This is a genomic window from Streptomyces sp. NPDC088387, from assembly GCF_044753385.1.
GTDB lineage: Bacteria > Actinomycetota > Actinomycetes > Streptomycetales > Streptomycetaceae > Streptomyces.
Window position 1 is genome coordinate 1 of the sequence record NZ_JBIVNC010000015.1, and the last position, 57,186, is coordinate 57,186.

51 protein-coding genes (1 of these 51 only partly in view) are annotated in these 57,186 nt (G+C 72.1%); 22 read left to right on the plus strand and 29 right to left on the minus strand.

Annotated elements, in window-relative coordinates; all coding sequences use genetic code 11:
• The 3 genes from treS to ACIQAC_RS31840 form a co-directional block, all read right to left on the minus strand.
• Positions 1–1,256: maltose alpha-D-glucosyltransferase (gene treS / locus ACIQAC_RS31830; protein WP_402197159.1), on the minus strand; the 1,256-nt coding region annotated here is incomplete at its 3' end.
• A gap of 8 nt (positions 1,257–1,264) precedes the next feature.
• Complete coding sequence (locus tag ACIQAC_RS31835; RefSeq protein WP_402197161.1) at positions 1,265–3,259, minus strand: maltotransferase domain-containing protein; 1,995 nt, start codon at positions 3,257–3,259, stop codon at positions 1,265–1,267.
• Between the two features lie 72 nt (positions 3,260–3,331).
• Complete coding sequence (locus ACIQAC_RS31840; RefSeq protein ID WP_402197162.1) at positions 3,332–3,628, minus strand: DUF5133 domain-containing protein; 297 nt, start codon at positions 3,626–3,628, stop codon at positions 3,332–3,334.
• 285 nt (positions 3,629–3,913) lie between these two features.
• Between ACIQAC_RS31840 and ACIQAC_RS31845 the strand changes: the two genes are divergently transcribed.
• Both ACIQAC_RS31845 and glgX read left to right on the plus strand, forming a co-directional pair.
• The gene (locus ACIQAC_RS31845) at positions 3,914–4,426 is read left to right on the plus strand and encodes a pep a2 (RefSeq protein WP_402197165.1); all 513 of its coding nucleotides are present in this window, start codon (positions 3,914–3,916) and stop codon (positions 4,424–4,426) included.
• Positions 4,423–6,579, plus strand: coding sequence for a glycogen debranching protein GlgX (glgX, locus tag ACIQAC_RS31850; RefSeq protein ID WP_402197166.1), 2,157 nt, complete (start codon positions 4,423–4,425; stop codon positions 6,577–6,579). The genes ACIQAC_RS31845 and glgX overlap by 4 nt, the downstream gene beginning before the upstream one ends.
• A 12-nt stretch (positions 6,580–6,591) precedes the next feature.
• On the opposite strand, the gene ACIQAC_RS31855 is transcribed toward glgX, so the two are convergent.
• The gene (locus ACIQAC_RS31855; RefSeq protein WP_402197167.1) at positions 6,592–7,395 is read right to left on the minus strand and encodes a VOC family protein; all 804 of its coding nucleotides are present in this window, start codon (positions 7,393–7,395) and stop codon (positions 6,592–6,594) included.
• Positions 7,396–7,578: 183 nt separating this feature from the next.
• Complete coding sequence (locus ACIQAC_RS31860) at positions 7,579–8,367, minus strand: SigB/SigF/SigG family RNA polymerase sigma factor (RefSeq protein WP_402197169.1); 789 nt, start codon at positions 8,365–8,367, stop codon at positions 7,579–7,581.
• Positions 8,368–8,725: 358 nt separating this feature from the next.
• Here ACIQAC_RS31860 and ACIQAC_RS31865 point away from each other — a divergent pair, with 358 nt between their 5' ends.
• The 4 genes from ACIQAC_RS31865 to ACIQAC_RS31880 all read left to right on the plus strand — a co-directional run bounded on the left by ACIQAC_RS31865 (position 8,726) and on the right by ACIQAC_RS31880 (position 11,547).
• The gene (locus tag ACIQAC_RS31865; RefSeq protein WP_402197171.1) at positions 8,726–9,175 is read left to right on the plus strand and encodes a MarR family winged helix-turn-helix transcriptional regulator; all 450 of its coding nucleotides are present in this window, start codon (positions 8,726–8,728) and stop codon (positions 9,173–9,175) included.
• Positions 9,172–10,011, plus strand: coding sequence for an ABC transporter ATP-binding protein (locus ACIQAC_RS31870; RefSeq protein WP_402197174.1), 840 nt, complete (start codon positions 9,172–9,174; stop codon positions 10,009–10,011). The genes ACIQAC_RS31865 and ACIQAC_RS31870 overlap by 4 nt, the downstream gene beginning before the upstream one ends.
• Positions 9,971–10,831: an ABC transporter permease gene (locus ACIQAC_RS31875; RefSeq protein ID WP_402197175.1), complete on the plus strand. Its 861-nt coding sequence runs from the start codon at positions 9,971–9,973 to the stop codon at positions 10,829–10,831. Before ACIQAC_RS31870 ends, ACIQAC_RS31875 begins: the two co-directional genes overlap by 41 nt.
• Before the next feature lie 188 nt (positions 10,832–11,019).
• Entirely contained in the window at positions 11,020–11,547 is a 528-nt protein-coding gene (locus tag ACIQAC_RS31880) for a hypothetical protein (protein ID WP_402197573.1), read from the plus strand.
• Positions 11,548–11,583: 36 nt separating this feature from the next.
• Here the strand turns inward: ACIQAC_RS31880 and hemC are convergent, their stop codons facing one another.
• The 3 genes from hemC to ACIQAC_RS31895 form a co-directional block, all read right to left on the minus strand.
• Positions 11,584–12,519 carry a hydroxymethylbilane synthase gene (gene hemC / locus ACIQAC_RS31885; protein WP_402197177.1) on the minus strand — a complete coding sequence of 312 codons (936 nt, stop codon included), beginning with the start codon at positions 12,517–12,519 and terminating at the stop codon, positions 11,584–11,586.
• 165 nt (positions 12,520–12,684) lie between these two features.
• Positions 12,685–13,458: an NPP1 family protein gene (locus ACIQAC_RS31890; protein WP_402197178.1), complete on the minus strand. Its 774-nt coding sequence runs from the start codon at positions 13,456–13,458 to the stop codon at positions 12,685–12,687.
• Between the two features lie 142 nt (positions 13,459–13,600).
• Positions 13,601–14,584: an ATP-dependent DNA ligase gene (locus tag ACIQAC_RS31895; protein WP_402197180.1), complete on the minus strand. Its 984-nt coding sequence runs from the start codon at positions 14,582–14,584 to the stop codon at positions 13,601–13,603.
• 302 nt (positions 14,585–14,886) lie between these two features.
• Here ACIQAC_RS31895 and ACIQAC_RS31900 point away from each other — a divergent pair, with 302 nt between their 5' ends.
• The 4 genes from ACIQAC_RS31900 to ACIQAC_RS31915 all read left to right on the plus strand — a co-directional run bounded on the left by ACIQAC_RS31900 (position 14,887) and on the right by ACIQAC_RS31915 (position 18,005).
• Positions 14,887–15,537: a TetR/AcrR family transcriptional regulator gene (locus tag ACIQAC_RS31900; RefSeq protein ID WP_402197182.1), complete on the plus strand. Its 651-nt coding sequence runs from the start codon at positions 14,887–14,889 to the stop codon at positions 15,535–15,537.
• Positions 15,538–15,674: 137 nt separating this feature from the next.
• Positions 15,675–16,415: a response regulator transcription factor gene (locus tag ACIQAC_RS31905; protein ID WP_402197184.1), complete on the plus strand. Its 741-nt coding sequence runs from the start codon at positions 15,675–15,677 to the stop codon at positions 16,413–16,415.
• 136 nt (positions 16,416–16,551) lie between these two features.
• Complete coding sequence (locus ACIQAC_RS31910; protein WP_402197186.1) at positions 16,552–17,781, plus strand: cytochrome P450; 1,230 nt, start codon at positions 16,552–16,554, stop codon at positions 17,779–17,781.
• Positions 17,782–17,807: 26 nt separating this feature from the next.
• Complete coding sequence (locus ACIQAC_RS31915) at positions 17,808–18,005, plus strand: ferredoxin (RefSeq protein ID WP_402197188.1); 198 nt, start codon at positions 17,808–17,810, stop codon at positions 18,003–18,005.
• A 14-nt stretch (positions 18,006–18,019) separates the two neighbouring features.
• On the opposite strand, the gene fes is transcribed toward ACIQAC_RS31915, so the two are convergent.
• Complete coding sequence (gene fes, locus ACIQAC_RS31920) at positions 18,020–19,360, minus strand: enterochelin esterase (RefSeq protein WP_402197190.1); 1,341 nt, start codon at positions 19,358–19,360, stop codon at positions 18,020–18,022.
• A gap of 182 nt (positions 19,361–19,542) precedes the next feature.
• On the opposite strand from fes, the gene ACIQAC_RS31925 reads away from it, so the two are divergent.
• Positions 19,543–20,049: a MarR family winged helix-turn-helix transcriptional regulator gene (locus ACIQAC_RS31925; protein ID WP_402197193.1), complete on the plus strand. Its 507-nt coding sequence runs from the start codon at positions 19,543–19,545 to the stop codon at positions 20,047–20,049.
• Positions 20,050–20,056: 7 nt separating this feature from the next.
• On the opposite strand, the gene ACIQAC_RS31930 is transcribed toward ACIQAC_RS31925, so the two are convergent.
• Complete coding sequence (locus tag ACIQAC_RS31930; RefSeq protein ID WP_402197575.1) at positions 20,057–21,220, minus strand: MFS transporter; 1,164 nt, start codon at positions 21,218–21,220, stop codon at positions 20,057–20,059.
• Positions 21,221–21,364: 144 nt separating this feature from the next.
• Here ACIQAC_RS31930 and ACIQAC_RS31935 point away from each other — a divergent pair, with 144 nt between their 5' ends.
• From ACIQAC_RS31935 to ACIQAC_RS31950, 4 genes are all read left to right on the plus strand, one after another.
• A complete protein-coding gene (locus tag ACIQAC_RS31935) occupies positions 21,365–22,111 on the plus strand; it encodes an AraC family transcriptional regulator (protein WP_402197196.1) in 747 nt (248 codons plus the stop codon).
• A gap of 122 nt (positions 22,112–22,233) precedes the next feature.
• Positions 22,234–22,614 carry a DoxX family protein gene (locus tag ACIQAC_RS31940; protein ID WP_402197198.1) on the plus strand — a complete coding sequence of 127 codons (381 nt, stop codon included), beginning with the start codon at positions 22,234–22,236 and terminating at the stop codon, positions 22,612–22,614.
• A complete protein-coding gene (locus ACIQAC_RS31945) occupies positions 22,611–23,078 on the plus strand; it encodes a peroxiredoxin (RefSeq protein WP_402197201.1) in 468 nt (155 codons plus the stop codon). Before ACIQAC_RS31940 ends, ACIQAC_RS31945 begins: the two co-directional genes overlap by 4 nt.
• Positions 23,079–23,126: 48 nt before the next feature.
• Positions 23,127–24,155 carry an alpha/beta hydrolase family protein gene (locus ACIQAC_RS31950; RefSeq protein WP_402197202.1) on the plus strand — a complete coding sequence of 343 codons (1,029 nt, stop codon included), beginning with the start codon at positions 23,127–23,129 and terminating at the stop codon, positions 24,153–24,155.
• Positions 24,156–24,173: 18 nt separating this feature from the next.
• Here the strand turns inward: ACIQAC_RS31950 and ACIQAC_RS31955 are convergent, their stop codons facing one another.
• Positions 24,174–25,004, minus strand: a complete 831-nt coding sequence (locus tag ACIQAC_RS31955; RefSeq protein WP_402197204.1) for an aldo/keto reductase — start codon at positions 25,002–25,004, stop codon at positions 24,174–24,176.
• Between the two features lie 207 nt (positions 25,005–25,211).
• Between ACIQAC_RS31955 and ACIQAC_RS31960 the strand changes: the two genes are divergently transcribed.
• A complete protein-coding gene (locus ACIQAC_RS31960) occupies positions 25,212–26,168 on the plus strand; it encodes a TauD/TfdA dioxygenase family protein (RefSeq protein ID WP_402197206.1) in 957 nt (318 codons plus the stop codon).
• Position 26,169: 1 nt separating this feature from the next.
• On the opposite strand, the gene ACIQAC_RS31965 is transcribed toward ACIQAC_RS31960, so the two are convergent.
• From ACIQAC_RS31965 to ACIQAC_RS31985, 5 genes are all read right to left on the minus strand, one after another.
• Entirely contained in the window at positions 26,170–27,240 is a 1,071-nt protein-coding gene (locus tag ACIQAC_RS31965) for an LLM class flavin-dependent oxidoreductase (RefSeq protein WP_402197208.1), read from the minus strand.
• A 106-nt stretch (positions 27,241–27,346) separates the two neighbouring features.
• Positions 27,347–28,219, minus strand: coding sequence for an MHYT domain-containing protein (locus tag ACIQAC_RS31970; protein WP_402197210.1), 873 nt, complete (start codon positions 28,217–28,219; stop codon positions 27,347–27,349).
• Positions 28,220–28,352: 133 nt separating this feature from the next.
• Positions 28,353–29,546 carry a glycoside hydrolase family 64 protein gene (locus ACIQAC_RS31975; protein ID WP_402197212.1) on the minus strand — a complete coding sequence of 398 codons (1,194 nt, stop codon included), beginning with the start codon at positions 29,544–29,546 and terminating at the stop codon, positions 28,353–28,355.
• A gap of 219 nt (positions 29,547–29,765) precedes the next feature.
• Positions 29,766–30,521, minus strand: coding sequence for a dienelactone hydrolase family protein (locus tag ACIQAC_RS31980; RefSeq protein ID WP_402197213.1), 756 nt, complete (start codon positions 30,519–30,521; stop codon positions 29,766–29,768).
• A 161-nt stretch (positions 30,522–30,682) separates the two neighbouring features.
• Positions 30,683–31,303, minus strand: coding sequence for an L-threonylcarbamoyladenylate synthase (locus tag ACIQAC_RS31985; RefSeq protein WP_402197215.1), 621 nt, complete (start codon positions 31,301–31,303; stop codon positions 30,683–30,685).
• A 153-nt stretch (positions 31,304–31,456) separates the two neighbouring features.
• On the opposite strand from ACIQAC_RS31985, the gene ACIQAC_RS31990 reads away from it, so the two are divergent.
• Positions 31,457–32,038, plus strand: a complete 582-nt coding sequence (locus tag ACIQAC_RS31990; RefSeq protein ID WP_402197218.1) for a dihydrofolate reductase family protein — start codon at positions 31,457–31,459, stop codon at positions 32,036–32,038.
• Between the two features lie 130 nt (positions 32,039–32,168).
• On the plus strand, positions 32,169–33,674 hold the full coding sequence (locus ACIQAC_RS31995) for a helix-turn-helix domain-containing protein (RefSeq protein WP_402197220.1): 1,506 nt from the start codon (positions 32,169–32,171) through the stop codon (positions 33,672–33,674).
• A gap of 219 nt (positions 33,675–33,893) precedes the next feature.
• Here ACIQAC_RS31995 and ACIQAC_RS32000 read toward each other — a convergent pair whose 3' ends face one another.
• From ACIQAC_RS32000 to ACIQAC_RS32060, 13 genes are all read right to left on the minus strand, one after another.
• Positions 33,894–35,120: a cytochrome P450 gene (locus ACIQAC_RS32000; protein ID WP_402197222.1), complete on the minus strand. Its 1,227-nt coding sequence runs from the start codon at positions 35,118–35,120 to the stop codon at positions 33,894–33,896.
• The gene (locus tag ACIQAC_RS32005; RefSeq protein WP_402197223.1) at positions 35,117–36,358 is read right to left on the minus strand and encodes a cytochrome P450; all 1,242 of its coding nucleotides are present in this window, start codon (positions 36,356–36,358) and stop codon (positions 35,117–35,119) included. Before ACIQAC_RS32005 ends, ACIQAC_RS32000 begins: the two co-directional genes overlap by 4 nt.
• Positions 36,355–36,981 (minus strand): GTP-binding protein, encoded by a 627-nt coding sequence (locus ACIQAC_RS32010; RefSeq protein ID WP_402197225.1) that lies wholly within the window; start codon positions 36,979–36,981, stop codon positions 36,355–36,357. Before ACIQAC_RS32010 ends, ACIQAC_RS32005 begins: the two co-directional genes overlap by 4 nt.
• Positions 36,953–37,318: a DUF742 domain-containing protein gene (locus ACIQAC_RS32015; protein WP_402197227.1), complete on the minus strand. Its 366-nt coding sequence runs from the start codon at positions 37,316–37,318 to the stop codon at positions 36,953–36,955. Before ACIQAC_RS32015 ends, ACIQAC_RS32010 begins: the two co-directional genes overlap by 29 nt.
• Complete coding sequence (locus ACIQAC_RS32020; protein ID WP_402197229.1) at positions 37,315–37,737, minus strand: roadblock/LC7 domain-containing protein; 423 nt, start codon at positions 37,735–37,737, stop codon at positions 37,315–37,317. Before ACIQAC_RS32020 ends, ACIQAC_RS32015 begins: the two co-directional genes overlap by 4 nt.
• A complete protein-coding gene (locus tag ACIQAC_RS32025; protein WP_402197232.1) occupies positions 37,734–39,602 on the minus strand; it encodes an ATP-binding protein in 1,869 nt (622 codons plus the stop codon). The genes ACIQAC_RS32020 and ACIQAC_RS32025 overlap by 4 nt, the downstream gene beginning before the upstream one ends.
• Positions 39,603–40,010: 408 nt before the next feature.
• Positions 40,011–41,432 (minus strand): DUF6351 family protein, encoded by a 1,422-nt coding sequence (locus tag ACIQAC_RS32030; protein ID WP_402197233.1) that lies wholly within the window; start codon positions 41,430–41,432, stop codon positions 40,011–40,013.
• A 224-nt stretch (positions 41,433–41,656) separates the two neighbouring features.
• On the minus strand, positions 41,657–42,499 hold the full coding sequence (locus ACIQAC_RS32035) for a chitosanase (protein WP_402197235.1): 843 nt from the start codon (positions 42,497–42,499) through the stop codon (positions 41,657–41,659).
• Positions 42,500–42,646: 147 nt separating this feature from the next.
• On the minus strand, positions 42,647–43,186 hold the full coding sequence (locus tag ACIQAC_RS32040; RefSeq protein WP_402197237.1) for a hypothetical protein: 540 nt from the start codon (positions 43,184–43,186) through the stop codon (positions 42,647–42,649).
• 76 nt (positions 43,187–43,262) lie between these two features.
• Positions 43,263–45,839: a SpoIIE family protein phosphatase gene (locus ACIQAC_RS32045; protein ID WP_402197578.1), complete on the minus strand. Its 2,577-nt coding sequence runs from the start codon at positions 45,837–45,839 to the stop codon at positions 43,263–43,265.
• Positions 45,840–46,163: 324 nt separating this feature from the next.
• Positions 46,164–48,647: a SpoIIE family protein phosphatase gene (locus ACIQAC_RS32050; RefSeq protein WP_402197240.1), complete on the minus strand. Its 2,484-nt coding sequence runs from the start codon at positions 48,645–48,647 to the stop codon at positions 46,164–46,166.
• 246 nt (positions 48,648–48,893) lie between these two features.
• On the minus strand, positions 48,894–49,766 hold the full coding sequence (locus ACIQAC_RS32055) for a fructosamine kinase family protein (protein ID WP_402197242.1): 873 nt from the start codon (positions 49,764–49,766) through the stop codon (positions 48,894–48,896).
• Positions 49,767–49,809: 43 nt separating this feature from the next.
• Positions 49,810–50,190: a DUF4440 domain-containing protein gene (locus tag ACIQAC_RS32060; RefSeq protein ID WP_402197244.1), complete on the minus strand. Its 381-nt coding sequence runs from the start codon at positions 50,188–50,190 to the stop codon at positions 49,810–49,812.
• A gap of 362 nt (positions 50,191–50,552) precedes the next feature.
• Between ACIQAC_RS32060 and ACIQAC_RS32065 the strand changes: the two genes are divergently transcribed.
• The 4 genes from ACIQAC_RS32065 to ACIQAC_RS32080 all read left to right on the plus strand — a co-directional run.
• Positions 50,553–52,754: a discoidin domain-containing protein gene (locus ACIQAC_RS32065; protein WP_402197247.1), complete on the plus strand. Its 2,202-nt coding sequence runs from the start codon at positions 50,553–50,555 to the stop codon at positions 52,752–52,754.
• Between the two features lie 163 nt (positions 52,755–52,917).
• Complete coding sequence (locus ACIQAC_RS32070) at positions 52,918–54,456, plus strand: APC family permease (protein WP_402197249.1); 1,539 nt, start codon at positions 52,918–52,920, stop codon at positions 54,454–54,456.
• A gap of 47 nt (positions 54,457–54,503) precedes the next feature.
• Positions 54,504–56,075, plus strand: a complete 1,572-nt coding sequence (locus tag ACIQAC_RS32075) for an amidohydrolase (RefSeq protein WP_402197250.1) — start codon at positions 54,504–54,506, stop codon at positions 56,073–56,075.
• 171 nt (positions 56,076–56,246) lie between these two features.
• Positions 56,247–57,186, plus strand: the 5' portion of a protein-coding gene (locus tag ACIQAC_RS32080; protein ID WP_402197252.1) for a phytase. The gene runs 350 nt beyond the window's last position; 940 of the gene's 1,290 nt are visible here — the first part of the coding sequence; it begins with the start codon at positions 56,247–56,249; its stop codon lies off the right edge, out of view.

Genomic DNA, 57,186 nt, shown 5'->3' on the forward strand with positions numbered 1-57,186 from the left:
GTCCACTGCATGGGTGTGCGTACGGCGTCGCGGTCGCCGAGCCAGATGTTGTCGCCCATGCCGATCTCGTCGCCGTAGTAGAGGATCGGCGAGCCCGGCAGGGAGAGCAGGAGCGCGGTGAACAGTTCGATCTGGTTGGGATCGTTGTCGAGCAGCGGGGCGAGCCGGCGGCGGATGCCGATGTTGGCGCGCATCCGCGGGTCTTTGGCGTACTCCGCGTACATGTAGTCGCGTTCTTCGTCCGTGACCATTTCGAGGGTGAGCTCGTCGTGGTTGCGCAGGAAGATGCCCCACTGGCAGTTCGCCGGAATCTCGGGTGTCTTGGCCAGGATCTCGGAGACGGGATACCGCGATTCCCTGCGGACGGCCATGAAGATGCGCGGCATGACCGGGAAGTGGAAGGCCATGTGGCATTCGTCGCCGCCGGAGGCGTAGTCGCCGAAGTAGTCGACGACGTCCTCGGGCCACTGGTTCGCTTCGGCCAGCAGCACGGTGTCCGGGTAGTGCGTGTCCAGGTCGCGGCGCACCCGCTTGAGGAAGTCGTGGCTCGCGGGGAGGTTCTCGCAGTTCGTCCCTTCCTGCGCGTACAGGTAGGGGACGGCGTCGAGACGGTAGCCGTCGATACCCAGGTCGAGCCAGAACCGCAGGGCGGCCAGGATCTCCTCCTGCACGGCCGGGTTCTCGTAGTTGAGGTCCGGCTGGTGCGAGAAGAACCGGTGGAAGAAGTACTGCCCGCGCACCGGGTCGAACGTCCAGTTGGAGCTCTCGGTGTCGACGAAGATGATCCGCGCGTCCTCGTACTGCTTGTCGTCGTCGGCCCACATGTAGTAGTCGCCATAGGGCCCGTCGGGATCCTTGCGGGACTCCTGGAACCACGGATGCTGGTCGCTGGTGTGGTTCATGACGAAGTCGATGATGACCCGCATGCCCCGCTGATGGGCGGCGTCCACGAACTCCACGAAGTCGGCGAGGTCCCCGAACTCCGGGAGCACGGAGGTGTAGTCGGAGACGTCGTAACCGCCGTCGCGCAGCGGCGACTTGAAGAAGGGGGGCAGCCAGAGGCAGTCGACGCCCAGCCACTGGAGATAGTCGAGCCGCGAGGTGAGGCCCTTGAGGTCGCCCACCCCGTCGCCGTTGCTGTCCTGGAACGAGCGGACCAGCACCTCGTAGAAGACCGCGCGTTTGAACCAGTCGGGGTCCCGGTCCTTCGCCGGGGTGTCCTCGAAGGTGTCAGGGACGGGCAAGTTCACAGTCATGGGGCTGGTCACCCTCCGTTCGGCGGCGTGGCGGACGCTTCGTCGGCGCGGAGCACGTGCAGCACATGGGCCGGGGTCCGGCCGGGCTCCAGACGCACATAGTTGGTGCTGCCCCACCGGTAGGTCTCGCCCGTCAGCTCGTCGTGCACGGACAGGACCGCTTCCCTGTCCAGGCCGAGTCGCGGCATGTCCAACGAGACCGTGGCCTCCTGGGTGTGGTGGGGGTCGAGGTTGGCGACCACGAGCACCCGGTCGGAGCCCACCTGCTTGCTGTACGCGATGACGGCGTCGTTGTCGGTCCGGTGGAACCGGAGATTGCGCAGCCGTCGCAGCGCCGGATGGTTCCGCCGGATCGTGTTCAGCCGGGTCAGGAGCGGGGAGAGGCTGCGGCCCTCGCGCTCGGCGGCCTCCCAGTCACGGGGCCTGAGCTGGTACTTCTCCGAGTCCAGATACTCCTCGCCGCCTTCTCGCAGCGGCACGTTCTCGCACAGCTCGTAGCCCGAGTACACCCCCCAGGTCGGGGAGAGGGTGGCGGCGAGGATCGCGCGGACCTCGAACGCCGGGCGCCCGCCCTGCTGGAGATACGCGTGCAGGATGTCCGGCGTGTTCACGAAGAAGTTCGGCCGCATGTAGGAGGACGCCTCGCCGGACAGCTCGGTGAGGTAGTCGGTCAGCTCCTGTTTGGTGTTGCGCCAGGTGAAGTAGGTGTACGACTGCTGGAAGCCGACCTGCGCGAGGGTGCGCATCATCGCGGGTCGGGTGAAGGCCTCCGCCAGGAAGATGACGTCGGGGTCGGTGCCGTTGATGTCGGCGATCACCCGCTCCCAGAACATGACCGGCTTGGTGTGCGGGTTGTCGACCCGGAAGATCCGCACCCCCACGTCCATCCAGTGCCGTAGCACCCGCACGGTCTCCGCGACCAGCCCGTCCAGGTCCGCGTCGAAGGCGATGGGGTAGATGTCCTGGTACTTCTTCGGCGGGTTCTCCGCGTAGGCGATGGTGCCGTCGGCGCGGTGGTGGAACCACTGGGGGTGTTTCTCCACCCACGGGTGGTCCGGCGAGCACTGCAACGCGAAGTCCAGCGCCACCTCAAGACCCAGGCCGCGCGCGGTGCGTACGAACCAGGCGAAGTCCTCCAGCGTGCCCAGCTGGGGGTGGACCGCGTCGTGCCCGCCCTCCGGGGAGCCGATCGCCCACGGCACACCCACGTCTTCCGGGCCGGGGGAGAGGGTGTTGTTGCGGCCCTTGCGGAAGGTGGTCCCGATCGGGTGGATCGGCGGCAGGTACACCACGTCGAAGCCCATCGCGGCGATCGCGGGCAGCCTGCGGGCCGCCGTGCGGAAGGTGCCGTGCGGCTCCTCGGGGGTGCCCTCCGAACGCGGGAAGAACTCGTACCACGACCCGAACAGCGCCCGCTCCCGCTCCACCAGCAGCGGCAACGGCTCCGACGACGTGACCAGCTCCCGCAGCGGATACCGGGAGAGCACCGCCTCCACCTCCGGCGTCAGCGCGCCGGACAGGCGTTCCGCGACCGGGCGGTGGTCGTCGCGCAGCGAGTGGGCGGCCCGCAGCACCGTGGCCCGGCCCGGCCGGTCCGGCACTCCCGCGGCCGCGCGCTCGTGGAGGTCGGCGCCCTCCTCCAGGACGAGGCCGACGTCGATGCCGGCCGGGATCTTGATGCCGGCGGTCCGGCGCCAGGTCGTGAGCGGATCGCTCCACGCCTCCACGGCGTAGGTCCACTCGCCGGTGGCGTCCGGTGTGACGTCGGCGCCCCAGCGGTCACTGCCGGGCGCCAGCTCCCGCATCGGCGTCCACGGTCCGGGGCGGCCCTCGGGGTCGCGCAGGACGACGTTGGCGCCGAGCGCGTCATGACCCTCGCGGAAGACGGTGGCGGTGACCTTGAACGTCTCGGCCACCACCGCCTTCGCGGGGCGGTTGCCGCCCTCGACCGCCGGCCGGACATGCCGTACCGGAATGCGCCCGACAGATCGTGTCCCGCTCATCGTCCTCACCTCCGTCGTGCTGGAAGCCGGGCCTCGGCCGGCCCGGCTGGGGATGTCGTGCGGGGAGGGGAACTAGGTCCCGGCAGTGGAGTGCCGGACCGGCGTTGGTCCCCGCCGGGCGGCCAGAGCGCGATGCCGGCGCCCGTTCTGCTCCTGGAGATACGTGGTCAGGGTGGAGCGCAGGTAGCGCTCGGCGGCGTCCGCGGCCTCGCGCGCGCAGCGCTTTCCCATGAGTACGCACAACGTGTAGCCGGAGTCCTCGAAGACGGCCCGCACCGCGCGGTCGGCGGGGGAGGCGAGCATCATCCGCTCCCAGCCCCGGTACCGCCGCAGCTGCCGGGAGACCTCGGTCTTGGCAGGAAGCAGCATGGCGCCGTTCACCTTCCGGGCGTCGAAGGCACGCTCCCGACCGTCGGGTGCCGCTCGAAGCCTTCACTCATGGTGCACGGACGGCGACGCAGCGTCTTGTTGGATCTTCAACCATTGCTCAGGAGTCAACCGGCGCCCCGGATGTGCGCTCGTGTTGCACGAATGGCGTAGCGACCCCACTGTGGATGTGACTCAGGAGCGATCAGTGCTCACGCTTCGTGTTCGGGGTCGGATCCGCCAGGGTCCGGAGGAGCGGGAGTTCCCGCCGGTGAGGAGCCAACGACGATGAAGACCGCAGTGCCCTGCTACTACCACCTCGACGTGGAGGTCAGCCCGGAGCGCGTAGGACAGGTCAAGCGCATCCTGGCCGCCCACCTCCGCCACTGGGACCTCGACCCGCTCGTGGAGACCGTCTGCGGCAGCGCCGAACTGCTGCTCAAGGCCATCGACGAGCACGCCACCGACAAGCTCACGTCGATCGAGATGTGGTGGAACGGCCAGCACCTGATCACCGCCGTCGGGGAGAACGACAGCGACCTGCGCCCGGACCAGGATCTGCGCGGCTGCCTGGAGCGCATCGCCGCCATGAGCGACGGCTGGGGCTGCTGCGCCACCGACACCGGCAGCAAGGTCATCTGGTTCTCGCAGCGCGCCCGCGCCGGCGAGCGTGTGCCCCTCGTTCCCACGGCCCCCGCCCCGGACCTGCGCGAGGTGCTCCAAGTGCCCCGGGCCGCGCCAGTCACGGTCCTCGCCGGTGCCGCCCTCATGCCGGACGGCGTTCTGGAGGGCGCCCGGTGACCTCGACACCGCACCGGAAGGAGAAGGACGAGGTAGGGGTACCCGCGTGGAGCGGGTACCCCTACCCGTTGGGCGCCTCCTACGACGGCAGGGGCACCAACTTCGCGCTCTTCAGCGAGGTCGCCGAGCGGGTCGACCTGGTGCTCTTCGACGACGACGGACGCACCCGGACGACCCGGCTGACCGAGGTCGACGGCTTCGTCTGGCACGGCTACCTGCCCGGAGTGGGACCGGGGCAGCGGTACGGCTACCGGGTGGACGGCCCCTGGCACCCCGCCGTCGGCCAGCGCTGCAACCCGGCGAAGCTGCTCCTCGACCCGTACGCCACCGCCGTGGAGGGGCAGATCGACAACGACCCCTCGCTCTACGAGCGGGCGGCGACCGGGCCCGACCCCGCCGACAGTGCCGGGCACACCATGCTCGGTGTGGTCACCGACCCCGCCTTCGACTGGGGCGACGACCGCCCGCCCCGGCGGCCGTACTCGGACAGCGTGATCTACGAGGCGCACGTCCGCGGCCTGACCCGCACCCACCCGGACGTGCCGCCCGAGCTGCGCGGCACCTACGCCGGACTCGCGCACCCGGCGGTGATCGGCCATCTGACCTCGCTCGGGGTGACCGCCGTCGAGCTGATGCCGGTCCACCAGTTCGTGCAGGACGGTGTGTTGCAGGACCGGGGCCTGTCCAACTACTGGGGCTACAACACCATCGGCTTCTTCGCGCCCCACAACGCCTACGCGGCCGAGGGCGCCCGCGGCCGGCAGGTCACCGAGTTCAAGTCCATGGTCAAGGCGCTGCACGCGGCCGGCCTCGAAGTGATCCTGGACGTCGTCTACAACCACACCGCCGAGGGCAACGAGAAGGGCCCCACCCTCTCCTTCCGGGGCATCGACAACGCCTCGTACTACCGCCTGGTGGACGGCGACTGGGGCCACTACTACGACACCACCGGCACCGGCAACAGCCTGCTGATGCGCCACCCCTACGTCCTTCAGCTGATCATGGACTCGCTGCGGTACTGGGTGACCGAGATGCACGTCGACGGCTTCCGCTTCGACCTCGCGGCCACCCTGGCCCGGCAGTTCCACGAGGTGGACCGGCTCTCCGCGTTCTTCGACCTGATCCAGCAGGACCCGGTGATCAGCAGGGTCAAGCTGATCGCGGAGCCGTGGGACGTGGGGGAGGGTGGCTACCAGGTGGGCAACTTCCCGTCGCTGTGGTCCGAGTGGAACGGCCGGTACCGGGACGCCGTACGGGACTTCTGGCGCGGCGGCGAGCACACCCTCGGCGAGTTCGCCTCCCGGCTGACCGGCTCCTCCGACCTCTACCAGCACAGCCGGCGACGGCCCCGCGCCAGCGTCAACTTCGTCACCGCGCACGACGGGTTCACGCTGCGCGACCTGGTGTCGTACAACGACAAGCACAACGCGGCCAACGGTGAGGACGGCCGGGACGGCGAGAGCGACAACCGGTCCTGGAACTGCGGTGCCGAGGGCGAGACCGACGACCCGGCCGTGCTGGAGCTGCGCGCCCGACAGCAGCGCAACTTCCTCGCCACCCTGCTGCTGTCGCAGGGCATCCCGATGCTCGGCCACGGTGACGAACTCGGCCGCACCCAGGGCGGCAACAACAACGGCTACTGCCAGGACAACGAGGTCTCCTGGATCGACTGGGCGCTGACCGAGGAGCAGTCCGGGCTGCGGGACTTCACGCGGTACGTCATCGGACTGCGGGCCGCCCACCCGGTGCTGCGGCGCCGGCGTTTCTTCCGCGGCGAGACCGTCACGCACGCCGGGCAGCCGCTGCCCGACCTGGTGTGGCTGGCGCCGAACGCCCGTGAGATGACCGAACGGGACTGGCAGCGCTCCGACGCGCACACCGTGGGTGTCTTCCTCAACGGCGACGCGATCGCCGAACCCGACAGGGAGGGGCGGCGGGTGGTGGACGACTCGTTCCTGCTGCTGCTCAACAGCTTCTGGGAGCCGGTGGACTTCCGGCTGCCGGACGCCTCGTTCGGGGAGCGCTGGACGACCCTGATCGACACCTCCGATCCGCAGGGCACCCCCGACGAGACCGAGCACAAGGCGGCCACGGGAGTCACGGTCGGCCCCCGCAGTCTCGTCCTGCTCTCCCGCCCCTCGCGGGGCGGCTGAGACGCGCGGCCTTCAGGGGCGGCGCTCGGAGGTGACGGTGAACCGGGCGCCGTCGGGGTCGCGCAGTACGGCCTCGTCGGCGGTCTTGCTCAGCACACTGCCGCCGTGCAGTTCCGCCGCGCGGGTGCAGGCCGACACGTCCTCGACGGCGAAGTGGACCTGCCAGTGCGGGCGCAGGGTGGGGTCGGGGGCCGCGCCGAGCGCACCCGACCGGATCCGGGCGACGACGTCACCGCCGCTGCGCAGGACGACCTCGTCGCCCTCGTAGTGGACCTCGCAGGAGCCCGGCCGGTCCGAGGCCCACTCCAGGACCTCCCCGTAGAAGATCGCCGCGTCGAAGGCGTCACGGGTCTGGAGCCGGATGAAGGCCGGTGCCGAGCGGCGCCACGCCTCCCAGTTGCCCATCAGCCGGCCCTCCCAGATTCCGAAGGCCGCCCCGTCCCGGTCGGCGAGCAGCGCGGCACGTCCGGGCGGCAGTGAGATCGGCCCGACCGCGGTGGTGCCGCCCCGCTCGTGGGCCCGGGAGACCGCCTCGTCCGCGCTGATCACGGCGAAGTACGGCGTCCACGCGACCGCCATCTGCCACATCGAGGCCACCGCGGCGATGCCGGCCACCGGCACACCGTCGGCCAGCGCGATCCGGAAGTGGTCCCCGAGGGTGACCTTCCGCCACTTCCAGCCGAGGACGGCGGTGTAGAAGGACTCGGTCGTGTCGAGGTCGCGGCTGGTCAGGCTCACCCAGCAGGGCGCGCCGAACACGGACCGGGTGAGGACGACGTCCGGCGCGGGCCTGGCGGGTGTCGTGTTGTGGTTCATGAAACTCGTCCTGCTCTCGTCGGCCGCCGGCCCCTGGGCCGTCCGGTCAAGCAACAGTCTCCAGCCGGATCGGCTCCGGGGCCTGCCGAGTACCCCGAAGGCGGGGTGCACTCCTCGGCCGTACGGCGGAGGCTGTACGGCGGCGGCTGTACGGCGGACCGGCCCCCGCGTCCGGGGTGCGGCTCAGCCGGTCTCCGCCGGCACCTCCTCGCGCAGGCGGGCGAAACAGCCGCTGAGCAGCCGCGACACATGCATCTGCGAGATGCCGAGGTGCTCGGCGATCCGGCTCTGGGTCATCCCGCCGTAGAAGCGCAGGTACAGGATCGTGCGCTCGCGCTCGGGCAGCTCGAGCAGACGCGGCCGTACGGCGACCCGGTCCACCACGACGTCGTAGCGCGGGTCGGCCCGGCCGATGGTGTCGGCGAGGGCGTAGCCGTCGGTGCCCGCCACGTCGGCGTCCAGGGACAGCGCGGTGAAGCACTCCAGGGCCTCCAGCCCCATCCGCACCTCCGCCTCGGTGAGCCGGCAGTGGGCGGCGATCTCGGCGACCGTCGGCGCCCGGCCCGGGGTCGTCTGGGACAGCTCCTTGCCGGCCCGCCGCACCCGGTTGCGCAGGTCCTGGACCCGGCGCGGGACGTGCAGCGTCCACATGTGGTCGCGGAAGTGCCGCTTGATCTCACCGGTGACGGTGGGCACTGCGTAGCTCTCGAAGGCGTGGCCGCGTCCGGGGTCGTAGTGGTCGACGGCCTTGACGAGTCCGAGGGCCGCGACCTGGTAGAGGTCCTCCAGGGACTCGCCCCGGCCGCGGAAGCGGACGGCGATCCGGTGGGCCATCGGCAGCCAGGCCGTGACCAGGTCGTCGCGAAGGGCGCGGCGCTCGGGCCCGTCGGGCAGCCGGCCGAGCCGCAGAAAGTCCTCCGCGGTGTCGGGGGCGTCGTGGTGCGGGTGCTGGTTCCTGCTGGTGCTGCGCATGAGCGCACCTCCCGTAGCAGGTGGTGCCGGTGGGACGGGCACACCGTGGGAGGTGGTGGTTCGGATACCCGGAGCTGCTCCGGAGGGTCCGGCCGACGGAATCCCACGGCGGGGTGCCTCCGGTCCGAAGCACTAAGTAATGGTATTCCCGGAAAAGTCGCACGAAAAACGAATTACGCGCTTATTCGACGCCCTGTGATCAGTCGGTTTCATTCCGTTTCATTCCGTTCCGGTTGCACCGAAACGCCTTCGCGGCGTCGTGCGCGTTTCGAATGCATGGGAATTCGCAGGGCGGAATCACGGACGTTCTTGACCTTGCCGTGACGCGATACCTCTGTAGCAGAGCTAATCTTGCCGTATGGACCAGGACACCTTCCCCGAGGACCTCGCCGACGCGCTCGTCGGAGTCCAGCGGCTGATCCGCCGCCGGGTACGCGCCGAGTTGCCGGACGCCAGACTGCGCGGCGCCGAGGTGGAACTGCTGCGCCTCGTCGCCGCCCGCCCCGGCATCCGCATCTCGGACGCCGCCAAGGAGCTGTACCTCGCGGGCAACTCGGTGTCGACGCTGGTCAACCAGCTGGCCAAGGACGGCTGGCTGGTCCGCGAGACCGACCCGGACGACCGGCGTGCCGCGCTTCTGCGGCCTACCCCGGCCGCCGAGGCGCGGCTCGGCGACTGGCGGCGCCGGCGCGCCGAACTCGTCCGGAACAAGGTGTCCCGCCTCGACGAGGCCGACAAGGACGCCCTGCGTGCCGCCCTGCCGGCGCTGCGCCGCCTGGCCGACACCCTGCGCGAGGAGGACGCGTGAACACCAACAGCGCTGTTTCCTGCACCGGTCTGACCTACGTCTTCGGCGAGACGAAAGCCGTCGACGGACTCGATCTGACCGTGCGCGAGGGCGAGGTCTTCGGACTGCTCGGCCCCAACGGCGCGGGCAAGACCACCGCGATCCGCTGCATCACCACCCTGCTTCCCGTGCCGCCCGGCATGGTCCACGTCTTCGGCAACGACGCGTCCGGCGACAAGATGGCGGTGCGCCGCCTGCTCGGCTACGTGCCGCAGCAGCTCTCCGCCGACGCCAGCCTGACCGGCCGTCAGAACGTCACCCTGTTCGCCCGGGTCTTCGACGTGGCACGCCGCGAACGCGCCGAGCGGGTCCGGCAGGCGCTGACGGCCGTTGGCCTCGCGGACGCCGCCGACCGGCTGGCCGGCACCTACTCCGGCGGTATGGTGCGCCGGCTCGAACTGGCCCAGGCGCTGGTCAGCGCACCCCGGCTGCTGATCCTCGACGAACCCACGATCGGCCTCGACCCGATCGCCCGCACCGGCGTCTGGGAGCACATCAACGCCGTACGCGCGGCGACCGGCATGACCGTCCTGGTCACCACCCACTACATGGACGAGGCCGACCAGTACTGCGACCGCGTGGGCCTGATGCACCACGGCCGGGTCCGCGCCCTCGGCACCCCGCTGGAGCTGCGCCGCGGCCTCGCCGAACGCCGGTCCGGCACCGACGTCCCCACCGGTCCGCTGCCGACGCTGGAGGACGTCTTCCGGGACGTGGCCGGCGGCGGTCTCGACGACGAGCCTGGAGGTTTCCGCGATGTCCGAAGCACCCGCCGCACCGCACGCCGTGTCGGCTGACCCCGCTCCTTCGGCCGACATCTCCCTGCTGCTGCGGCCCCCCGAGCCCCGCGCGGGCTGGCGACTGCTGCCTGCCCGTGTCGTCGCGCTGTGCGCGGTCGAACTCCAGAAGTTCAGCCACGACCGGACCGAGCTCTACACCCGCGCCGTCCAGCCGGCCCTGTGGCTGCTGATCTTCGGTCAGACCTTCACCCGCATCAAGGCCATCCCGAGCGAGGGCGTCCCGTACACCGACTACCTGGCGCCGGGCATCATCGCCCAGTCCGCGATGTTCATCGCCATCTTCTACGGCATCCAGATCATCTGGGAGCGCGACGCCGGCATCCTCAACAAGCTCCTGGTCACCCCGACTCCACGCGCCGCGCTCATCACCGGCAAGGCGTTCGCCTCCGGGGTCAAGGCGCTCATCCAGGCGGCGGTCGTGGTCGTCATCGCCGCACTGCTCGGCGTCTCCCTGACCTGGAACCCGCTCAAGCTGCTCGGTGTCGCCGTGGTCGTGGTGCTCGGCTCCGCGTTCTTCGCGTGTCTGTCGATGACCATCGCCGGCATCGTGCTCAGCCGGGACCGTCTGATGGGCTTCGGGCAGGCGATCACCATGCCGCTGTTCTTCGCGTCCAACGCGCTGTACCCGGTGTCCGTGATGCCGGGCTGGCTCCAGGTGATCAGCAAGGTCAATCCGCTGAGCTACCAAGTGGACGCCCTGCGTGGGCTGCTGATCGGCACCCCCTCGCATCTCGCCCTCGACTTCGGGGTGCTCGCCCTGGCCGCCGCGCTGGGCATCGCCGCCGCGTCCTCGCTGCTCGGCCGGCTCGCCCGCTGAACGGATGGTTGACGTGATGTGCAGCACGCGCGCGTGCCGTGTTTCGCGGCCCGCCGGCGAATTTCTCCTGGGCACGGCTTGATCACCGATCATCGCGGTGAATTCCCTGATCACAGCGCATTCCGCTCATTTGACAGTGCGCTCGGCGCACGGATAGGAAGCAGCTCTTGGAGTTCGAGAGGTGCAAGGTGTACGAGCCGAACGTGGTCGGGGACTGGCAGGAGTACGACGAGCACTCCGGCCTGCGTGTGCGCGTCCACCGGCTGCTCGCGCAGGAGCCGCCGCGCGGACGTGACGACGCCGCCGAGGGGATGACGTACTTCAGTCTCCGCGTGACCGTCGAGAACCGCGGCACCCGCCGTTTCGGCATCCACATCGAGGATGGCCAGATGGACGTCCGGATCGGCCCCGACGGCGAGAGCGCCTTCCTCGACTGGCGCAACTCCCAGTTCATCGAGGGCTACGACGTCTACCCGCTGCGCCGCGTCACCGCCGTGCTGTTCGCCGCCGGACCGGAGGCCGCCCTGTCGCACGTGGACGTGCAGATCCAGCTGCGGGTCGACGAGGAGTGGACCGACCGCCGGGTGTGGGCGGGCGGCCTCGGCCTTCCGGACGACGGCGAGGGCGGGGCCCCGTCCACCGGAGCGGTACGTGAGGGACTCGCGTGCCAGGTCAGCAACTTCCTGCGCGACCAGGCGGAGGAAGGCACGTCCTGACGGTCCCCCGTGGGACCGCCGGACGCGCCCGCTGCCTCAGTGCGGGATGCCGTCGATGATCTCGCGTGCGCCCTGCCGCAGCAGCGCCACCGCGACGGACGTGCCGAGCGTGGCCGGGTCGAGCCGGCCGGCCCACTCGTGGGCGTTCAGCCGCGTCTTGCCGTCCGGGGTGAACACACAGGCCCGCAGCGAGAGTTCGCCGCCGCCGTCGACCCGCGCGAAACCGGCGATCGGGCTGTTGCAGTGCCCTTGCAGCACATGCAGGAACATCCGCTCCGCGGTCGCCTCACGGTGGGTGTCCGGGTCGCCCAGCGCGCTGACCGCGTCTATCACGTCCGTGTCGCCCTCACGGCACTGAAGCGCCAGCACCCCGGCGCCGATCGGCGGCATCATCGTGTCGGGCGAGAGCACCTCGCTGATCACGTCGGTGCGCCCGATCCGCTCCAGGCCGGACACCGCGAGCAGCAGCGCGTCGGCCTCACCGGCCGCGAGCTTCGCCAGCCGCCGGTTGGCGTTGCCGCGGAACGGCACGCACTGGAGATGCGGATGGGTGGCCGCCAGCTGCGCGACCCGGCGCACCGACGAGGTGCCGATCCGGGTGCCCGCGGGCAGTTCCTCCAGGGTGAGGCCGTCCGGATGGATCAGCGCGTCCCGGATGTCGTCGCGCTTGAGGAACGCGGCGAAGACCGTGCCCGCGGGCAGCGGCCGGTCGGCGGGCACGTCCTTGACGCAGTGCACGGCGAGATCGGCCTCCCCGGCCAGCAGCGCCGCGTCGACCTCCTTGGTGAACGCGCCCTTGCCCTCGACCTGGGAGAGATCGCCCATCCACTTGTCGCCGGTGGTCTTCACCGGCACGACCGTCGTCCGCACCCCGGGATACAGCGCACCCAACTCGGTGCGCACCCGCTCCACTTGGGCGAGCGCCATCGGGGAGTCGCGCGAGACGATACGGATCAGTTCGGGTACCGGCATGCGGACACGATAGTGGCTCCCGAGGGCGCTCGACGCCGTAGGGCGCCACAGGGGTGATCCATGAGGCGGGCACCTGCCGTACGAACGCCTCCCGTGCGTGGGCGAGGACGGCCGCCCGCGTCCGGGGGAGCGGGCGGCCGGGAGCGATCGGATGTACGGGAGGGATCAGGCGTTCGGGTCGAACGGGATGGCCGACGGCTTCGCCCCGGAGAGGTGGGAGTTGAAGCTGCTGTCCTTCAGACCGAAGTTGGCGCTGCCGAAGTTGTATGAGGAGAGCTTGTCCCGGACGCCGGCCGGGTAGCCGTTCCAGCCGACGAGCTTCGGGTACTGCCAGGTGCCCTTGTGGTTCTCCGGCGGCTCGTCGTTGGAGTTCGCGGCCCGGAAGCAGTGGGTGCTGATGCCGTCCTTGTGGTAGACGATCTTCGGGTGCGTGCCGTCGAAGCGGATCGCCGACGCGTTGTGCACGGTGAACGAACCGTGGTTGGACGTCGAGACGTACTTCACCTGGTTGTCCTGCACCCAGACCACCACGTGCTCCCAGTCGTGGCGGTGGCCGCCGAGGCTGGTGCCGGGCAGCGCCTGGTCCTTCTCGAAGTACAGGCCGTAGAGGATGCCGCACCAGCCGTTGTTGCACTTGTAGCGCGAGTAGCCGTTGGTGTTGTCCAGGTCCACGGCGTCACGGCACTGGCCGTTGAGCGCGCCGCTCGGGTTCAGACCGGGGTTGACCGTGCCGTCGCTGCCGATGGCCGGCGTGGAGTAGCAGCCGTCCGTGTCGTAGTCGTAGGCCGGCTGGAAGGTCTGCTCGAACCCGTCCGCGTTGGCCGGCAGCCCGGGCGGCGGGGCGGCGAAGGCGGTGGACGAGAAGGCTATGACGAGGGTGATGGCACCGGCGAGTGCGGTACCCCATCTTCTGGCGTGCACGGACGACTTCGACGACACTGCGTCTCCTCGAATTCAGGCGCAGCCCAACGGCTGTGGGGGGAAGGGGAGTTCAGAGTGCCGTCCCGACCCGGTCCGCGCCAAGAGGTCACACGCGTCACATGGGTGAAGCACAGACCAACAATCGTGGCCCGACCCGGAGTCACCCCAGGTCATCGGGCAGAAACGCCGAGGAATCCGCGGGAGTGAGGTCCTGGCGCAGCCGGAGCCAGGACGGCTGGCGCAGCAACCCGGCCCGGGTACGCGTGCTGTGCCGCACCTCGCCCACCAGACGCGGCAGCACCCAGTGCGCCCCCGCGACCCGCGGGACCGGGGAGAAGGGGCTGTCGGTGGCCGCGTACTCCCGCAGCAGCGCGGCCAGTTCGGTCCGCTCGGCCTCGGTCCAGCCGGTGCCCACGTTGCCGACGTACCGCAGGTTCCCGGCCGCGTCGAACTGGCCGACCAGGACGGAACCCGGCAGACCGGTCAGCCGCCCCTTGCCGGGCTGCCAGCCGCCCACGACGACATCGACGCCCCGCATGTTGCGGATCTTGATCCAGGCGCGGGACCGGACCCCGGGTTCGTACACGGAGTCCAGGCGCTTGCAGACGAGCCCTTCGAGGCCGTGCTCCCGCGTCGCCGCCAGCGCCCGCTCGCCGTGCCCGACCAGCGCGCCCGGCGTCGACCAGTAGGGGCCGGCGAGCCCCAGCGACTCCAGCAGGTCGCGGCGGTGCCGGTAGGGCTCCCTCAGCAGGGAGCGGCCCGCGAGGTGCAGTACGTCGAACAGCGCCAGGTGGACGGGCTGCTCGGCCGCCCTGCGGGCCGCCCGGCCCGGCGTGTGCGCGAGCCCCATCCGGGACTGGAGGAGCTGGAAGTCGGCGCGTCCGTCCGCGTCCAGGGCCAGCACCTCGCCGTCCAGCACGGCGGGTGTGCCGGCCAGCGCCGCGCCGAGCGGCCGCAGTTCGGGGTAGGCGGCGGTGATGTCCTCGCCGGACCGTGCGCGCAGCAGCACACCCCCGTCGCCGGGGAGGTACACCACCGCCCGCTGCCCGTCCTGCTTGGTCTCGTACGCCCAGCGCGTGTCCTGAGCGGGGGGCGGCAGCGTGCCGGGCGTGGCGAGCATGGGGGCGATCAGCGGCAGAGTCACGGCATCAGACCTCGACGCCCCGTCACCGCACCACGCACCCGACGACCGGGGTTCCCCTGAACGGCGGGGGCGTGTTCGCCGGGTCGGGTTCCTGTGAACGTCGTGCGGGTGCGGGTGCGGGTGCGGGTGCGGGTGCGGGCGCGGGTGCGGTCGAGGGTGAGGGTGCGTCGGCTCCCGACCTGCCCCGATGGTTGGTCCCGGTAGGGTTGTGGGAGCGGAACCCGCCGGTGCGGTGGAGGCGCCGCCGCGGCTCGCGGGGCGGAGCGCGGGCGGTCGGAGACAGTCCCGTAGCGGTGGTGAGCATGGCGGCCAGGACGGTACGCGAGGAACAGACGAGCGAGACGCGGGAGCGGATCCTCTCCGCGGCCGAACGGCTCTTCGCCGAACGCGGGGTGTACGCGGTCTCCAACCGCCAGGTCGGCGAGGCCGCAGGCCAGGGCAACAACACGGTGGTCGGCTACCACTTCGGCACCAAGCCCGACCTGATCCGGGCCGTCGCCCGCCGCCACGCGGCGCCCATCGAGGAGATCCGCGCCGGGCTGCTCGCGCGGACCCTCGGTTCCGACGACGTACGTGACTGGGTGTCCTGTCTGGTGCGCCCCGTCACCGGGCACCTTGCGGCGCTCGGCACGCCCACCTGGTACGCCCGGTTCTGCGCCCAGGTGATGACCGACCCCGTGCTGTACCAGATCATGGTCGACGAGACCCTCACCTCGCCGTCGATGCCCGACCTGATCGCCGGACTGCACCGGACCCTGCCGCAGCAGTCCGCCGAGGTGCGCGCCGAGCGCGGCGCCATGGCCCGGCATCTGATCGTGCACACCTGCGCCGAGCGGGAACGCGCGCTCGCCGAACACACCGGGACACCCCGTGCCACCTGGCACGAGACCGCCGGTGGCCTGATCGACGCGATCACCGGCATGTGGCTGGCCCCGGTCACCCCCGGATCTTGACCTTCCATGTGCTCGATCTTGGCCGACGGGTTACTTGAGTCAGTCAAGCACTTATGGGAGTACTTGAGTGAGGCAAGTAGCGAGATAGGGTGATCCGCATGCTCCCCTTACCGTCGGCAACCACCACGTCACCGACAGTGGCGCGTTTCGCATCCCACGAGGAGAGGCCGGCCCTCGCCCGGGGCGCCGGGCAGCGCGTCCTGATCGTCACCGCGGACCCGGACCTGGTCGAACTGCTCGGGACCACACTGGAGTTGGCCGGGTACCACGTCTTCGTCGCGCTCACCGCCGTCGAGGCCGTGGCCCACGCCCAGGAACGGGAACTGGACCTGGCCGTCGTCGACTCGTCACTGCCGGACGCCGACGACCTGGCCCGCAGAGCCCGCCCCCTGCCCGGACCGCCCCCTCCGCTGCTGCTGCTGACCGGTTACGACTCCCTCGGCGGCATGCTGCCCGAGCTCAGCAGAAGCGGGCGCGACTACGTCACCAAGCCGGTCCGGGTCGCCGAGGTCCTGGCCCGGATGCAGGTCCTGCTGCGGGGCGCGGACCCCGGCCGCGGTGACCCCGCGCTGCGCCACGCGGACCTTGTCCTCGACGAGACCGTGTGCCGGGCGCGGCGCGGAACCCGCACGCTCGACCTGACTCCCGCGGAGTACCGGCTCCTGCGCCACCTGCTCACCAACGCGCACCACGTGCTGTCCAAGGAGCAGATCGGCCGTTACGTCTGGGGCGACTTCCGGGGCGACAACGCCATCGAGCAGCTGGTCTCCCGGCTCCGGCGCAAGGTCGACCGGGACGCGCCCGCGCTGATCCACACCCGGCGCGGCTTCGGCTACTGGCTCGGTCTCACCGATGTGGAGGCGGGCTCGATGATGTGACGTGGGTCACGTCAGCCTTCTGTCAGGAAACCGTCCGGAAGGCGTCAGTCCGCTCTGCTTGCCTGTGGGGGTCGAGGCCTCGATCCGTACACCCCGGCGCTCCCCTCCGGGGGAGCCCCCCACACCGAGGAGAGACATGGCCGACACGCTGACCGGCGGCGCGCAGCAGGACGCGCCCCCGGTGCCCGCGTACCCCATGGCCCGTGCGGCCGGCTGCCCCTTCGATCCTCCGCCCGCACTACAGGAACAGCAGGAGCGGGGGCGTCTTGCCAGGGTCAGGCTCTGGGACGGCAGCACACCCTGGCTCGTCACCGGACACGCGGACCAGCGCGAGCTGCTTCTCGACCCCCGGGTCAGCGCCGACTTCACCCGGCCCGGCTATCCGCTCTCGGCGCCGCGGACCAGCGACAGCAGCGCCAGCTTCATCCTGATGGACGACCCCGAACACGCGCGGCTGCGCCGGATGGTGACCGCGCCGTTCGCGGTCAAGCGCGTCAACGCGCTGCGGCCCGGCGTGCAGCGGATCGTGGACGACCTGATCGACGAGATGCTGGCCGGGCCCAACCCCGTCGACCTCGTGCGGGCGTTCGCGCTGCCGGTCCCGTCCCTGGTGATCTGCGCACTGCTCGGAGTGCCGTACGCGGACCACGAGTTCTTCCAGGAGAACAGCCAGATCCTCATCCGGCAGAGTGTGCGTCCGGAGGACGGGGCGGCCGCCTTCGACCGGCTCGTGGCCTATCTGGACGACCTGATGGGCGAGAAGATCGCGCAGCCCGGCGAGGATCTGCTCTCCGGTCTGGTGGAGCGGATCGACGCCGGTGAGCTGACCCGCCACCAGGCCGCCGAAATGGGCGTGCTGCTGCTGATCGCCGGGCACGAGACCACCGCGAACATGATCGCGCTGGGCACGGTCGCCCTGCTGGAGCACCCCGAGCAGCTCGCGCTGCTGCGCGAGACCGACGACCCGAAGCTGGTCGCGTCCGCCGTCGAGGAACTGCTGCGCTATCTGAGCATCGTGCACAACGGCCGCCGCCGGGCCGTGCTGGAGGACATCGAGATCGACGGACAGGTGATCCGGGCCGGCGAGGGGCTGATCCTGCCCAACGACATCGCCAACCGCGACCCCGACGCCTTCGCGGAACCCGACCGGCTCGACCTGGAGCGCGACGCCCGGCGCCATGTCGCCTTCGGCTTCGGCGTCCACCAGTGCCTGGGCCAGCCGCTCGCGCGGATGGAGCTCCAGGTCGTCTACAGCACCCTCTACCGGCGCGTCCCCACCCTCCGGCTGGCCGCCGACGTGGCGGAACTGCCCTTCAAGCACGACGGCGTCGTCTACGGCGTCTACGAACTGCCCGTCACCTGGTGAACGCCCCGACCGGCGAGGAGAAGAGCATGCGAGTGGAACTCGACGAGCCCAGGTGTGTGGCCTCGGGGCAGTGTGTGATGGCGGCACCGGACGTGTTCGACCAGCGCGAGGAGGACGGCATCGCCTTCGTCCTCGACGAGGAACCGGGCGCCGGGGCGCTCGACGAGGTGCGCGAGGCCGCCGCCCTCTGCCCGGCGGCCGCGATTCGGGTGCTGGAGGGGTAACGGACGGCGGCACGTCAGTCCTGGCCGGTGCCGAGCAGCCGGACCAGTCCGCCGGCCAGGGCGACGTGCCAGCACGCGAAGTCGTGGCCGCCGTTGAACTCGTCGAGGGTGATCCGGTGTCCGGCCGCCCGCAACGCCTCGTACAGCGTGCGGTTCTGTTCGGCCTGGGTCCCTTCCTGCAAACCGGCGTCCAGATGGACCCGTACGGGCCGCGGCGGTCCGGCCGTGTACCGGGTGGCGAGCCAGGGCGCCCCGATCACCGGGGTGTCGGGACCCTCCGGGGAGGTGAGCCCGGGACGCCACCACAGGGTGGCGGACTGGGCGAGGACGGTGCCGAAGCGGTCGGGGCGCCGCAGCGCCGCGTACAGGGCGGTCGCCGCGCCCAGCCGCTGACCGGCGACGACCGTGTCCGCCGGATCGGTCGTCAGCCGCCGGCGGCCTGTGGCCCAGGGCAGCAGCTCGTCGGCGAGGAACGACACGAACGCGTCGCCCTCGCCGAGTTCACGCCGCCGGGTGTGCCGGTCCACGGCGTCCGGCGCCAGCACGGCGAGCGGCGGCAGCGCGCCCTCGGCGATCAGCCGGTCCAGCGTGCGGTCCAGACCGAGCCGGCCGAACCACATGTCGCCGTCGCACAGCACCAGCACCGGCAGGGGCCGCCCACCGGCGGGCCGGTGCCCCGCCGGCAGATAGACCCAGGTGTCCCGGTCGCCGTCCAGCGCCGCCGAGGACAGCCGGTGCCGCTCGACCCGCCCGGCCGGAGCCTCGCCCGCACGCCCGCTCCACGGCTCGGCCGGCGCGTACGGCAGCGCGAACACCGAACCGCGGGATTCCTGCCAACGTGTCGCGATGGAGCGGGGGTTGAGCGGGTCGGCCGCCGCGTGCACCGACAACGACCGCAGCCGCCGCTGGAGTTCACCCGGATCCGTCGGCGGTTCCTTCGTCGAGATGTCCGCGGCGAGCCGGTACGAGCCCCGGTGGTCCGCGCGCAGCCGCAGCCCCAGATGCCATACGTCGGTACCGGGCACGTGCTCCAGGAGCGCGCCGGCGAGGTGGTCGCGGTCGACCACGCGGTGGGCGCACAGCAGGACCTGACGGGTCGCCCGGTGACCGCGCCACAGGAACGTGACCGTGCGGTGGCCCGGTTCGCCCGCCGACTCCTCGACCAGCGGGGTGCCCAGACGTTCCACCTCGCTCCAGAACTCGGCGGTCAGGGCGGCGCGTCCGGCGTCGCCGGCCCTGGCCAGTCGTTGCACCAGACGCGCGACCCGCGGACCGGTGACCCGCGTGGGGCGCACGTCGGCGTACGGGCCGGTGGCGGCCGGCGGGGACGGTGAGTGCGCGGCGGAGGTGCTCATCGTGTGGCTCCGGGTCCGTCGACAGAACATCGCGGAAAGTTAGGTAAGCCTAAGCTAAGCACAGGTTGGGCGGGAGCGTGCCTCTGTTGCGGGCGGCGCGGCCGGGATCCGCGGCCCCGCCCGCGGGGTCGGCGGCGCGGTAAGTTACTTGAGTCAGGCAACGATATGGTAACGTCGGGCGTATGCCCACCACACCGTTCCCCACCGCCCCCGCCTCCGGGGAAGTGATCGAGATCGAGCGTGCGCTCAGCCGGATCACCTACCTGATCTCCCGTGCCCGGCAGCACGACCGGCTGGTGGCGGTGGCCGGTGTGCCGCTCGACCGGGCGGCGACGGGTGTGCTCCGGCAGATCGCGGACGGGGAACCGCGCCGCCCGGGTGAGCTGGCGGCCCGGCTCGGCGTCGAGGCCTCGCACGTGACCCGCACGGTGCAGCAACTACAGCGGGTCGGCTACGTCTCACGGGTGCCCGACCCCGACGACCGCCGCGCCCAGCGCATCGAACTCACGGAGGAGGGCGGCCGGGCCATCGCCCGGATCCGGGACGCGGGGGCGCGAGGCATGCAACAGGCACTGGCCGACTGGACTCCGGAGGAGCTGCGGCAGTTCGCCACCCTCTTCCACCGCATGGTGGACGACTTCCTGGAGTACGCCGAGGACGACGCCGAACCGCAGCCGGACACCGTCTGACACCGCTTCAGGAGCCGGACGGATCCCGGCCGGCGTCGGTGCGGGCGCCTTCCGCCGCTGCCGGCCCCGGCCGTGTGAGCAGCGGATCGCGCAGGGTGCGCACCAGGAGCCAGCCGACCGCGGGCAGGGCGACGAGCGGGACGAGGGCGGTCCGCAGCGTCGTGGCGTCGGCGAGCGCCCCGAGCGCCGGGGCGGACAGCCCTCCGACGCTCACCGCCAGGCCGAGGGTGACCCCGCTCGCCGTGCCCATGTGCCGGGGCAGACAGTCCTGGCCCAGCGTGATGTGCAGGGCGAACGGCACGTACAGCCCGGCCGAGACCAGCGCGACGAACGGGTAGATCAGGGGGCCGGGCGCCAGCAGCAGGCCCGCGACGGCGACGACGGTCAGCGCGTACGAGCGGCGCAGGACCGCCGTACGGCCGTACCGGTCGGCGAGCCGGCCGCCGGCCACCGTGCCCAGCGCGCCACCGGCGTAGAGCACGAACAGCGCGGCCGTGCCGGCCACCGCTCCGCCGCCGGTCCGCTCCCGCACGTACAGGGAGATGAAGGCGCTCAGCCCGACGAACACGATCGAGCGGCAGACGATGGCGCCGGACAGCCGGAGGAACGACGGCCAGTCGTCGCGGCCGGCGCCCTCGGCCGCGGACGCCGTCTCCACAGGGGCGCCGCGGGTGGCCAGACACAGCACCGTGCCGATCAGCGCGGGCGCCATCAGCAGGGGAGTGGCGTGCAGGGACCCTGTCGCGACGACGGCCGACACCAGCAGCGGGGCCAGTGCGAAGCCGATGTTGCCGCCCAGCGAGAACCAGCCCATCGCCGTCTGGCTGCCCTGTGCGGCGGCGCGGGCCGCGCGGGCGGCCTCCGGGTGGTAGGCGGCGACGCCGACCCCGGACACCGCGACCGCCGCCAGCGTCCACGCGTACGCGTCGCCGACCCCGCTCAGCGCGACCCCCGCGCCGGACGCGAACACACTCAGCGGCAGCAGCCAGGGCATCGCCCGCCGGTCGGTCAGCACCCCGAACAGCGGCTGCACCAGCGACGACAGCAGCGAGGCGGCGAGCACGACTCCCGAGGCGGCCGCGTAGGTGTAGTCGCGCTCGGCGACGAAGTACGGCACGAGGGCGGCCACGGCTCCCTGGTACACGTCCACACAGGCGTGGGCGAAGGACATCCGGGTGATCCGGCGACGGCTCGACAGGGTCGGTCCGCTCGACGGGGTGGGTGCGGTCGTCTTCCCCGGCGCGGTGGTTTTCCTCGGCATGAGGCGATCGTCGCCCGCGACAGCACTGTCCGGCTTTCATTAAACTGCCCGATTGTGCCGAACATCCGCCATGACCCCAAGGCGCCGACCGTGGCGAAGAGCCTGGCCGCCGGCGCCCGGATCGACGCCCACCGCCACGACGAGCACCAGATCGTCTACGCGGGCTCCGGCGTGCTCGCCGTCACCACGGACGCGGGCACCTGGTTCGCGCCCGGCACCCGGGCCCTGTGGGTGCCCGCCGGGACCGTGCACGCACACCGCGCCCACGGCCACATCGACCTGCATCTCGTCGGCCTGCCCGCCGCCGACAACCCGCTCGGCATGGACACCCCCACCGTCCTCGCCGTCAGCCCGCTGCTGCGCGAGCTGATCCTCGCCTACACCCGCGACCCCGAGGACACCGGACCCGAACGCCGGCGGCTACTCGCCGTGCTGCGCGACCAGCTGCGCGCATCGGCCCAGCAGCCGCTACGGCTGCCCACCGCCGCCGATCCCCGGCTGGCCGCCGTCTGCGACCTGGTGCACGGCGACCCGGCGGACGCCAGCACCCTCGCCGCCCTGGGCGCGGCGACCGGGACCGGCGAGCGCACCCTCAGCCGGCTCTTCCGCGCCGAGTTCGGCATGACCTTCCCGCAGTGGCGCACCCAGTCCCGGCTCTACCACGCCCTGCGCATGCTGGCCGAGGACGTGCCGGTGACGACGGTGGCCCACCGCTGCGGCTGGTCCTCCGCGAGCGCCTTCATCGACGTCTTCCGCCGCTCCTTCGGCCATACACCCGGAACCCACAACCGCCGGCCCTAGAAGGTCAGTTGGTGGGGCCGCCGGCGATGGCGCGTGGCCGGACGCGGAAACCCGGGGGCCGCCCGGCGCGCCGGCTGTACCGTCGAGTAATGTCCGGGCTCAGGCCGCCCGAGGAGGAACCCGTGTCACGGTCCGCACGCTCGCCCCTGCTGCTCGCCGGACTGCTGGCCGCGGCCGGAGCCGCCCACTTCACCGCGCCGCGGCCCTTCGACGCGATGGTGCCCCGCTCGCTGCCCGGCACACCACGGACCTGGACCTACGCGAGCGGTGTCGTCGAGCTGGCGCTCGCCGCGGGTGTGGCGCTGCCCCGCACCCGGCGGATCGCGGCCCGGGCCACGACGGCCTACTTCGTCGGAATCTTCCCGGCCAACGTCAAGATGGCCGTCGACTGGCAGCGCCGCCCGGCGCCGCTCAGGGCAGCGGCCGTCGGACGGCTGCCGCTGCAAGTGCCGCTCGTCCTGTGGGCCCGCGGCGTCGCACGCAACGCGGAGAGGACGTCATGACAGGACAGGTGAACACCGGCGACAAGATCGAGGACTTCGAGCTGCCGGACGAGAGCGGCACCGTACGCCGGCTGTCCGAGCTGCTCACCGACGGACCGGTGGTGCTGTTCTTCTACCCGGCCGCGATGACCGCCGGATGCACGGCCGAGGCCTGCCACTTCCGCGACCTGGCCGCGGAGTTCGCCGCGGTCGGCGCCCGGCCGGTCGGCATCAGCGGTGACACCGTCGACAAGCAGCAGGAGTTCGCCGGGAAGCACACCCTCGGCATGACCCTGCTCTCCGACACCGACGGCAAGGTCCGGGAACTCTTCGGGGTGAAGCGGGGGTTCAGCCTCGCACCCACCAAGCGGGTCACCTTCGTGATCGCGCAGGACCGGACGGTCCTGGAGGTCGTCCGCAGCGAGATCCGGATGAACACCCATGCCGACAAGGCCCTCGACGTCCTCCGGGCCCAGCGGGGCTGATCCGGCCAACCGGGGTTCCCGGGGCGGATGATCCGCGATACTGGGTCCATGCGGCTGCTGAGCAAGGCCCGACTCGCTGTCTGCCTCCTCCTGACGGCCGCGGTGGGCTGCACCGACGGCGGGGACGACAACGCGGCACCCAGTCCCTCGCCGTCCACGTCCGCGGCGGCCACCAGCGCGCCACCGCCCAGCCCCAGCCCTACCGCCGAGCCGCCGAACCCGGTCTCGATCCCGGGTCTCGCCGCACGCGAGCACACCGGGTCCGACCTGCGGCTCGGCGAGGTGCGCGACCGCACCGACGCCTACACCCAGTACGCCGTCACCTACCGGGCGAACGGGCTGACCATCTCCGGACTCATGAACATCCCCACGGGAAGGGGGCCGTTCCCGGCGCTGGTCCTCGCCCACGGCTACATCGACCCGGAGGTCTACACCACAGGCCGCGGACTCGCCCGCGAGCAGGACCTGCTGGCCCGCAACGGCTACATCGTCCTGCACAGCGACTACCGCAACCACGCCGGCTCCGACGACGACCCGGACAACGAAGTCAACCTCCGCCTCGGCTACACCGAGGACGTCATCGGCGCCGTGCTCGCCCTGCGCGCCTCCGACCGCACCGAGATCGACGACGAACGCATCGGCCTGCTCGGCCGGTCGATGGGCGGCGGGGTCGTCTACAACGCGCTCGTCGCGGCGCCGGGCCTGGTGGACGCGGCCGTCGTCTTCGCGCCCGTCAGCTCCAGGCCGGAGGAGAACCTCGACCACTACCAGCGCGGCGAGCCCCTCGTCGACGAGATCGAGGCGAAGCACGGCTCACCGGAGGACAACCCCGAGTTCTGGCGCGAGGCCTCCGCGGCCACCTACGCCGACCGGGCCACCGAGCCGCTGCTCATCCACCACGGCACCGCCGACGAGACCTGCCCGATCCGCTGGTCCCGGCACATGGTCGCCGCCCTCGAGAAGGCCGGCAAGGACGTGGAGCTGCGCACCTACGAGGGTGAGGGGCACACCTTCTACGGACAGTGGCCGCGCTCGATGGAGGTCACCATGGACTTCTTCGAGCGGCATCTGCGCTGACCCACCGTCCGCCCGGCGTCAGAACTCCTCGTGCACCTCGGGGTCGCCGCCCAGCCGCCGGTGCTCCCGGTCCGCGACGGCCCGGAGCTCCTGCGGCTCCAGCGTGAAGTCGAAGACGTCCAGGTTGTCCCGTTGCCGCTCGGGATGGGCGGACTTCGGGATCGGGACCACTCCCAGCCCGACGTGCCAGCCCAGGATCAACTGGCCCGGTGTCACCCCGCGGGCCTTGGCGAGGGCGGCGATCGCCGGGTCGTCGAGGAGGTCCGAGCCCCGGCCCAGCGGGCTCCAGCTCTCGACGAGGACACCCTTGTCCGCGTGGTAGGCGCGCAGCTCCTCCTGCGGGAACAGCGGGTGCATCTCGATCTGGTTCACCGCGGGCAGCACACCGGTCTCCCGCTCCAGGCGCTCGATGTGCTCGGGTGTGAAGTTGGAGACGCCGATCGACCGGACCAGACCGTCCTCGCGCAGCTTGATCATGGCCTTCCAGGAGTCGACGTAGAGGTCGACGCGGGGCAGCGGCCAGTGGATCAGATACAGACCGACCCGGTCCACGCCCAGCCGGGCCCGGGACTCGTCGAAGGACGCGAGCGTCTCGTCGTAGCCGTGGTGCCGGCCCGGGAGCTTGGTCGTCACCACGATCTCGTCGTGCGGGACCGACGTACGGGCGAGAGCGCGGCCGACGCCGGTCTCGTTGTGGTAGTTCACCGCCGTGTCGATCAGGCGGTAGCCCGTGTCCAGGGCGGTGAGCACCGCCTCCTCCGCCTGTGCGTCGCTCATGGGCCAGGTGCCGAGGCCGATGGCGGGAAGCGACGTGCCGTCGTTGAGCGTGTGTACCGGGATGCTGACCACTGTGGGACCTTCCCTCGACTGTGCCGTCCCCTCCAGCCTCGGGGACAGGAGGGGGAACGATCAACCGGAAGCGGCACCGGGTGGTTCTCCAGGGGCGGGGAGCTGTGTGACCAGCCCCCACCCCTCCGCTGCCGAACCGCTCCCCGGGCGGGCCGGAGATGTCACGATCATCCGTGGGGCCGGGACGACCTGACGGACGGAGTGGGTATGGCGAAGGACACGGGCACGACGGGCGGGGTCGAGATACGGCCCGTCGCCGGGTACATCGGGGCCGAGATCTCCGGCGTCGACCTCGCGGACGGACTGGACGAGGCCCAGGTCGCCGCCGTGCGGGCCGCCGTGCTGCGGTGGAAGGTGGTGTTCTTCCGGGGGCAGCGCCTCGACCACGACGGGCATGTGCGGTTCGCGCGCCTGTTCGGGGAGCCGGTGGTGCTGCGGAAGCGGGGCTCGGCGTCGCCGGACGAACACCCGGAGATCGAGACCACCGCCGACCGGCTGGAGCTGGGCGGACGGTTCGGCATGGAGCACGACGAGTGGCTGCGGCGGCGCCGGCACCACCCGCTGCGCGGCTGGCACTGCGACCACGGGGCCCGGATCGACCCGCCGGCCGCGACGATCCTGCGCGCCGAGACCGTACCGCCCTACGGCGGTGACACCACGTGGTCCAATCTGGCCGCCGCCTACGCCGGACTCTCCGGCCCGGTACGGGAGTTCGCCGACGGGCTGCGCGCCGAACACCGGCTCGGCGTCGGCTACCAGCCGCGGGCCGGCGACGACGCCTACGTCCGCCATCTGCTGGACCACCAGGTCGCCACCCTGCACCCGCTGGTCCGGGTCCATCCGGAGACCGGCGAGCGGGTGCTGTTCGTCAACGGCTACTACCTGGAGCAGATCGCCGACGTCTCGCGCGCCGAGAGCCGGCTGCTCCTGGAACTGCTCCTGGAGCAGGCGACCCGGCCCGAGTACACGGTCCGTTTCCGGTGGGAGCCCGGCAGCGTGGCCTTCTGGGACAACCGCGCCACCATCCACCTCGCCCCCTCCGACAACGCCCACCTCGGCCACCCCCGCACCATGCACCGGGTGATGCTCACCGGCGACGTACCCGTCGGCGTGGACGGAAAGCCGTCGGAGGCCGTTGTGGGGACCGAGCCCGGACGGTGGTGACCTACGGGGCCGTCCACCCCAGCGCCGGGCCGAGCTTCGTCGTCATGTCCGTGAGGATCTGTACGTAGTCCTCGTGCTCGAAGCTGAACGGCAGCGCGAACGCCACCTCGTCCACCTCACGGAAGGCGGCGTGCGCGTGCAGCCGTTCGGCGATCTCCGCCGAGGTGCCGACCAGGTCCGGCGCGAACAGCAGCCGCGCCGGACCCTGCGGGGTCGCGGTGCGCGGCAGCCGCTCGGCGGCGTACGCCTCGTACTTCGCGCGCTGCCGTGCCGTGGCCGAGTCGGTCGGGATCACGACCAGGCCCTGCGAGACCCGTGCCGCGTCGCCGTCCGGGTGGGCGGCGCGGAAGGCGCGGATGTGCGAGAGCTGGATCTCGGCGAAGTCCAGCGACCCCTCGGCGCTCCGCGAGCCCTCGACGGCCCGCGACTTCTCGGCGTCCTCCGGCTTTTCGGCCTTGACGACGCTGCTGGTCAGCAGGTTCATCCCGTGCTCGCCGGCCCAGCGCGCGGAGCCGAGGCTGCCCCCGCCGTACCACATACGGCCGCCCAGGCCGGCGGAGTGCGGCTGCACCCGGTCCGAGAAGACCTCGAACCCCTCCGTGCCGCTGAAGTCGCTCGCCGCCTCGCCGCGCACGAAGTCCAGCAGCCGGCGCACCCGTTCGTACCCGAACTCCTCCGCGTCGGCCGTGTCCGGGTACAGCGACTCCTTGACCCGGTCGAAGTGCATCGGCGGGCCGACGCTCACTCCCGGATTGAGCCGGCCGCCGGACAGGACGTCGACGGTGGCCAGGTCCTCCGCGAGCCGCAGTGGGTTCTCCCAGCCCAACGGGATGACCGCGGTGCCCAGTTCGATCCGGCTCGTGCGCTGCGACGCGGCCGCGAGGACGGCGACGGGGGAGGAGATGCCGTACTGGAGATGGCGGTGGCGGACCCAGGCGCTGTCGAAGCCGAGCCGCTCGCCCAGCTCGATGATCTCCAGCGTCGACTCGTGGCCCCGGCGCGGGTCCGCCGCGTCGAACAGCCCGATGGTCAGAAATCCGAGCTTGCACAGCGGGCGTGAGGTGGGTGGCACGGGGCTCCTCCATCCGGCGGTGGTGGACACGCGTCCACGAGCCGTAGAACCGCGTCCCCACCTCCGGTGTTCCCGGACCGGACGGACGGATGACCCCCGCGCCGGGTCACCAGTCGCGGGGACGGGGGCGGGGGCGGGGATGGGGGCGGACGCGGGCGTGGTGGCCGGGTGGATCGGGGTGGGTGCGGGCCCGCTCCCGGGCGGCGTTGGCCGGTCGGCGGGCCGACGTGCGGTTCCAGTCGCCCTCGCCGAGCACAAGAAGCGGGTCGAACATCACGACGACGCCCGCGAGCAGCAGGAACACCAGGGGCCCGAGCAGCATCGGCAGCATCAGCGCGGCCGGCGAGTTGCCGTTCCAGGTCGGCGCGATCGTCTTGTGCACATGGACGTGCACGGCGGACATGGCCGTGTAGTGCATGCCGGAGACGGCCAGCCCCATCACCAGACTCGCGGCGAGGCTCGGCAGGAAACCCCGGACGGTGACGGCCGCCCACAGTGCGGCGGTCGCCGCGCCGACCGCGATCACGGCGGACAGCGCCACCGTGAGGACGTCGTAGCCGATCTCGCCGTTGAGGCGCATCGCCGCCATGCCCAGATAGTGCATGGCGGCGACCCCGAGCCCGGTGACCGACCCCGCGACGAGGAGTGTGCGACGCTGTGCGCCGCCCACGCCGACGAGGAACACCCCCACACCGACCACCAGGACCGCCACGAGGAGACTGAGCAGCGTCAGGCTCGTGTCGTAGCGGATCCGGGTCTCCTCGACATGGAAGCCGATCATGGCGATGAAGTGCATCGTCCAGATGCCGCAGCAGATCGAAGCGGCACCCAGCGCCAGCCAGCCGAGCCGCCACGGCCGCTCGTCCAGCAGCGACCGCACGATGCAGCGCAGTCCGAGCGCCCCTCCCAGACACGCCATCACATACGCGGCGACCGGGGTCACCGCTCCGTAGCGAAACCCGTCGACGGTACCTTCCAAAGCGCCCAACTCCCCCCAGAGCCATGAACGTTGTGTGCATGGTCTAGGGGGAAGACGTGAGCTGGGCAAGTCTTTGCGGTGCGTGTCCCGGTCAACTCTTCGCTACGGCCGGTGGACTCCCGGTCGTGCCCGGTCAGTTGAACGAGTCGAGGGTGATCCTGGCCTGCTGCGGGTTGCCGTCGTGCACCAGCGACTCATGGGCGCCGACGTCGTCGAACGCGAACGCGTAGGCCTTGCCGTCGACCATCCGCTCATGGATGGCGCGGGCGTAGTGGTTGGTCACTCCGTCCTTGTAGAAGTTCGCGTTCGAGGTGTCCGGCTGGTTGGGATTGGTCAGCAGCGTCGACCGGTTGAAGCCCGCGCACAGCGTGCGGGAGATCGGGCCGCGCACCTGGTCGTTGGGCGCGTCGAGCAGCCGGTGGCAGCCGAAGATGCTGTCGGCGTCGGGCTTGGTGAAGCTGGTCACCGTCGCGCCCGAACCGTTGGTGAAGTTCATGACGTTGCCCGAGACCCGGCCGAAGTACTTGGTGTTCGGCTGGTTGCTGAACGGTGTGACCGTCAGTGTCGCCGACGCGTAGCGCTGCCAGACCCGGTTGATGTAGTCGTCCATCACCGCGCGCGGCAGCGCACCGGTCTCCACGCCGTACAGCGGGGACAGCGCACGCAGCACCGTGCCGTCCGGCCGGGTCTGGATCAGCCCCGACCAGCCGCCGGACTGGGCCCGCAGCGCCTGGAAGAACCCGTTGTAGCCACCGGCCTTGAGCTTTCCGGTGCTGGCCGTGGTGCCGTCGGCCCGCTGCACCCCGACCGAGTACGGCGCCGAGAACATGTCGACCTGCGTGCTGTTGAGCCAGATGCCGGAGTCGTTGAGCGTGTACTCCGACCAGTTGAACAGGATGTTGCGGTTCGGGTCACTGGGGTTCTGCACGGCCGGCTGCACCAGCCCGCCGGTGGTCAGCCGGAAGTCCAGCTTCTGGCCGTACGAGAAGTAGATCCGGCCCGAGAGCTTCGGGATGCGGATCGTCTTCGACTGGCCCGCCGCCGGGCCCGGAATCGACGCGTCCGGCGCCGGGGACGGCGGGTTGCCGCCGGCCGGCCAGGCGTGGAACGTGCCGGACGCGTCCGCCCAGCCCTGCCTGCCGTCGGGAGAGGTGCCGAGGACGTAGACGTGGACCGCGTCACCGCGGCCGGAGTTGTTGGTGAGCGCCAACGGGATCGTGGCGGGGACCGCGGCGTCCGCGCTGGACGGTCCGCCGAGCGTGATGATCGTGGCGACCAGCGCGGTCGCCGCGGACGTGGCCAGGAGACGGTGCTTCTTGGTGAGCACGCTCCACCTCCGTGCGGGTGTGGGGGGACAGGGGATTGGTCCGTACCGGGCTTGAGAGCGCTCTCAGACTCCCGCTGCGTCACGGGCATGTCAATGCTGAGGACAAGGGCCGTGTGGAGAACGCTGGTTGAGGAGGCGGAACTGCGGGGCGGGAACGAGCGGCGCCCGCCGCGTTCTCTCGCGCGGCGGGCCCCGGTCACGGGCTGGTGCCCGCGCAGGTCAGAAGGTGCGGTCGAGCAGGTCCAGCAGGGCCGCCCAGTGCCGGGCGTCCGCGTCGGCGTCGTACACCGACGTGTCCGACTGCGTGAAGCCGTGGTGCGCGCCCTTGTACACCTCGCAGCGGTGCCGTACGCCCGCCTCCGTCAGCGCGTTCTCCAGGCGCTCGACCGCCTTCGGCGGCATCGACGGGTCCTCGTCGGCGTGGCCGAAGTAGACCTCGGCGCCGATCCGGTCGGCGAGCAGATGCGGGCTGTCGGGAGCGTCCGTCGCGAGCTGCGCGGCGTGGAAACCGGCGAGGGCGGCGACCTGGTCCGGGAAGGTGCCCGCGGTGAGCAGGGCCAGCCGGGCGCCCATGCAGTAGCCGGTGACCGCCACCGGCCCGTCCGCGGCGGCAGGTTCCTCGGCGAGCCGGCGCAGATAGACCGCGGCATCCCGCATCGCCAGGTCGGGGGTGAGCGTCCGGAGCATCGGCATGATCCGCCCCAGCAGCGGCGGGCGGGCCTCGTCGTCGATGAACTCGGGCAGCTCCAGCAGCGGCGTCCGCCCGAAGCGGTAGAAGACGTTCGGCACCAGGACCGTGTAGCCGGCCCCCGCCAGCCGGTCCGCCATCGCGTTGAGGTGCGGCCGCCGCCCGAACGCGTCCATGTACATCAGCACCCCCGGATACGGGCCACCCTCGGCGGGACGCACCAGATAGGCGTCCGCGGTGCCGTCCTCGGTGGGGATGTCGACGATGGTTCCCTGTACGGCCGTCATGACGGTGTGCCTCCTGCGCGGTCGACGGCGAACGGCCCGTCGGCCCGACGGGCCCGATCGCGATCATCGTGGCACGCCCCCTCCGGGGCACCCGCACCGGCACCGGTCGTTCTGCCGGAACCTTGCCGGGGCCGCGGCCGGGGTGGTGCCCGGTCCTCGTGCTACTCGAACCGTGACGTGTCGCCCGCCCCGTGCCGTACGATCTCGGCCTCGCCGCCCGAGAAGTCGATCACCGTGGTCGGTTCCGTGCCGCAGTCCCCGGAGTCGACCACACCGTCCAGGACATGGTCGAGCCGGTCCTTGATCTCCCAGCCCTGGGTCATGGGCTCCGCCTCGTCCGGCAGGAGCAGGGTGCTGGAGAGCAGCGGTTCGCCCAGTTCGTGGAGCAGCGCCTGGGTGACGACATGGTCCGGGATGCGCACACCGACGGTCTTCTTCTTCGGGTGCTGGAGCATCCGCGGCACCTCCCTCGTCGCCGGGAGGATGAAGGTGTAGCTGCCCGGCGTCGACGCCTTGACCGCGCGGAACACGTCGTTGTCGATCCGGACGAACTGGCCGAGCTGCGCGAAGTCCTGGCACACGAGGGTGAAATGGTGCCGGTCGTCGAGCTGGCGGATCGAACGGATCCGGTCGATGCCCTCACGGCTGCCGATCCGGCAGCCGAGCGCGTAGCAGGAGTCCGTGGGGTACGCGATCAGCGCGTCGGCGCGGATGCTCTCGGCGATCTGCGCGATGGTGCGGGGCTGGGGGTTGTCGGGGTGCACGTCGTAGTACTTCGCCATTGGCCGAGCTTATGCGGTTCGGGGCGCGGGGGAGACACGGGTGACCCGAGTGGTGTGCCGGACCGGTGACCGGCGGGCAGACGCCCCGCGCGGACGCCGTTAGCGTGGAGGTCACCGTCGGCAGCCCCGAGCAGAAGGCAGAGGAGGCGGCACATGAGCGACACCGAGCCGCAGAGCGCAGCGGGAAAGGTGCTCTGGCACTTCACGATGTCGCTCGACGGATACGTGGCGGGTCCCCACCACGAGATGGACTGGGCGACCGGCTTCACCACCCGCCCCGGCCTGATCGACGAGTACGTCGAGACCACGGGCGCGATCCTGGGCGGCCGCAGCGGCTGGGACCAGTACCCGCACACCGGTTACGTCTACGGCGGCGCCTGGAACGGACCGCTCTTCGTGCTCACCCACCACCCCGAGGACGCGACGCCCGGCGACGGTGTCACCTTCCTGAGCTGCGACCCGGGCGAGGCGGTCCGGCTCGGCCTCGAGGCGGCCGACGGCAAGAACCTGGAGGTGTTCTCCCCGACCATCGGCCGCCAGCTCCTCGAACTGGGCCTCATCGACGAGATCGACCTGCACATCGCCCCCGTACTGCTCGGCGAGGGCATCCGGCTCTACGACAACCCGGGCCACGAGCCGGTCCGCCTGGACCGGGTCGGCGACGGCGACCCCCGGGCCGCGCTGAACGTCCGCTACCGCCCCGCCGCGCGGCCGAAGACGGACCCGGCGGACTGAGCGACGGCGCCGGTTCCGCCGCGTGCCGGGCGCCGTGGCCGCGCTGTTCGACACCCCGGGTCACCAAGGAGCGTGGGGTAACGTCCCGTCAGCGACACCGGGCCGACACGAACGAAGAGGAGTGGGCGACATGGCCGGCCAGGGGGACGGCACCGACACCGACACCGATGGCGACAGAGACGGACGCGCGACGGCCTGGGCCGGCGAACTCCTCGACCAGCTGCGGCCGTCCGGCCGGGACCCGGGCCGCGTGGTCGCGTGGCTCGCGGCCGCCGTGGACGGCACGGTGTCCCTGCGGGACGACCGCGGCACACTGCTGGCGGGGCGGCACATCCCGGTGGAACCCGGGCTGACCGAGGCGGTCGTCACGGGCCGGATCGCCTCCGCGTCGCTGGAGGAGGGCGGACGTCATCTCCGGCTGGTCCGCGTGGAGTTGCCGGCGCCCGCCGCCACCGGAGTGCTGACCGTGACCCGCACGGCACCCTTCGACCGGCGCACCTCCGAGATCGTCACCCAGGCCGCCACCGTCCTCGAACTCCTGCTGCGGGCAAGGGAGTCGACCGCGGCCGGACGCCGGCTGAAGCGGGCCGCCGCCGATCTGCGCCTGGCGATCCTGCAACTCCTCATGGTCCAGGACATCGTGGCCGCCCGTCGGGTCGCCGCCGGTCTCTGGCCCGGCCTCCTCGACACGGACTCGGCCTGTGTCTACGTCGCCGAGAGCCGCCCCGAGGAACGCGACCGGTTCGCCGAGGAGTGCCTCAGCGCGACCCGCGAGCGTGCCCTGGTGGTGCGCTGCCCGGCCGTCGACGGGCACGTCATCGTCGTCGTCCCCGACGAGGCCGAGGCGCGGGAGCTGCGCGCCCTGGTCGGCTCCCGCCCGGACACCTTCCTCGGCGGCAGCGTCCGCCAGGCCCTCGCCCGCACCGCCACCGCCTACGGCCAGGCCGTGAGCGCACTGGCCGTCGCCCGCTTCCGCCCCGAACAGTCGGCGGTCTACGCCGAGCGCACCCACCCCGAACGCCTGATGGACCCGGCCGTGCTGCGCGCCTGGTCCACCCGGCTGCTGCGCCCGCTGGACACCCTGCCGCACCACACCCGCGCCGAACTCCTCGCCACCACCCGGCTGGGCCTGGAGTTCACCGCGGTCAGCGCGGCCAAGGTGCTCGGCGTCAGCCGCAACACCGTGCGGGCCCGGATGGACCGCGTCGAGCACCTGCTGCGGACCGACTTCTCCGACCTCGCCGTACGCGCCACCGTGCACCTCGCGCTGAACACCCAGGAGGGCCACGCCGACGCGGACCGGACCGCCGGCCGTCCGGCCCCCGCGGACCTCGGAGCGCTGCTCTCCGGGCCCGCGCTGCGCACCTGGTCCCAGGAGCTCCTGGCCCGGCTGGACACCGACGGCCGCGATCTGCGCCGTACGCTGCGCGCCTGGCTCGCGTGCGGAGCCAACGCCGAACGGACCGCCCAGGTGCTCGGTGTGCACGCGCAGACCGTGCGTGAGCGGGTGCGCGGCGCCGAGCCCGTACTCGAACGGCAACTCCTCGCCGCCGGGTGCGATCTGTACGAGGTGGTGCTCTCGCATCTGGCGCTCGGCGAGCTCGCGCCGCCGGATCTGGATCTCGCCACGGGGTGAGGCGTGGCGATCGGATGCCGAGATCGCGCAAAGCCAAACAAAGTGGACGCATCTGTGCACGGTTGAGTGCTCGTGGCGTCCGAGGGGGCATCGGCAAGGTTCACAATCGGGCCACTGTCGACGTAAGTTCAACGAGCTGTGGGGGCACGACCGGCACGGGGGACCGGTCGGGCTCCCACGGCCGGAACACACGTGTCGCGCGGTCCGGGTCGGGCGCGGTCAGCCGCGCAGCTGCACCGGCACCTCCTGCCAGCCGAACGCGATGAACGACGGCACCTGCCGCAGTTCCTCCTCGGCGACCGCGAGGCGGATCTCCGGGAAGCGTTCGAACAGCGCGGGCAGCGCGGTGAGGGCCTCAAGACGGGCCAGTGGAGCGCCTATGCACCGGTGCACACCGACCCCGAACGACAGATGGTCGTCGGCGCCGCGCGCCGCGTCGAACACGTCGGCGTCCGCCCCGTAGCGCGCCGGATCTACCCCGGCCGCCGCATACGTCGTGATGATGGCGTCCCCGGCCGGCACGGTGACGTCGCCGACCTCGATGTCGCTCACCGCGTACCGCAGCGGCAGCGAGGCGATGGACGGGTGCACCCGCAGCGTCTCGTCGATCACCGCGTCCCAGCCGACCGCCCCCGACCGGACGGCGGCGAGCTGCGCCGGATCCCGCAGCAGCGCCACGACCGCGTTGCCGATGAGGTTCACGGTCGTCTCGAAGCCCGCCCCGATGACCAGCAGCAGGGTGTAGAGCAGTTCCTCGTCACTGAGCCGGTCGCCGTCCTCGTCGCGCACCCGCACCAGTTCGGTCGTCAGATCGTCGCCGGGATGCTCGCTCCGGTACGCGATCAGGGCCGGCAGCACGGTACCGATCTGCTCCTGGACGAACGCGGCGTGCTCCGGGCTCGGGTCGGACGTGTCCATGATGGCGGCGATCAGCCGGCCCGTCGCGTCCCGCAACTCGTCGGGGACACCGAACAGTTCGCAGATCAGCCGCATCGGCAGCGGATGGGCCAGCCCGGCCTTCACGTCGACGACCCCGTCGTCACCGGCCTCCAGCGCGTCCAGCAGCTCGGCGGTGATCGCCTCCACCCGCGGCCGCATCGCCTCGGTACGGCGGAGTGTGAAACTCGGGGCGACCAGCTTGCGCAGCCGCGTGTGGTCCTCGCCGTACGTCGAGAGCATGTTGACCACACCGACCCAGCCCAGCACCCAGCCCCAGGAGGGATGGTCCCCGACGCTGCCCCACAGGTTCCAGTGCTTACGGGGGTCCTTGCTGACCCGCGGGTCGAGGATGAGGCTCTTCAGGGTGTCGTAGCCGGTGGGCGCCCAGGCCGGTATGCCGCCCGGCAGCTCCACGGGGACGATCGGTCCGAGCGCGCGCAGCCGGGCGCTCTCGGCGGGTATCTCGGCGCCGAACGGGTCGAGGGCGATGCGGTCGGTGACGGTCACGGCAACTCTCCAGGCTGGTCGGGGGCGCGGGGGCTGAACCGGACGGGCAGAGCGGTGAGCGAGCGGTGGAACGGGCCCGGACGCCAGGTCAGCCGCTCGCGGGGCAGGACCGGCTCCAGGTCGGGCAGCCACTGGGTGAGCCGCTCGATGGCCTCGGTGGTGATGAGCAGCGCGTGCTGCTTGACCGGGCAGGTGTGCGGGCCCGCCGACCAGGACAGGTGCGAGGCGTCCCGGGGCCGGGCCTCGCGGTCCTCGTCCGCCTGCTCGGCGAAGTGCGCGAGCGCCCCGTACGAGATGACGACGGGCACGGCGGCCCGGAGCCAGGTGCCGTGGAAGGCCACGGCCTCCCGGGCGTAGTGGATGCCGTAGTTGGCGAGCGGGGTCTCGTGGTGCAGCACCTCCACCACCGCGTCCATCACCGGGCGGGCCCCGTTGGTGAGGGTGGAGTAGTACTCCGGGTTGCCGAGGATCCGCGACAGGGCGTTGCTCACCAGGTTGGTGGTCGGCTCGTGCCCGGCGCCGAGCGTGAGGAACACCTGCCAGGTGACCTCCTCGGGGGTCAGCTCCGCGGGATGGTCCAGCAGCGCGCTCGGCAGGTCGTCGCCGCGCCGCTCCACCTTGGCGGCGATCAGCTCCAGTACGTAGCCGCCGAACTCGGCCTCGCCCTCGGCCGCCTGCGCGCCGCCCTCCATCATCTTGCCGAGCGCCGCGTTGAGCCGTTCGCTCTGGCTGTCCGGCAGCCCGAACAGGCTGTTGAACACCAGCGCCATCAGCGGCCGCGCGAAGTCCGCCACCAGGTCGGCCTCACCGTGCGGTCCGATCCGGCTCACCAGGACGTGCACCGCGCGGTGCACACGCGCCCGCAGGTCGTGCGGCTCGACCAGGTCGAACGTGTCGATCAGCGACGTGCGGTAGCGGACGTGCGCGGCGCCGTCCGCGAACAGCGTGTTGGGCCGCCAGCGCATCATCCCGAGCACCGGCGAGTCGTCGGCGACCGTCGACTCCCACGGCCGCGGATCGTGCGAGAACGTCTCCGTGTCGTGGAGCAGATCCAGCGCCGCGCGCCGGTCGGTCACGACGTACGCCGGTACGCCCGGCGCGAGTTCGGCCCAGCCGACCGGGCCGTGCGCGGCGAGCGCCGCGTAGTAGGAGTACGGATCGCGGGCGAAACCGTCCTCCCACAGCCGCACCGGCGTGGCACGGGCGAAGGTCTCCTGGGCGGCGGGATGTGTGGTCACCGGTGCTCCGCGGGATTGCTGTCGATGAGGTGCTGGATGAGGGTGAGCAGCGCGTCGACGGAGGAGTTCCGGTCCCGGGCGTCGCACGTCACCATCGGCGTGTCGATCTCCAGGTCCAGCGCCTCGCGGAGCTGCTCCTCGGTGTGGTGGGTCGGCGAGTCGGGGAACGCGTTGAAGGCCACCGCGTACGGCAGCCCGCACTCCTCGACCAGGCCGAGCACGTCGAACGACGCGTCGATGCGCCGGCTGTCGACCAGGACCAGGGCGCCGAGCGCGCCGTAGGCTATGTCGTCCCACAGCGAGCGGAAGCGCTCCTGTCCCGGCGTCCCGAACAGGTACAGCACGATCCCGCCCGCCAGGCTGATCCGGCCGAAGTCGATCGCGACGGTCGTCGTCGTCTTCTCGCGCACCCCGTCGAGATCGTCCACCGGGACGGACGCCTCCGTCAGCTGCTCCTCGGTGTGCAGCGGGCGGATCTCGGAGACGGAGTCGATCAAAGTCGTCTTGCCCACCGCGAACGGGCCGGCGACCAGGATCTTCACCAGGTCGCGGGCGGTGTCCGGCAGATGGATGCCGCCGTCGGCGGCGGCGGTGTCACTGGTGCTTGAGGGCGCGGAGGCCATCGGCCACTCTCTTCAGCAGATCGGGGGCGAACCGTTCGGCGGGCGGGATCGGCTCGCGGGCGAGGACCAGGCCGCGGTCGACGAGACAGGCGGCCAGGACACGTACGGCGGAGACCGGCAGCCGGAGCAGGGCGGCGGCCTCCACGACGGTCAGCGAGCCCTCGTCCAGTTCGTCCAGCAGGGCGAGTTGGGCTGCGGGCAGTCCGGCCGGCGGGTCGGCGCCCCTGCTCCGGGTGAGCACCGAGAGGCGCTCCAGGCACGGGCGGCTGGGCCGCGCCACCCCGCCCGTCGAGAGATACGCGGGAACCAGGCCGCGGCCGCCCGGCCGGCCCGTCATACCGGAGTGCCGCCGTCGGTCCCTCGTGGCGCCGCGGCCATCGCCTTCTCGCCGAGCCGCGCCACCTGCGAGTGCACCCGGTGCGCGAGCAGGTCGAGGCGCACCTCGGGGTCGCCGTACGCGGCGACGACCGTGCCGTGGTCGGTCGGCACGATCAGCACGTAGCCGTGGTCGGACTCGATGACGATCTGCCGCACCTCGGCTCTGTCCCGGTCGGCGAAGGCCGCCGCGGCGGTCCGGCAGGCGCCCTGCACGGTGCTCGTGATGGCGGCCACCCGCTCGGCCGACGCGCGGCCCAGCACATCGGTGTAACCGGTGATGAGCCCGTCCCGGGTGAGCAGTACGGCCGCCACCACGTGCGGCACCTCCAGGATCGGCTCCAGCACCCATGCGGTGTCGCCCGCGTCACGGCTGGTCATCGGGCCGCTCCCCCTTCGTGGTCGGTGTGTTCGGTCATGTGCCCGGTGGTGTGCGCGGTGTCGTCGGCCACGGGCCGCCGCGCGGCTTCGCCGGGGGTGGTCCCCGCCGGGTCCGCGGTACCGGCGCGGGCCGCCGCCGTGCCGGACTGGAGTGCGCCCAGTGCGGCCGCCGCCTCCTCCGGGCGCCTGGCGGGGCGGCGCGGCCCGGGCAGGTCGGACGAGGCCGCGGCGGCACGCACCCGGCGCCGACGACGCGGGAGCCCGTCGAGGTCGGAGTCCAGCTGACCCTCGTGGTCGGAGAGGGCCTGCGCGCCGGGGTCCGCGCTGTAGGAGTGCCCGGCGGGGTCGGGCGCCGGGGTGTTGTGGGGCGCGAGATCCGGGCCGGTGTGATCGGCGGTCGGCGAAGGCTCCACCGCGGTGGGGCCGTTGCTCTGCGCCCGGCCGGCGCCGAGGGCGACCGACGGGTGCTCGGCGTCCGTGCCGCCGTTGACGGGCGGAGGCTCCTCGCCGGTGCCGGTGCCGGTGCCGGTGCCGGTGCCTGAGCCTGTGCCGACCGGGGCGTGACCCGTGCCGCCCGTGTCGAAGGCGACCCGGTCGTGGTGGGCGCGGGTGCCGTCGCCGACCGGCGAGTGGTCGGTGCTCGCGCCGGAGTGGGCCGGTGTGTGGGCCGCACCCGTGTCGGAGGCGGCAGGCGTGTGGGTGCCGCCCGTGTCGGAGTGGGCCGGTGTCGGGTCCGTGCCGGTGAGGTCCGGGGCGCCGGCGTCCGTGTGGTCCGGTTCCGGAAAGCGGCCGGTGCGGGTGGAGCGGGGGGCGCTGGCCGCCGGGGGTTTCTCCGTGGGGTCGACGCGGCTGAGCAGATGGCTGTCGACCCGCAGTACGGCCCGTACGCCGCCGTACGGGGAGGGGGACGACAGGTCGACGGTGAGGTCGAACTGGCGCGTGAGCTGGCCGATCGCGGCGAGCCCCATCCGCGGTGGGTCGCCCAGGTCGGTCAGCAGGATCGGATCGGATCCGGCGACCAGCCGCTGGGCCCGCGTCCGCTCCTCCTGGGTCATACCGAGACCGGCGTCGTCGACGGTGACACAGCACCCGTGGTGCACGTGCTCCAGGTTGACGGTGACGTCCGTGTCGGGCGACGAGTGCCGCAGCGCGTTGTCGAGCAGCTCGGCGACGATGATCGCGACGGGTTCGACGGCGTGCGAGACCAGGGCCGTGCCCGCTTCGAGGTGGTTGTGCACGCGCACCCGGTGGTAACCCGCGAGCCGGGCCTGACCGCCGGTGACGGCGTCGACCAGATGCGACTCCTCTCGGGCCAGGCCCACCCAGGCGCCGCAGACCACGGCGGCCACCTGGGCCCGGCGCAGCGACTGCTCGTTCTCGTGGTCGAGTTCGAACAGGACCTGCGTCAACTCCGGGTCGTCATAGCGCTGCTGGAGTGCGCGCAGGGCGTCCTGCAACCGGTACAGCGCCGCCTGGATCTCCCGGGTGGCGCCGCGCATCCCGGCCTGCGCCGCCGCGTCGATACGGACGCGCTGGGCCTGGAGTTCGATACGCAGCCCGTTGAGGACGTCCTCCAGCGCTATGCCGAGCGGGGTCCCGGGAGTTCCGGACCGGAGCGGGCCGGGCACGGAGAGATGCGGATGGGTCAGCTGCCGGGCGGCGGCCGGCATCCGGCGGTCCGCCAGATGCTCGACCTCGGACCGGAACAGCGCCGTGATGCCTTCGAGGCGGCCGCGCAGGGCCGCGATCTCGGCCCGTTGCAGGGACTGTTTCCGCCGGGACCGCAGCAGGCCACCGCCGAGGGCGATGGCGGACAGCGTGCCGGCGGCGAGGCCACCGACGGCAAGGTCCGGTAATTCGATCATCGACTCGGTTTCCAGAGGGATCAGCACGAGCAACGGGCGGGAACGGGCCGGGAGTTGGGTGACACACGGCCCCATGACGTGATGCTCGCAGCACAGTACACACTGTCATCGCTCGAAATCGCGCCACGAGAGGCGACTTCGCGCCGAACCGGCTCGTGGGTCGACTCCACCGCGGCAACTGTCGGAAATGCCGAGCGGAGGACCGGGCGCGTCGTGGCGCGGACACCGGGAGGCGGGACGGCCGTAGCAGGCGGTCCAGGCCGTAAGTGAGTTCGGGGGTCCTGCTGTCCGCCTCCGGCGGACCGGTCTGCTCCTCCTGGGTGAGACCCAGGGGTGAAGTACGGCTGACGAGTCGATGGGCCGGCCCCGGCGGGATCACCGGGGCCGGCCCACCGTCACGACAGGAGGTCAGGGCGCGATTCCCACGCCGTCGATCCGGCTCCAGGACTTCTCCTGGGCGGCGGTCATGGCCGGCCAGTGCAGTCCGCCGGGACGCGGACGCACGTGCGAGGCGTACGAGTCGGGACGGAACCTGGAGTCGTAGAAGCAGCCGGTGCCGTAGGTCTTGTCGAAGGCCGCGCAGTTCGCGGCGATCGAGCGCGCGTCGGGCTTGTGGCCCGTGCGGACCCACTTGTTGAGCGCGGCGATGGAGTTGGCGTACTCGGCGTCGCTCAGCGCGCTGTGCTCGGTCTCCTTGGTGAAGGTCTGCACGAGGTACCGGTCACGGCCCGCGCCCTTCAGCGAGTCGCGGTAGGCCGACTCGTGCTCGATGAACGCGGTCGGGTCGTCGATGGCGTGCATCGTGAGGACCGGGATCGAGACCTTGCCGGTGAGGTCGCTGTCGTAGGACAGGTCACGCTTGGCCGTCGGGTCGGCGGAGAAGCGCTCCACGCCCGCGTTGAGGGCCTTGTCGTCGTGCGAGCCGGAGTAGCGCACTCCGACGTTGCTGAACGGATTGCGGCCGCCCAGACGGGTCGAGACGATGTCGCGGAACGTGAAGGTCGCGAACCGCAGATGCGACTCCAGCGTGCGCTCGGGGATGCCGGTGACCGCGAGGATGTCGTCCAGGTTGCGCTGCTGGAGTGCGGTGCGCGCCTCGGGGGCGGACTCGAAGCCGGTGCACTCCTGGAGACGGGCGCGCAGCCCGGCGGAGGTCATCGTGGAGCCGGGCCGCAGACCCTGCCACAGCGGGTACTGCTGCTCGGTGGGCCGCGGGTGGTTCTGGCAGTAGTACTGGTACACGACCCGCAGGTCGACGCGGTAGTCGTAGCCCCGCGAGCCGCCGCCGAGGACGCCGTTGGTCAGCAGGACCCCGTCGTAGCGGCCCTTCTTGGTGCCGTAGACCTCCGCGACCTTCGCGGCGACGTTTCCGCCCCACGACTGGCCGTGCACGTAGGTCTTCTTCGGCTTGCCGAACTCGGAGACGAACAGGCGGCGCAGGTTCTCGGTGTCCTCGGCGGCCATCCGGGTGCCGTAACCGCCACGGCGGTACGAGGACCCCGCCCAGGCGTAGCCCTCCTTGACCATCACGGACCAGCGCCCGAGGTCCTCCAGGCTGCGCGCGGGGTCGGACGCCTCGCCCAGGTCGGGGCCGCCGTGCGCGTGCATGACCAGCGAGCCGTTCCAGTTCTTCGGGACGGCGATGGCGTAGTAGGCGCCGTTGGCGTCCTGGCCGGTGTGGCAGACGGCCTTGCCGTCGAGCTCCGCCGGACAGGCCACGGGCGCTTCGGCCTGCGCCGCGGGCACGGCCATCAGGGAGGCGGCGAGCGCCCCGGCGACGGCCAGGGCGGCCCGCCGGGACCGCCGGTGGATGCGTTCGCGAGTGGTCATGCCACGGCTCCTTGGTTCTTCGGGCGCGTCGTCGCGCCGCGGGCAGGATGCTAGGAACACGCCGGGCCCAGAGCCACAGTAATGATCATTGCGTTCATATTGGTCGCACACAGGAACGCGCGGAGGGGCGCCCGCCGGGACGCTCGCGCCCGGTCGCCGGGCGGGTCCGGGCATACGTCGGCCGCCGGCGGGAGGAAACACCGCCGGCGGCCGGGTCCTGTGCGTCAGCCGATGTGGAAGCTGTCGCCGTACACCTTCCAGTCGAGCGGTGTGTTGAGGTTCAGGTTGCCCGCGCGCAGGAACACCCGCTGTGCCGTGTCGACGCGGCTGGTGTCGCTGTGCGCCTCCTCCTGCTTCATCGCCCACACGCGCGCGTCCAGGAACGCGTTGAGGTAGCGCACCTGGTCGCCGCCCTGCGACGGCGGCTGGGCCGAACGCAGCGCCCGCGCGCGGATGTTGCGGAAGCTGGTGGAGTCGCCGCCGTCGCCGTGCATGACGATGGCGTCGTAGTAGCAGAACTGGCCGAGGACACCGAGGCCGTCCGCCTTGCCCTGGCTCACCGACGGGTTGAAGTAGACGCGGTCACGCTCGTCGTTCTGGGCCTGCTTGAACGCCGCGTCCTGGGCGGCGCGCCGCCAGTCGGCCGGGTAGTTCGGGTCGAGGCCGTCGTGCGAGTCGGTGCCGTCGACCCGCCGGAGCGCCGGCAGGTAGCGGGCGAGGACGTTGCCGGGCTTGCGGTTGGTGTACAGCTCGACCAGGTCCAGCATGTCGCCGGTGCCGGAACAGAAGCCGATGATGCCCGCCGTGTAGCCGCGGCCGTCGCCTATGTCCTCGATGTACTGGTACTGGGCCTTCCAGTCGAGCGAGGAGTTCTCCGCGCTCGACACCAGCTTCATGGCGATCTCCTTCTTCGCCGGGTCGTCCAGGCCCACCGCCTGCGCGGATGCGGGCGAGGCCGAGGCGTGGGAGGTGAGCAGGGGCACCGCGGCGATGGACGCGCCGAAGAGGGCGAGAACACTGCGGCGCGAGGTGCCGCCGGCTCGGTCGGTGTGCTCGGGCACGTGCATATGAGCCTCCAAATGATGTGGGGGAGTGGAGGGTTGGCCATACGTCGTTCTGATAGGAAGGTTTCCTATCAGATGATGGGCAGGTGTGCCCAGCGTGTGCGGCACGGAATTTACGGAGTCAATAGAAACGGCGGCCGTCAGTGACTGTCAGCGACCGGCTGCGGCCTCCTCGGTGCGTGACTGTGCCGCCACCGTCCAGAGCCCCGTACCCCACAGGGACAGTGCCGACATCACGCCCACCACTACCCGCACGCTCACCGCCGGCCCCCCGGCCGCCCAGGTGACGGCGCCTGCGGCCGCCGCGACGATCAGCAACGCGGCCGGGATCCGCAGCGCCGGCTGTTCGAAGACGGCCGCGAGCGGAAGGAAGTGCACCCCCACGACCAGCGCGATCAGCGGTGCGATGAGCTCCGGCACGCCCGCCCGGCCGCAGCCGATCGCGATGGCGGCGATCAGGATCCACTGCAACGCGTTGATCTGGGCGAACCGCCGGCGCCGCTCGACCGGGAACGGTTCACCGCGGCCGGACGGCAGTCGCCGGTGGGCGAACAGCAGCAGCCCTGCGGTGATGACAAGACCCGCGACGACGGCGACCGCCGTCCAGGCCGGTCCGGCGACCGTACCGGTGCCCAACAGCCACCAGCCGAACCCGAACAGCGCGAAGAACCCCACCCCTGATGTGAACATGTCCGTAATCTAATCAGGCCACTTGGCCGGAGCTCCGCCGAGGTCGCACGCGCTCGGCGGCTCGTCGGCGGCGGGCTCAGGGCAGCGGCTGTTCGGCCCAGATCACCTTGCCGCCCGGCAGATAGCGCGTCCCCCAGCGCTCCGCGAGCTGAGCCACCAGGAAGAGCCCGCGTCCGCCCTCGTCGGTCATCGCCGCGTAGCGCAGATGCGGCGCGGTACTGCTGCCGTCGAAGACCTCGCAGATCAGACTGCGGTCGCGCAGCACCCGGACGCGGATCGGGGAGCCGCCGTAGCGGATCGCGTTGGTGACCAGTTCGCTCAGGATCAGCTCCGTGGTGAACGCCGCCTCGTCCAGCCCCCATGCGGTGAGCTGACGGGTGACCGCGGAGCGCACCTCGCCCACCGCGACCGGATCGGGCGGCACCTCCCACTCGGCGACCCGGTCGGCGCCCAGCGCCCGGGTGCGGGCCACGATCAGCGCGATGTCGTCGCTCGGCCGGTCCGGCAGCCGCGCGTCGACGACGGCCCGGCAGGTGTCCTCCGGGGAGGGCCCCGCCTGTTCGAGCGTGGAGCGCAGCATCTCCAGGCCCTCGTCGATGTCCCACGTCCGGTCCTCGACGAGCCCGTCCGTGTACAGCACCAGCCGGGTGCCCTCGGCCAGTTCGACGTCCACCGTCTCGAACGGCAGCCCGCCCAGGCCCAGCGGCGGTCCGGCCGGCACCTCCGCGTACTCGACGGTGCCGTCGGGCCGGATCAGGGCGGGCGGCGGATGGCCCGCGCGGGCGATGGTGCACAGCCGGGACACCGGGTCGTACACCGCGTACAGACAGGTCGCCCCGGTGACCGGTGCCGCCGCGCCGTCCGCCGTCTCGTCCAGGTCGATCCGGCCCACCAACTCGTCGAGGAGATGCAGCAGTTCGTCGGGGGCGAGGTCGAGGGCGGAGAAGTTGTGCACCGCGGTGCGCAGCCGGCCCATGGTGGCCGCCGCGTGCAGCCCGTGCCCCACGACGTCACCGACGACCAGCGCCACCCGCGCGCCCGACAGGGGCAGTACGTCGAACCAGTCGCCGCCGACCCCGGCCTGCGCGGGCAGATAGCGGTAGGCGATGTCCAGGGCGTTCTGCTCCGGCAGGGTGCGCGGCAGCAGGCTGCGCTGGAGCGCCACGGCCATGGTGTGCTCGCGGGTGTAGCGGCGGGCGTTGTCGATGGAGACCGCGGCCCGCGCGACCAGTTCCTCGGCGAGCGCCTGGTCCTCCTCGTCGAACGGGTCGGGCGCCTCGCAGCGCCAGAAGTTCACCAGGCCGAGGACCAGGGCCCCGGCCCGCAGCGGCGCGGTGATCAGCGAGTGGATGCCGTACTCCAGGACCTGCGCGGTCCGCTCCAGGTCCTGTGCCTGCCAGCCCGGCGCGTCACCGAGGCGCGGCTCGACGACGGCCTGCCCCGAGTCGAGGGCGCGGGCCTGCGGCGAGGACGGCACGAACCGGATCCGCTCACCCACCGGATACAGCGGCGCGTCCTTGCGGACCCCGTTGAACGCCGTGCGGCGCAGTTCGGTCCCGGCCTCGGGCGACTCGCCGCCGATCACCGCGTCGAAGAGGTCCACCGAGACGAAGTCCGCGAACCGGGGCACGGCCAGCTCGGTCAGCTCCTCGGCGGTACGGGTCACGTCCAGGCTGGTGCCGATGGAGACACCCGCGTCGTAGAGCATGTCCAGGCGCTGGCGGGCCACCTCGGCCCGGCCGGACAGGGCGCGCAGTTCCGTGGAGTCACGGAGGGTGGCGACGCTGCCCTCCGGGCCGCCGCGCAGATCCGTGGGCCGCTGGTTGATGGCCAGCAGACGCTCGCCGACCAGATGCACCTCGTCGGTCGCGACCCGCCCGGAGGCCAGCAGCTCGGCGGTGTCGGGATCGAGGCCGAGGGCGCGCACGTGCCGGCCCTCGGCGTCGTCGGGCAGGTCGAGCAGCCGGTGCGCCTCGTCGTTGGCGAGGAGCAGCTCGCCCTCCCCGTCGACGATCATCACGCCCTCGCGGACGGCGTGCAGCACCGCGTCGTGGTGCTCGTACATCTTGGTCATCTCGCGTGGTCCGAGGCCGTGCGTCTGGTGCAGCAGGCGTCTGCTCACCAGCGCGGTCCCGCCGGTGGCGAGGGCCACCGCGACGGCGGCGGCGAACAGGACCAGCGGCAGCTGCTGGTTGGCGGTGCTGCCGACGTGCTCGGTCGTGATGCCGGCCGAGACGAGTCCGACGACCCTGCCGTCCGGCGCCTCGATCGGCACCACGGCCTGCACGAGCCGCCCTATCGTCCCGTCGATCTCCTCGGTGAACGACCGCCCTTCGAGCGCCGGTTCGAGCGTGCCGACGAACTGCCGGCCGATCCGGTCCGGGAGGGGATGGGTGTAGCGGATGCCGTTGGTGTTGAGCACCACGATGAAGTCGACCTTGGCGGCCTTGCGGGCCGCCTCCGCCCTGGGCTGGAGCACGGCGGTCGGGTCGGGGGTGCTCAGCGCCTGCCGGGTGCCGGGCGCGTTGGCGAAGGTCTCGGCGACGGCCAGCGAGCGGTTGGTGGCCTCGCGGGTGCTGTCGTACCGCCCCTGGAGCAGCAGCGCCGCCACCGCGGCACCCACCAGGACGAGCACGATGACGACCTGGAACATAAAGACCTGGCCCGCGACGGTCCGCCCGCTCAGCGCCGCCCGCAGCGACGCGAAGGGGCCCTTCCGGGCGCGTTGGCCCGCGGCGCGCCGGTGCCGTACGAGCGAGAGTTCCGTGTTCCCCGGCACGCGCCGCTCACCGACTTCCCGGACGCGGTCGGACGAGCGCTGTGCGCGCACGTCGCCGGGGCGACGGGTCGACCCTGTCCTCCCGTCGCGCCCCAAGTGCCGGACCATGTGCCCTGTTTACACTCCCGCGCCCCCGGAGGCGAGGGGTGTCACGCAAGGTGACGTCGCGGGCACGTGACCCGGTGGTACCCGTGGCTGTCATGGGCGGCGCCGGTCGTCGGTGCGGCGCGCCGCGAGCAGCAGCGCGATGTCGTCGGGCCGGTCGGCCGCGTGCCGGGTCGCCGCGGTGAGCCGGTCGGCCACCGCGGCGAGCCAGCGGGCACCCGGGCGGGTGGCCGGAGCGCCGGACCGCGCGAGCGCGACCCGCAGGGCGCCGATGCCGTCGTCGATGTCGAGTCCGGGCCGTTCGACCAGCCCGTCCGTGTACAGCGCCAGGATCGCGCCGGGCACCATGGTCACCTCGGCGACCGGGTAGCGGGCGCCGGTGATCACGCCGAGGACCACTCCGGCGGGGGTGTCGAGGCGGTGGGTCCGGCCGTTCGGTTCGCGCAGCAGCGGCGGGGGGTGGCCCGCGCGGGCGATCCGGGCCAGTCCGGTGGCCGGGTCCAGACGGATGTAGCAGCAGCTGGCGAACTGGCCCGGGTCCAGGTCGATGAGCAGGTGGTTCGTGCCGCTGAGCACCTCGTCGGGCGGCCGGTCGTCCAGCGCGAACGCGCGGACCGCGCTGCGCAGCTGGCCCATGGTCGCCGCCGCCTGCACCCCGTGTCCCTGCACGTCGCCGATCACCAGGGCCACCCCGTCGCCCGCCTCCACGACGTCGTACCAGTCGCCGCCCACGTCCATGCCCTGGGTGCCGGGCAGATAGCGGCCCGCGGTCTCCACGTCGGGATGCGCGGACAGCTTCCGGGGCAGCAGCGCCCGCTGTAGGCCACGGGCGAGCGCCGCCTCCGTCTCATAGCGCTGGGCCTTCTCCATCGCGTGGGCGATCAGGCCCGCGAGTGCGGTCAGGACGCTGCGCTCCTCGCTGCTGAAGCTGCGCGGGCGGTCGAAGCCGAGGATGCAGGAGCCGACCCGGCGGCCTGAGGCGATCAGGGGCAGGAACGCGCGGGCGCCCTCGGTCGCGTCGAGCGGGATACCCGGGTAGGCCTCCGACAGGGCCCGCATCGAGTCGAAGAAGAGCGGCTTTCCGGTGGTGAGGGTCTCGACGCCGGGCAGCCGCACGTCCAGGCCCACACCGTCGAACGGCGCGAGGAAGCCCTCCGGGAAGCCGTGTTCCCAGGCGAGGTCGAGCCGCCGGTCCTGGAGCAGGTAGATCGCGAGCCGGCGGCCGCCGAACGCGGGCAGCAGCTCCTGCATCACGACCGCCGAGACCTGCCGGGCGGTGACCGCCTCGGTCAGTGCGATGGCCAGCACGATCGGGCGGTACAGCGGCGCGCCCGGCGGCACGTGCCCGGCCGGCTCGTCCGGGGCCGTCGGGCTGTCCGCGACCCGGTTCGACGGCACCACGGTGCAGGTCAACAGATCGGGGCCGGGGTAGACGGACAGGGCGAGCCAGTCGCCCTCGTACGCCTCCGGGCCCGCCACCGGACCGGACACCGACGGCCGCTCGACGTGGAAGTGCACCGGGTCGGGCGAGAGCAGTGCCGCCCGCAGATGGTCCTCGCACGTCGGCTGGGCGAGCCAGGGCACCGCCTCCCACAGGAACCGGCCGACGAGCCGGGAACGGGGTGCGCCCAGCAGCTGCTCGGCGCGCGGATTGCCGTAGACGACCGTGCCCAGCCGGTCCAGGCAGAACACGCCCTGCGGCAGCCGGTCGGCGGCCTGGTCGGCCACCGACCCGGCGTCGAGCACGATGCCGTGCACGAACCGCGAGCCGACCGGCGGCCACAGGTCGATCAGCCGCAGCGGCCCGCCCGCGAGCCGTACGTGCACGGGCTCGGCCGGCGGTTTCCCGTCCGCGGTGTCCTGGAGCAGTCCGACCAGGCGCCGCGCGTCACCGTGGGCGAGGGAAGCGACCAGCGTCCGGTCGGTCTCGGGCAGCGCGTCGCCCGGCAGGTCCAGCAGTGTGCGCACCCCTTCGTCGGCGGTCAGGGCGCTGGTCTCCGGGTCCCAGCTGAACCGTCCGAACCGCTCGGCGGCGGACTGACCGGTCGGGGGCCGCGCACAGAGCGGATCGCCGTCCCACACGACGGGGATCCCCTCTTCCTCCATCCGGGTCAGCTGCCGCCCCAGCTCCTCCGCGAGCCGGATCAACCGCTCCTTCTCGGCCAGCAGCCCGGTGGCGTCGGAGACGGCCGGCAGCAGCACGGTCAGGGCACCGACGACCCGCGTGGCCCCCTGCACCGGCACACTGATCGTGGCGATCGGGAACGGCAGGGCGGCGGCGAACTGGGCGTAGCGGCGCATCGTCTCGGTCGCGTTCGGCAGCACCACGTGGACGCCGAGGCGGAAGGTGTCGGCGATCGGTATCGGCCGGTCCGCGTGCACCCGCCACCAGGGGCGGAACAGCCGGCCGGGCACTCCGGTGAGCGCCGCGAGCCGCAGGATGTCGCCGTCGGTGGAGCGGAGGTAGACGCCCACGGCGCGCGCCCGCACCGCACCCGCTGCTTCGACCGCGACATCGGTCAGCAGCGCGGCCAGCCTGTCAGGTGTCCCGTTCAGGTCCTCGGCGCTCCCAGTCATCGGCCCTACCTCGTCCCCGCGCCGCCGCGCGGGCGACACTGCAAGAATGCGCCACCCGCCGCCGTGCCCGCACCCGGACGAGCACCGGACGCCCTCCCCGGCGGCACGGCACCGGGACACCGCCCACCGCGCGGACGGTCACTCCGGATCCTCCAGCACCCACGCGGCCCCCGGAACCCCTGCGACACACGCAACGGGATCACCGGGCGGCGAGGACGCGGGCCGGTCCGCGGCTGCCGGAGCCGGTCAGCCGCCGAGGGCCGCCCGTGCGGCCGCCAGGGTCCGGTCCACGTACCCCCGTCCGAACAGGACCACATGCACCAGCAGCGGAAAGAGCTGGTGGAGCGGTACGCGCTCGCGCCAGCCGTCGGCCAGGGGCGCCGTCTGCCGGTAGCCGTGCTCGATGTCGTGGAGGCGGGGGCAGCCGAAGAGGCGCAGCATCGCCAGATCGGTCTCGCGGTGGCCGCCGTGCGCCGCCGGGTCGATCAGCCAGGCGCGTCCGTCGGCGCCCCAGAGCACATTGCCGTTCCAGAGGTCGCCGTGCAGCCGCGCGGGCGGCTCGGACGGGCCGGCGAGCGCCGGCAGCCGGTCGCAGACCCGGTCCACGGTCGCCGCCTCGGCCGGCGTCAGCGCGCCCTGGTCGACGGCCTGGCGCAGATAGGGCAGGACGCGGTCCCGCGCATACCACTCGGGCCAGTCGTCGGCCGGGTGGTTCCGCATCGGCGCCAGGCCGATGTACGCGTCGGCGGGGCCGTCCGGGGGTGGCGCGCCGAACGCCGGGGCACCCGCGGCATGCAGCGCCGCCAGCTCCTGCCCGAGCCGTACGGCCGCCTCCGCGGTGGGCGCGCCCGTCGCCACGTGCTCGGTCACCAGCCAGTGCCGGTCGTGCCCGTACACCGTCGGCACCCGGACCGTCCCCGCGTCCGCGAGCCAGCGCAGCCCCGCCGCCTCGGCGCGCACGGCACCCGGATTCTCGCCGCGCTTCGCCATCACCACGTGCCCGTTACGCAGAGCGACCTCGGTGACCGCGCCGGAGCGTGCCCGCACCTCGCCGACCTCCTGTCCGGTGAGCCGCGCCACGGCCGCCGACACGCCGTCCGGCCCGCTCACCGGACCCATCGCCCCGCCGCCATGACCACCGGGGCATGCAGCGCGCCCACCGTCACTCGACCCCGTCCGGGACCGCCGTCGCCTGGTGGAAGTACATCCGCCACCCGTCCCGCCCCTTCCGCCAGATCGAACTGCGCCGCGCCCGCAGCCCGTCGAGCGTCGTCTCGTACGTCAGATGCACCAGCCCTGGAGCGAGCAGCACGCCGGAGATCTCCGAGTACTCGTAGCGCACGGTGGTGGCCGAACTGCCGGGCATGCGGGGCAGCTCCGCGAGCAAATCGGCGTGGGTCCAGCGCCGTCCGGACCGACCGACCTCCACAAAGTCGGGGTCCAGTAGGGCACGGGCCAGCTCGGGGGAAGCGCGCGCCTCGGGATCCATCAGACGCAGTTCACCTGCGACGGCCTCCGTCACGGCGTCCGTTTCGTCACTCATGAGGGCATCCTCGCCCACCCGCGTGCGGCGTGCGAGCAACACGGATACCTCATCAATTTTGGCCCAAAGGCTTGCCCAGACGTTGCGTCATCACTTAAATCACGTCCTGAAGTAAGCCGCATCGCCGGCCTGTCACAAAGGCGTACCCGTTTCGAGCCGTCACGGGGGCGCGTCGCACGCGCACCACCGCCAGGCACGTCGGACCGCACGCGCACTTCCCCGCACACAGCTTGCACAAGGCCGCACGACGCACGGAGAACGCAGCTCGGCGCACGTGTCACCCGCACCTCAAGTAACGCGCACCACAAGCCCGTTCACACGTTCCGCACGCCTTACCGTCCTGCCGGACGCAGAGGAGCCGCATGAGACTCAGATGCCTGGGTGTCGCACTGGCCGCCACGGCGGCGCTCGTCACCCTGCCCGCACAGTCCGCATCCGCAGCCACCGCACCAGCCGACGCACCCGCCACCAGAGCCGCCTCCGCCGACACCGGCGCGGCCGCTGCCGCCGCCTGCGGCACCGCCGACGCCGCGCGCGGCCGGCCCGCCTCGGCCTCCTCCGTCGAGAACGCGGGCACCCCCGCCTCCGCGGCGTTCGACGGAGACGCCGGCACCCGCTGGGCCAGCCAGTTCGCCGACCCGCAGTGGATCCAGGTCGACCTGGGTTCCGTACAGAGCCTGTGCCGGATCGACCTCAACTGGGAGACGGCGTACGGCCGGGACTTCACCCTCCAGACCTCGACCAACGGACAGACCTGGACGACGCTCAGGACCGTCACCGGCGGCACCGGCGGCCAGGCCTCCTACGACGTCACCGGCTCGGGCCGGTACGTGCGTGTGCACGGCACCGTGCGAGCGACCACCTGGGGCTACTCCCTGTGGGACTTCGCCGTGCGCACCACCACCGACGGCACACCGCCCATCGAGGGCGGCGGTGACCTCGGCCCGAACGTCATCGTCGTCGACCCCTCGACGCCCAACCTCCAGCAGCGGTTCGACGAGGTCTTCACCCGCCAGGAGTCCGACCAGTTCGGCTCCGGCCGCTACCAGTTCCTGATGAAGCCGGGCACCTACAACGGCATCAACGCCCAACTCGGCTTCTACACCTCGATCTCCGGGCTCGGCCTCAACCCCGACGACACCCAGATCAACGGAGACATCACGGTCGACGCGGGCTGGTTCAACGGCAACGCCACCCAGAACTTCTGGCGTTCGGCCGAGAACCTCGCCATCACCCCGGTCAACGGCACCGACCGCTGGGCCGTCGCCCAGGCCGCGCCGTTCCGCCGGATGCACGTCAAGGGCGGGCTCAACCTCGCCCCGAACGGCTACGGCTGGGCCTCGGGCGGCTACATCGCCGACTCGAAGATCGACGGCACGGTCGGCCCGTACTCCCAGCAGCAGTGGTACACCCGCGACAGCTCCGTCGGCGGCTGGACCAACGGCGTCTGGAACCACACCTTCACCGGCGTCGAGGGCGCGCCCGCCTCGAACTTCGACACCGGCCCGTACACCACCCTGGACACCACGCCCATCTCGCGCGAGAAGCCGTTCCTGTACCTCGACGGCAACGAGTACAAGGTGCGGGTGCCCGCCAAGCGCACCAACTCCCGCGGTGTGTCCTGGCCGGCCAACGCGGGCGGCACCTCGCTCCCGCTCAGCCAGTTCTACGTGGTCAAGCCCGGCGCCACGGCCGCGACCATCAACGCCGCGCTCGCCCAGGGCCTCAACCTGCTCTTCACCCCGGGCGTCTACCACCTGAACCAGACCATCCAGGTCAACCGCGCCAACACCGTGGTCCTCGGCCTCGGCCTCGCCACGATCATCCCGGACAACGGCATCGACGCCATGCACGTCGCCGACGTCGACGGTGTCCGCCTCGCCGGCTTCCTGATCGACGCCGGCCCGTCCAACTCCGACACCCTGCTGCGGGTCGGCGACCCGAACTCCTCCGCCGACCACGCCGCCAACCCCACCACCGTCCAGGACGTCTTCATCCGCATCGGCGGCGCGGGCCCCGGCCTCGCCACCAACTCCATGGTGATCAACAGCGACGACGTCCTCATCGACCACACCTGGATCTGGCGCGCGGACCACGGCGCCGGCGTCGGCTGGGAGACCAACCGCGCCGACTACGGGCTACGGGTCAACGGTGACGACGTGCTCACCACCGGCCTGTTCGTCGAGCACTTCAACAAGTACGACGTCTACTGGCAGGGCGAACGGGGCCGCACGATCTTCTTCCAGAACGAGAAGGCCTACGACGCTCCCAACGCCGCCGCGATCACCCACGACGGCATCGTCGGCTGGGCCGCCTACAAGGTCGCCGACAGCGTGAACACCCACGAGGCCTGGGCGCTCGGCAGCTACTGCAACTACACCTCCGATCCGAGCATCGTCCAACAGCACGGATTCCAGGTACCGGTGAAGACCGGCGTCCGCATGAACCACGTACTGGTGGTCTCCCTGGGCGGCATGGGCCAGTACGCCCACGTCATCAACAACACCGGCTCGCCCACCTCGGGCACCACCACCATCCCGTCGAAGATCACACGCTTCCCGTAACCCGCCCCTGGAAAGGTGCCCCGGACGGCGAACCGCCGTCCGGGGCACCGCCGTTCCCGCACCCGCCCGCGCGGCACACACGAGTCGATCTCCGGCACACTGAACTCGCCCCGCTCACCGCAGAGTTGTGGCCCCGACCGTCCGCCGCTCGAAGGGCAAGACCATGTCCGTGTCCACGTCCCAGCCGCCCGAGGAGCGAGCGCCGTCCGCCGCCCCCGGCCTGCGCCCCGGCTCCCTCGGCACCGCCGACATCGCCTTCTTCGTCGTCTCCGCAGCGGCGCCGCTGACCGTCATGGCGGGCGTCGCCCCTCTCGCGATCGTGCTCGGCGGTATAGGCGCCCCCGTCGGCTACCTCCTGGCAGGCATCACCCTCGCCGTCTTCGCCGTCGGCTTCACCACCATGAGCCGGCACGTGCGAAGCGGCGGCGCCTTCTACGCGTACATCACCCGCGGCCTCGGCCGCCCGGTCGGCATCGGCGCCGCCCTGCTCGCCCTGGTCGCCTACAACGCGATGGCGATCGGTGTGTACGGCCTGCTCGGCACCGCCACCGGGGACACCGCCGCCGCCCTGTTCGGCACCGACGTCCCATGGCTGCCCGTCGCCCTGGCCGGACTGCTCCTCATCGGCTACGGCGGCTACCGTTCCGTCGACTTCGGCGCCAAGGTCCTCCGCGTCCTGCTGGTCGCCGAGACCGGCATCCTCCTGCTGCTCGCGATCGCCGTCCTCGCCGACGGCGGCGCACACGGCCTGTCCGCCGCCTCCTTCGCCCCCGACAACGTCCTCGTCTCCGGCTCCGCGGCCGTCCTCGCCTTCGGCTTCGCCGCCTTCACCGGATTCGAGTCCACCGTCATCTACCGCCGCGAGGCCCGAGACCCGGAGCGCACGGTCCCGCGCGCCACCTACATCGCGGTCGGCTTCCTCGGGGTGTTCTACGCGTTCATCGTGTGGGTGGCGATCCAGGCATTCGGCGACGCGGACGTCGTGCGCGCGGCCGAGGAGGACACCGCCGGCCTCTTCTTCACCGCCATCACCACCTACGTCGGCGACTGGGCGGCCGACCTGATGCACCTCTTCATCGTCACCAGCGTCCTCGCCTGTCTCCTCGCCTTCCACAACGCCATCAACCGCTACGCCCTCGCCCTCGCCGAGGAGGGCGTACTGCCACGCGCCCTCGGCCGCGTGCACCCGCGCCACCGCTCCCCGTACGTCGCCGGAATCGCCCAGACCGCCCTCGGCGCGGTCGTCGTCCTCGCCTTCTGGGCAGCCGGCGCCGACCCGTACAGCCAGCTGCTGCTGTGGGTCAACACGCCCGGAATGCTGGGCCTGCTGGTGCTGCAACTGCTCGCCGCGATCGCCGTGATCTGCTACTTCCGCCGTGTCCCGCACCAGGAAGGCGTCCTGCGCACCGTGCTCGCCCCCGCCGTCGCGGCCGTCCTGCTGGTGGCGGCCATCGTCCTCGTCGTCGACCACATCGACCTGTTCACCGGCGCCTCCTCCACGGTGAACACGGTCCTCGTGGTGGTCTCGCCCGCCGTGTTCGCGGCCGGCCTCCCCCTCGCGTGGTGGCTGCGCCGCAGCCGCCCACAGGTGTACGCCGACTTCGCCGCGGAACCCGCCGAAGAGGACGAAGGCGCCGGACACGGCAAGCGCGCCGCAGAATCCACCGGACAGGACAAGCACTCCGCGGAACCCGCTGAATAGCGGCGCGGCACAGCTGAACAGCACCACAGCACAAGGGAGTTCACCGTATGCCCACCGCCGACCTGGTCTTCGCCGGCGCCCGCGTCCGTACCCTCGACCCCGATCGTCCCGCCGCCACGGCCCTCGCCGTCACCGGCGGGGTGATCACCGCGGTCGGCGACGAGCCGGACCTGCGCGACTGGCGAGGACCGCACACGGAGGTCGTACGGCTGGACGGCGCCCACCTCGTCCCCGGACTCGTCGACGCGCACAGTCACCCCGTGTGGGGGCTGGAGATGGCGACGGGCGCCGACCTGTCCGGGGTGACGGACCTGGCAGGCCTGCGCGCCGCGCTCGCCGGTGCCGAACGCGTCGACGGCTGGGTGCTCGGACACGGCCTCGACCACAACGCCTTCGAGGGCCGGGCCATCGACCGGAGCCTCGTCGAGGACGTCCTGGGCGGCGCACCGGCCTTCCTGCGGCTGTACGACGGCCACTCGGCGCTCGCGACGGGCACCGCCCTCACCGCGGCCGGCGTGACCGGACCACGGAGCTTCGCCCAGCGCTCCGAGATCGTCTGCGACGACACCGGACGTCCCACCGGTCACCTCGTCGAACACGCCGCGATGGACCTGGTGGTCGCCGTCATGCCCAGCCCCTCGTACGCCGAGCGGCGCGCCCGCCTGGTCGCGCTGCTCTCCGCGATGGCCGCGACCGGCCTCACCGGCGCGCACGTCATGGACGGCGGCGGCGTCGACCTGCTCGCGGCCGTGGCCGAGGAGACCGTGCTGCCGGTACGGCTGCGGCTCGCGCCCTGGTGCATGCCGGGCGCCGGCAGGGAGGAACTGGACGAGCTGATCGTCCTACAGGGCCGTGGGGGCCGGCACTGGCGGGTGGGCGGGGTGAAGTTCTTCATGGACGGCACGGTCGAGGGCGGCACCGCCTGGCTGGACCACCCCGACTGCCACGGTCAGGGCACGCGGGCGTTCTGGCCCGACCCGCAGGCGTACGCCGCCGCCGTACGGCACCTGCACACGGCCGGGGTGCGCACGGCGACCCACGCGATCGGCGACGCGGCGGTCCGGCACGTCCTGGACGTCGTGGCGGGCCTCGGCCCGAGCGGACGCGACGCCCACCGGATCGAGCACATCGAGACCGCGCCGGACGAACTGCTGCCACGCTTCGCCGAGTTGGGCGTGGCCGCCTCGATGCAGCCGCCGCACACCGGGTACACCCGCGCCGACGGCACCGACGAATGGTCCCGCCGCCTGGGCGGGGCCCGCGCGGAGCGCGCCTGGCGGCTGCGGGACCTGCGGGACGCCGGCGCCACGGTCGCCCTCGGCTCGGACTGGCCCATCGCTCCCTTCGACGTCCGATCGGTGCTCGCGACGGCCCGGCACCCGAAGGGCGCCGCGTCCCGGCGGGCGGGCCTCACCGGCCTGGAGGCGCTGGAGGGCTGCACCACGCACGCCGCCCGTGCGGCGGGGGAGTGGGCGACGGCGGGGCGGATCGCCCCCGGCTTCCGCGCCGACCTCACGGCCCTCGCCGTGGACCCGGTCGACGCGCCGGCCGACGAAGTGGCGGACGCGCCGGTGCGGGTGACCGTCACCGGGGGACGGGTGGTGTTCCGGGGGGAATGAGGGGCAGGCGCCCGACGGATGAGGCCTCGGAGGTCGTCCACAGCCTCCGGCCGGTTCGTTGGGAGAGCGTTCCCCCTCCGTTCACCTGTACGACGGAACCCGGCCCGCGCCCGGCAGCCGCCTGCCGCAAGGGTCGTCGCCGTCCGTCAACAACCCCAGAAGGGATCGACTGTGACGACGCGTCAGACGCTGCGTGGCACATGGCTCGTACTCGGTGTGGTGCTGGCCGCGGCCTGGGGGACCCCCGCCGGGGCCGCCGGACTGCCCACCGTCCAGCCCCGCGCCGAGACCGCACCCCTCTTCGACGACGAGGCGGGCGGCAACGCCAACGCGGACGACCCGGCGATCTGGCGCAACGCCGCCGACCCGGACCGCAGCCTGGTGATCGCCACCGCCAAGGAGGGCGGCCTGCGCGTCTACGACCTCGCCGCACGCGAGGTCCAGTCGATCCCGGCACCAGCAGCCCCGGGCGAGGGCAACGCCCCCGGCCGCTTCAACAACGTCGACCTGGTGCTCGGCACCCGCCTCGCCGGTGCCCGCGCCGATCTCGCCGTGGTCAGCGACCGGGGCCACGACCGGCTGCGCGTCTACCGCGTCGACCGTGACCACCCCGGCGGCCCGCTCGTCGACGTCACCGACGCCGCCGCCCGCCCGATCTTCAACGCCGGCCAGGAGGAGATCAACGAGCAGGCCACCGCGTACGGCCTCGCCACCTGGACCGACGCGAAGAGCGGCCGCTCCTACGCCCTGGTCAGCCGGCGCAGCCGCACCGGGCTCGCCCTGCTCGAACTGACCCCGGCCGCGAACGGCACCGTCGGCTACCGCACCGTCCGCACGCTCGAACTGCCGGCCTCCTTCCGGCTGCCCGACGGCACGTCCTGGGCGCCTTGCGGCGAACCCGGCGAACTGCCCCAGGTCGAGGGAATGGTCGTCGACCCCGCGAACGGCACGCTCTATGCCGGGCAGGAGGACGTTGGCATCTGGCGGCTGCGCGCCGACCTGACCGGCAGGCCCGTACTGATGGACAAGGTCCGCGAGTTCGGCGTGCCGGGCACCTACGACGAGGAGACCGAGGAGTGCGCGCCCGGCGCCGACCCCGGTTACGGCGGGC

Coding starts and splice junctions, on each gene's coding strand:
- ACIQAC_RS31835 (WP_402197161.1), bottom strand. CDS start 3,259: ATGAGCGGGACACGATCTGTCGGGCGCATTCCGGTACGGCATGTCCGG.
- ACIQAC_RS31840 (WP_402197162.1), bottom strand. CDS start 3,628: ATGCTGCTTCCTGCCAAGACCGAGGTCTCCCGGCAGCTGCGGCGGTAC.
- ACIQAC_RS31845 (WP_402197165.1), top strand. CDS start 3,914: ATGAAGACCGCAGTGCCCTGCTACTACCACCTCGACGTGGAGGTCAGC.
- ACIQAC_RS31855 (WP_402197167.1), bottom strand. CDS start 7,395: ATGAACCACAACACGACACCCGCCAGGCCCGCGCCGGACGTCGTCCTC.
- ACIQAC_RS31860 (WP_402197169.1), bottom strand. CDS start 8,367: ATGCGCAGCACCAGCAGGAACCAGCACCCGCACCACGACGCCCCCGAC.
- ACIQAC_RS31865 (WP_402197171.1), top strand. CDS start 8,726: ATGGACCAGGACACCTTCCCCGAGGACCTCGCCGACGCGCTCGTCGGA.
- ACIQAC_RS31875 (WP_402197175.1), top strand. CDS start 9,971: ATGTCCGAAGCACCCGCCGCACCGCACGCCGTGTCGGCTGACCCCGCT.
- hemC (WP_402197177.1), bottom strand. CDS start 12,519: ATGCCGGTACCCGAACTGATCCGTATCGTCTCGCGCGACTCCCCGATG.
- ACIQAC_RS31900 (WP_402197182.1), top strand. CDS start 14,887: ATGGCGGCCAGGACGGTACGCGAGGAACAGACGAGCGAGACGCGGGAG.
- ACIQAC_RS31910 (WP_402197186.1), top strand. CDS start 16,552: ATGGCCGACACGCTGACCGGCGGCGCGCAGCAGGACGCGCCCCCGGTG.
- ACIQAC_RS31915 (WP_402197188.1), top strand. CDS start 17,808: ATGCGAGTGGAACTCGACGAGCCCAGGTGTGTGGCCTCGGGGCAGTGT.
- fes (WP_402197190.1), bottom strand. CDS start 19,360: ATGAGCACCTCCGCCGCGCACTCACCGTCCCCGCCGGCCGCCACCGGC.
- ACIQAC_RS31925 (WP_402197193.1), top strand. CDS start 19,543: ATGCCCACCACACCGTTCCCCACCGCCCCCGCCTCCGGGGAAGTGATC.
- ACIQAC_RS31930 (WP_402197575.1), bottom strand. CDS start 21,220: ATGTCCTTCGCCCACGCCTGTGTGGACGTGTACCAGGGAGCCGTGGCC.
- ACIQAC_RS31945 (WP_402197201.1), top strand. CDS start 22,611: ATGACAGGACAGGTGAACACCGGCGACAAGATCGAGGACTTCGAGCTG.
- ACIQAC_RS31950 (WP_402197202.1), top strand. CDS start 23,127: ATGCGGCTGCTGAGCAAGGCCCGACTCGCTGTCTGCCTCCTCCTGACG.
- ACIQAC_RS31960 (WP_402197206.1), top strand. CDS start 25,212: ATGGCGAAGGACACGGGCACGACGGGCGGGGTCGAGATACGGCCCGTC.
- ACIQAC_RS31980 (WP_402197213.1), bottom strand. CDS start 30,521: ATGACGGCCGTACAGGGAACCATCGTCGACATCCCCACCGAGGACGGC.
- ACIQAC_RS31985 (WP_402197215.1), bottom strand. CDS start 31,303: ATGGCGAAGTACTACGACGTGCACCCCGACAACCCCCAGCCCCGCACC.
- ACIQAC_RS31990 (WP_402197218.1), top strand. CDS start 31,457: ATGAGCGACACCGAGCCGCAGAGCGCAGCGGGAAAGGTGCTCTGGCAC.
- ACIQAC_RS31995 (WP_402197220.1), top strand. CDS start 32,169: ATGGCCGGCCAGGGGGACGGCACCGACACCGACACCGATGGCGACAGA.
- ACIQAC_RS32010 (WP_402197225.1), bottom strand. CDS start 36,981: ATGGCCTCCGCGCCCTCAAGCACCAGTGACACCGCCGCCGCCGACGGC.
- ACIQAC_RS32015 (WP_402197227.1), bottom strand. CDS start 37,318: ATGACGGGCCGGCCGGGCGGCCGCGGCCTGGTTCCCGCGTATCTCTCG.
- ACIQAC_RS32020 (WP_402197229.1), bottom strand. CDS start 37,737: ATGACCAGCCGTGACGCGGGCGACACCGCATGGGTGCTGGAGCCGATC.
- ACIQAC_RS32025 (WP_402197232.1), bottom strand. CDS start 39,602: ATGATCGAATTACCGGACCTTGCCGTCGGTGGCCTCGCCGCCGGCACG.
- ACIQAC_RS32030 (WP_402197233.1), bottom strand. CDS start 41,432: ATGACCACTCGCGAACGCATCCACCGGCGGTCCCGGCGGGCCGCCCTG.
- ACIQAC_RS32035 (WP_402197235.1), bottom strand. CDS start 42,499: ATGCACGTGCCCGAGCACACCGACCGAGCCGGCGGCACCTCGCGCCGC.
- ACIQAC_RS32040 (WP_402197237.1), bottom strand. CDS start 43,186: ATGTTCACATCAGGGGTGGGGTTCTTCGCGCTGTTCGGGTTCGGCTGG.
- ACIQAC_RS32045 (WP_402197578.1), bottom strand. CDS start 45,839: ATGTTCCAGGTCGTCATCGTGCTCGTCCTGGTGGGTGCCGCGGTGGCG.
- ACIQAC_RS32050 (WP_402197240.1), bottom strand. CDS start 48,647: ATGACTGGGAGCGCCGAGGACCTGAACGGGACACCTGACAGGCTGGCC.
- ACIQAC_RS32055 (WP_402197242.1), bottom strand. CDS start 49,766: ATGGGTCCGGTGAGCGGGCCGGACGGCGTGTCGGCGGCCGTGGCGCGG.
- ACIQAC_RS32060 (WP_402197244.1), bottom strand. CDS start 50,190: ATGAGTGACGAAACGGACGCCGTGACGGAGGCCGTCGCAGGTGAACTG.
- ACIQAC_RS32065 (WP_402197247.1), top strand. CDS start 50,553: ATGAGACTCAGATGCCTGGGTGTCGCACTGGCCGCCACGGCGGCGCTC.
- ACIQAC_RS32070 (WP_402197249.1), top strand. CDS start 52,918: ATGTCCGTGTCCACGTCCCAGCCGCCCGAGGAGCGAGCGCCGTCCGCC.
- ACIQAC_RS32075 (WP_402197250.1), top strand. CDS start 54,504: ATGCCCACCGCCGACCTGGTCTTCGCCGGCGCCCGCGTCCGTACCCTC.